Below are 56,081 nucleotides of genomic sequence, written 5' to 3' on the forward strand. Positions count from 1 at the left end.
AGCCACGGCTGGTCCCGAAGGGGTCACGGCGCACCGGCGGCCTCGACGAGATGATCGTCTCGCTCTACGCGGGCGGGATGACGGTGCGCGACATCAGCCACCACCTGGCCCGCACGCTGGGCACCGAGCTGTCCCACGACACGATCTCCAAGGTCACCGACTCGGTGCTCGAGGAGGTCAAGCTCTGGCAGTCCCGCCCGCTGGAGGAGATCTACCCGATCGTCTACCTCGACGCCCTCATGATCAAGGTTCGGGACGGGCACCAGGTCCGCAACCGGGCCGCGCACATCGCCGTCGGCGTCGACCTCGACGGCGTCAAGCACGTCCTGGGCATCTGGGTCCAGGCCGCCGAGGGTGCGAAGTTCTGGGCCGGAGTGTGCGCCGAGCTGCGCAACCGCGGCGTCCGGGACGTGATCATCGTGTGCTGTGACGGGCTGTCCGGGTTCCCGGAGGCGATCGAGGCGACCTGGCCGCAGTCGATCGTGCAGACCTGCACGGTGCACCTGCTGCGGGCGGCGATGCGGTTCGTGTCCTACTCCGACCGCAAGAAGGTGGCCGCGGCGCTCAAGCCGATCTACACCGCCCCGACCGACGAGGTCGCCCGCGTGGAGCTCGACGCGTTCGCCGCCTCCGACCTCGGGCGCCGCTACCCGGCGGCGGTGATGACCTGGACGAACGCGTGGGAGCGGTTCATCCCGTTCCTGGCGTTCCCACCGGAGTTGCGGCGGATCATCTACACGACGAATGCGATCGAGTCGCTGAACTACCAGCTCCGGAAGATCATCAAGAACCGTGGTCACTTCCCGAACGACGACGCCGCGATCAAGCTGCTCTGGCTCGCCATCCGCGATATCGAGGACAAGCGAGCCCGGGCACGGGAGAAGGAGAAGGGGCTGCCCGCCCACGCCCGCCGAGCGTCTGGCCGACTCGTCGAAGGAGCCGTCGTCCAGGGCTGGAAACAGGCCCTCGGCGCCCTCGCCCTGACCTACCCCGAACGCCTCAGCCCCTACCTGTCCTGACAATTTCTAGATCGACTTACACAGAGATCTTGACAGGCCCGCGCAGCACCTCGACGAGCCGCTTCGCCTTACGGTCCGTGGCGATCCATGGGTTCTCGACACTGCGGACGTTGTGCTTCCACCACTGGGAGTTGCCATCGATCTTGCCGTGCCAGCCCTTGAGCTCCACAACGAACACGCCCGCGCGTGTCATCAGCAGCACGTCGACCTCGGCTGATCGGCCGTTGTTGTCGATGAACGTCAGGTTCACCCAGGCCGTGGTGATGCCATCCTCTGGCAGGAGGTCACGAAAACGATCGAGGGCCGCCTGCTCGGCCGGTGTGGCCGACGGACCCATGACGATCCAGTGTGCGGAGTCGGCCTTCACGTCGCGCCTCCCCATGCCACATCGACCACGCGGACGAACCTATCTTCCGCAGGACTGCAGTGCCGGACGGCGTAATTTCTTGCGCCGAACGCCGAACGATCGGCTGACTGACGCAGCCGTTCACGACAGCTCATTCCGGTCGGGCCGGCGGAGCCCATCGTGTCCCATCGAGCCCGTAGAGGCCGACGACCTCGTCGGTGAGGGTCCTGACCTGCAGCTCCGTGGCGGCGGCGACCATCCCTGCGAACGTATGCAACAGGCTCTCATCGTCCGCAAGGTGGCGGACGTCGGCGAGTTCGACGGAGTCGTATGGCCACACCGCCTCACGGCTCACCTCGCCGTCGAGGTCAACCAGGTACTCGAGACACCGCTCGACCAGATCGACGCGAAGCCACCGGCCGCCGACCCATTCCGGATCGTCCAAGGACGGCATCCGCAGTCGTAGTGACGCCCAAGGCGCGCCGGCCGGATCGAGACCCAGTTCCGCGGTCCCGACAGCCTGCGAATCACGATCGCCCGTGCCGGTCATCCACGGGTCGATCTGGAACAGTCCGGTCGTGACCGTCATGCGCGTTCCTTTCACGAGCACAAGCTGACAGCAGCCGAGAGCGGGGCACGCTACCGACAGCTTGACCACGGTCGCACCTCAGGCCAGCCAACGCCGTGCCGATGACGATCACAGGTCTAGCCGCGCGTCCTTCGGATGCCCGAGTCCTTCCTCGCCGCCCAGGACCCCGGTTTCACACCGCTTCGTGCCGCTGCGCACCCGTCGTCGGCGACGCCCTGCGCGCCCACCTTCACACGCCTCCCGCCGACCGCCCGACGGAACTGGTCTTCACCGACGACGAGGACCGGCGGCGGGGCGCCCTTATCGATCGTGGCTCGTGATCCGGGGCAGGGCTTCGGCGAGACGGAACAGGTCTACGTCCCCCTGCTCGGTCAGGCCCGGAATGACCCCGATCAGGGTGTTGGCCACGCAGACCCGATATTCCTGGCGGCCGTGATCCATCGCCGCCACGACGAGGGCGTCGGATGCTGCTTCGATCGCCCCCGCCTGCGTCGGCGCGTTCCCGCCGGCCAGGGGTTGCACGTTCTCCACTCCGGCGCTGAGCACGCCGACGGTCCAGGTGATGTTCATTCGCGCAGGATCACGGGTTCGGGGCGGCCGCGTCGGCGGCCGCCCCGAGTTGTCCACAACCCCCGCGCGCTACTCGTCCTCGGTGGGGTTCTCCCCCAGCAACCGGGCCGCCTGACGCCACGCCCGCAGCATCGACGTGTACGCGGTCGCGTCACACACCTCCCACGTCACCGGACCGACCTCGATCCGCAGCATCGCCGGAACCGCGCCATTCGCACGGGACGGCAGGAACGCCCACCGCACCTCCGGCAGCCCGGCGAACCGAATCATCGCCGCCACAGTCGTCGGCCCGATCAGCAACGGACGACGGCCCGCGACCGCCGGGGCCAACGATTGCGCCCCGACCGCCGCGCCGCTCCACCCGTCGGCGACCGCCCGCGCGGTCACCCCGGCGCGCAGGTAGACGAGCACGGCGCCAAGGGTGAGCCCGAGCTGCTGCTCCGCGGTCCCCACGTGGGCGAGATCGAGCCGGGCGGGAACGAGTCCGGCGGCGCGGACGGTCAGGTTCGTGACCACCGACGAGCTGGTGATCAGCCGTGCCTCGGAGGTCGGGCTCGGCTGCTCGACGCTGCGGCTGCGGTCGGTCCGTGCGGGCATGGTGGCCTCCTGGTGCTGGTGGGCCTGGTGGCCCGTCCCCTTGGGGCGGCGGGGAGTTGTTTCCCCCGCCGCCGTAAGGCGACCAACCACGGCCGTGGAGGCTGCCGGTCAAGGGCGGCCGGAGGCCGTCGCGCAGCGACACGGAGCGCAGCGGAGTGCCCTTTACCGGGAGTCAGGCCGTGGTAAGCCGAGGGCCGCTAGGCCCCGCCGAAGGCGGTCGATCGGGTAGTTCCCTAGCTTGCGCGGCCCTGAGCGCGAACCCGACCCGGGACCGACCGACGGCCCGATGACCTGCTTGGACGTCGAGAACCGTCGGTGACTCGTGCGACTCTGGATGCATGGAGGTGACGGAGAAGGACGTCGCGCGCATCCCGCTGCGCAATCTTCGCGTGCCGCTGGACGAGTTCGTGGCGGTGTGGGCGGAGGCGGAGCGTCGCAACGCCGAGCAGGCCGAGCAGGGCGTCACTGACTGGTACGCCGGGGGCGTGATTGTGACGTGCCGGTGGATGGCGCGCGCAGTGGTGCGGCCGGCTTCGGGGCCGCGGCGGATGGCCCGGCCGCCGGTGTCCCGGCACGACGAGCGCGCTTACGAGGAGTTGATCGAGGCGGAGTACCTGGCCGCGGAGGTGCTCGACGATCGCCGGCCGGATCTCATCGAGTCGCGTCCGGGCTGGTGCGAGGCGATTCGGGCCACCTTGCGGTGGGCGTGGCGCAGCTCCGGAACGCCTCCGATCGACGTTCCGGCGCGCGCGGCGGGATGACCGCCAAGCGGACTGGTCCGCCTCAACGGGGCATCGCGTCGTCATAGCTGCCCATGTCGAGCGCGGACTCGTCGACGTCGGCGGTCTCGGCGGTCTGGTCGTCGGCGTGCCAGCGGTCGAGTTCGGCGGCACGGTGCTCGGTCTCCTCCTGCACGTCGGCGGCTCGGCGGGCGTTGATCTCGGCGAGCGCGCGAGTCGCATCCGCGTAGTCGTCGGCGGTCTGCTCCGGGGTCGGGATCCGGACGGTGTCCTCGTTCACCGGCGCAGGTTCGTCGGCAGCGATCTCGCGGATGTCGCGGTCCGGTGCTTCCACCATCACGTCGGGAGGCGCGGCTGCGATGTGGTCGGTGTCGTCGTCGATCAGGTCGGCGTCGGTGACGGCGCGGTGCTGGTCGTCCTCGATCGTCGCGTGGTGGTCGGCGGTGAGCCATTCCTCGGCGGTGACGAGCTGCTCGGGCTCGGTGTCGTCGATGTGGCGGCGGGTGAGCTCGGCTTCGCAGCGTCGGCCGTAGCCGAGGGTGCGGGCATTGTCGGCGAGGAAGTACGCGCGGGCGTCGTCGATGACCTGGAGCTTCTCCGCCTGCGCGTCGAGGGTCTCGGCGAGCGCGCGGGCCTGCGCGGCCTCGGTCTGCAGTCGCTTGCGCTCGGCGGGGTTGGCGTCGGCTTTTGCGGCGCGTAGCTCGGCGGTCTGGCGGTGCGTGGCCGCGGCCTGGCGGGTGCCAGCAAGTTCGTTGCCGACGTATCGGGGCGCCCATGCCTCCTCACGCTTGGCCGCGCGGATCCACATGCGGAGCTGGCCGTCGGTCATCTCCAGCTCTTCGCGTTCGATCTCCGGTCGGCCCAGGGTGCGCCAGGCGGCGCGGTAGGCGGCGTACTGCTCGACCTGCCCCGGTTTCGGGGCGGGGCCGAGTGCGTCGGCGGGGTCGTCGTGGCCGCGCATCTCCCGGTACGCGGCGACGAGGCCTGCGCGGCGTTCCCAGTCCGCGCGGGCGTCGCTGTCGGTGGGCGCGGCTCCGATGGCGCTGGTGAGCCAGTCGGGCGCGGTGTCGGCGAGTTCGGCGCCGAGCTGGTCGGCGCGCTGGTCCGCGGCATCGGCGAGGGCGGCGAGGTAGCGGCGCCACTCGGGGTTGTCGACGCGGGGTGTCCAGCTGGTGAAGGAGTCGCCGATCGGGTCGAGCTGGTCGGCGTGCTCGGTGCGGATGCGGCTGTAGATCGCGTTGGACGCGTTGCGCACCCCGTCGAAGGGGCGTTCGGCGATCGCGTCGTGCAGCACCTGGCGCGGGTCGTGGCCGGCGAGTTCGGCGCGGCGCAGGATTCGGGTCAGCGTGGCGGCACCGTCCTCGGCGGCGATGCGCGACCGCTCGGCCGGGTCGAGGACGCCGTCCTGGGCGAGCTGGTCGAGCCATCCCGCGGTCCGTTCCGTTGCGGCGAGCTGGGCGGCGTCGGCGAGCAGGTCGCCTGCGGTCCGCGTGCTGCCGGCGTCGGTGGCGGCTTGGGTGGCGGTGGCGAGCGCGGACCGGTTGGCCGCGTCCGCCGCGGTGGTGGTGTTCAGCACCTGGGCGAGCACGGCGACGGGGTCGCGGTGCAGCGTGTGGGTGTCGCTGCCCTGGGCGTCGTCGTCGACCGCGGCGAGGGTGACGACGTATGCGGTGTTGGTGTCGCGGCCGCGGGTCATCGGCACCAGCAGCCCGGCCGGGCTGGTCCGTGGGGTGGCCACGGTGTGGCTGGTGTCGACGGAGGCACCCTGGGCGGCGTTCTTCGTCGAGGCGTATCCCAGCGCCAGGTGCTCGGCGACGTAGCCGGCGGGGAGCACCATCCGTTCGCCCAGGACGTCGCCGTCCGAGGTCCGGCCACGGATCACCGCGACCTCGAGGGCGCCGTCGTCGCGCACGGCGTGGACCCGGTACCGCTCGCGGGTGATCGCGGGGCGGGCGTTGCCCTCCACTCCCTGCACGGTCCAGTCCAGGGTGCGGGCCTCGACGAGATCGCCGACCCCGGCGTAGGTGCCCTGCAGCCCGAGCCTGACCCCGTTCTCGGCAACCTGGCCGAGCCGGACGAGTTCGGCGCGGACCTCCGCGGACAGCCGGGCCGCCTGTTCGTTGGTGTCGACGATGAGCAGCGACTGCCGACCGGCGAGGGTGTCGCCGAGCCAGCCGCGGACCGCGACCTGCTCGGCCTGCTCGACGGATCCGGCGTCGATCAACCGGCCCTGCTTGTGGTACTCGCGCAGCACGGTCTCGTCGCCCGCGCGCAGCCGCAGCGACGCCTCCCGCTCCCAGGCGTGGGTGAACCGGCGGGCCTCGGCGAGTTCGTAGCTGGCGCCGGACTGCGCGATGAGGTCCATCCCGCCTCCGGCGCCGACGGCGGCGAGCTGGCGGTGGTCCCCGACCAGCAGCAGCTTCGCCCCGGCCGCGTCCACATGGTGGTGGATGGCGGCGAGCGCGGCGGTGTCGGTCATCGCGGATTCGTCGACGACCACCAGGTCCCCGCTGTGCAGCCGCCACGCCTGATCTCCGTCGACGGGCGGCCCGCCCGAGCCGGGGCCGGCGGCGAGCCGACGCTGCGCACCGAGCCAGGCGGCGACGTTGCTCGCGGTGACCCCTTCGGACTTGAGGACCTCGGTCGCGATCTGCGAGGTCGCCAGGCCGAACACCCGCCGCGGCGTCTGTCCGCCGGTGTGGGCGGGGTCGGTCCAGCCGCGGGCGATCGTCCCTACGACGAACGACTTCCCGGTCCCGGGCGGCCCGATCAGGGTCTCCACCCGCGCACCGGAGGTCAGCACGCCGCGGACGGCGGCGGCCTGGTCGACCCCGAGTTCGATCCCGGACTCGGCCAGCTCCTGGATGAACCGTTGCGCCCGGTCATACGGCAGCGCCGTCCCACCGCCCGTGGCGGTGGCCGCGACCAGGGCGCGTTCGGTGCGGACCTGATCGGGGGTGGCGTAGAGCATCGCTCCGGGGGCTTGGTAGACGCTGGAGCCGTTGTCCAGGCGCAGCTCGGCGGGGAGGTGTTCGTCCCCGGGGCGGTTGCCGTCGAGCACGATGGCGTACGTGAGGGCCTCGTCGGTGAGCGTGTCGACGAGCCGGGCGACGTCGGCGCCGTCGGTGATGCCGAGGTAGTCGGGCAGCGCGGCGTTGATTGCCCCGCTGAGGTCTCCTCGGTGCCAGCCCGCCTTGCGGGACTGGATGTCCGCGAGCGCGGTCTCGATCACCGCTTGCGGGGACCACTCCATCGGCGCCGGCCGGTTCTCGCGGGCGGCGAGCACGGCGTCGGCGACGCCGGCCAGGCCGCCGTCGATGTCGGCGCGCACGCGCTCGTCGATGCGGTCGAGCAGCTGCTCGCGGGTCTCCCCGGTGTGCGACTTCGACCGCCGGGTCAGCAACGTGGCCTGCTGGGCGATCCGGTCGCGCTCCAGCCCGTTCGGGGCCCGCCCGTACCGGTCCTCGAACGCGCTGATCAGCTCGTCGGCCTTCGCGGTCAGCGTCCGCCGCCGCGTCGAGATCAGGTCCATCGCCTCCTGCGCGACGCCGACGATCTCGCGGGCCTTCCCGTCCGGGCGGGTCGCCAGCACCACCCCGAGCGCGTGCGTCAGCCGCTCCTCGGTGGTCCGCTCCGCGACCGCGGCGCCCGCGCGCTGGAACTTGAACAGCGCGCGCGAGTCGATCGTGCGCCACTTGCCGTCCGGGCCCGGCACCCGGTTGAGGACCGCGTTGTGGATGTGCAGGTGCGGATCGTGATCGCGGCTGTCGTGCTGGAAGAACGACGCCACCGTCCACTCGTGGGCGTCGGCCCACCGCCCCGCCGCGCCGCCGTGCTTCCCGATCCGGGTGTAGCCGGCCTTCTCCGCCATGTAGGCGAGACCGGCGCTGTTGCCCGCCCAGATCGCGTCCTCCACAGCCACCCGGCACCGCGCCCACGCATGCGCGGTCTCCTCGTCCCCGGCCCGGCGGGCCGCGACCTCCTTCGCCTCGAACGCCGTGTGTACGAGCGTCACGCTCTTCTGCAGGTTGAACGTGATGTCGTAGAACGCCACGTTGTGCCGGGCGGACTTGCCCGCTTGAACACGGAGTTCAGCCCGCCGTTCAGCGCTCGCACCGGGTTCCTGTTCAATCGCCGCGGCGTACAGGTCGTCCTCGCTGGCGTACTTGCGGCCGGTGTGGCCCAGGGTCGCCACCTCGTCCCACATCTTCGGGTCCTTGAACCCGGGGTCGCGCGGGTCGAGGAAGCCCTCGTAGAGCGCGCGCATGTCCTGCGCGTCGACCAACCCGGACAGGCCCAGCCGCTCCGCTCCGGCACCCCACCAGCGCCCCGGAGGCTCACCTTCCGAGACGGCGCCTGTGTAGTAGTTCTCCCGGCCGGTCGCCACCTCCCGCAGCAGGTAGTCCGGTGAGTAGCCCGACGCGATGCTCATCACCACGGGGACCACCGCCACACAGGAACGATCTTGCAAGCCGGAGCAGCAAGATCAACCGTGCGGAACGTCGGTTGCGGCCGGCCGGAGGCCGGCCCGGACCCGTCGATCAGGATGCCAAGGTGTGCTGCAATTGATCTTCTGGTTCTTGGGTCTCGTTCTCGGTCCTCGTTCGTCTGTCTGGCGTAGTGCTTGGTCTCGGTGTTCGTGTTCGGCTCGCTGGTGGTGTCCGGGCTGCTGGTGCGGTTCGTGTCGGTCATGGCTGGGTCGCTCTCTCGATGGTCGGGTCGTCGTCGTGCTCGCTCGGGTCGGATTGCTCCGTGCTGCGGGTGATCAGGTGCAGCGGGGTCGGCTGCGCTCGGAGGTGTTTGAGGGCGGCGGAGGCGGTTCCTCGGGAGACCTCGGCGGCGGCTTCCAGTTGGGTGACCGTCGGGAGGGCGCCGTGGCGGTGGGCGTGCCGCATCGCGGCCGCCCGCGCCCGCTCCCGGGCCGGAGCGACGACCGGCTGTTCAACCGGTGCCGGGGCGAGCGCCGGACGGCCGGCGGGGGCGGCGACCTCGGGTGGAGGTTGAACAGCGGCGGGCGGCGCGGGCTGAACAGCGCGGGCCGCTACCTCTTGAACGGTGGGCGGGTCGGGTTGAACGGGGGCCGGATTGAACGGCTCCGGCTGAACACCCCGGCTCGAACCGGACTCGTCGGTGGCGAGCAGGTAGAGCAGGTGCGCGACGATCGCGGCGGCGATCGCCCCGACCCCGAACCGCAGCGCCGCCGACGCCTCGACCGCCGACCCGGAGGCGAGGAACGCGGCCTGCGCGAGCCCGGACAGGCCGGCGGCGAGCACGACCACCGACCAGGCGTAGCGGGCCGCCGATCTGGACAGGCGGGCGGTGGCGGCGTAGGCGACCAGCGCGAGCCCGTCGGTGATCAGCGGGTAGAGCCAGGCGATCCCGGCCGGGACGCGGGCGGCGTGGGCGACCTCGTAGAGGCCGTGCGCGGTGGCGACCGCGGCGCCGAGCGCGACCGCGAGCCCGGGCAGCCAGATCACCGCCCGGATCACCCGGCCGCGCGGCTCGGTGCTGCTGGTCATCGGTGGGGCCCTCCGTTCAGAGCCGCCCCGATCGGCGACGCGGCCGGTTCCGGCGCGGGGTCATCGCGCCGGGTGGCCCACCACGTGCTGATCACCCCGACGGCGTCGATGCCGGGGACCGGGGCGGCGCCGATCGGGCGTTGGTCCCAGTCCGCGCGGGTCTGGTGCCGCTCGATTGAGCACGACCCCGCCGACGAGCGGATTCGGCGGACGACGCCGGGGCGTTGGCGGTCATGCCAGTCCCCCGCGAGCTGCACGGACGCGCCCTTGCCCTGGTAGGCGGCGCACCAGGCGTGCATGAGCCATAGCAGTTCCTCGACCACGTCGGGGTGGTAGAGCCAGCACTGCGGCAGTGCTGTGGCGCCGTCGGGGTAGCGGAGGTAGATCGTGTGCAGCCAGGCGCACAGCTCGGCGAGTACCTGCTCGACCCCCGACTCGTCGGCCGCGAGCAGCAACCACGACGGCGTCGGGGTTGCGGCCGGCCGCTTGGTCATCGCGGCGACGGTGTCGGCGAGCTGCCCGACCAGTCGCGCAAGATCGTTGACCCGGCCACCGACCTCGCGCAGGGGGTCGACCGCTCGGCGTAGATCGTCGAGATCGCGAGCCAGCCCGGCGAGAGCGTCGGCGCGGGCAAACTCGGGGTCCCGGTTCGGGCCGGTCATGGCAGACCCGGCCCGTCGTCCGTGGCGGAGCGCGACCCACCCGGCTCTTGGTGCACGTCGTCCACATCGAGGGTGTCGGCCGTGTCGTCGGTGTGCCAGCGGGCGAGCTGCTCGCGGCGCGCAGGGTCGTTCTCGACGGTCTGCCCGCGTAGCTCGGTCGCGGTATGGGCATCGGTGATGCGGGCGAGCAGGGCGTCCTTGCCGGCCAGGAACGCGGCCCACTCCCCCGGGTCCACCGCCCGGCCGGGAGTGGACAGCTCCCGTAGCCGCCGGGTCAGCGCGGCGATCTCGGCGACCGACGGCTGGCCACTGTCCGGGTGGTCGCTGTTCAGGTAGTCGGTCATGAGGCACCTCCGGGGGTGTGGGCGTGGGTTTGGCCGTTGCTGGTGTGCGCGGCCTGGACGGGCAGCTCGACCGTCGGTGGGTCGAGGTCGATCAGGACGTCGTGCGTGCTGGTGGGTGTCAGGTGATCCCGGATCCAGCGCCGGGCCCGCGCAATGGACGCGCAGATGGCACGCCAGAACCTGCCGACGAGGGCGCCGATCCGTCGCAGCGCGGCGACAACGGGGCTGGTCAGACGCGACCACCAGCGACGCGCCGTCGCGGCCGAGCGGGCGAGTCGGGTGGCGAGCGCTGGGTGCGCGATCTGGAAGGCGCGCCGACGGACGTCGCGGCGCTGCCACGCCATCTGCACCCGCCCGATCACCGGGGCCAGTCCGCGGCGGATCAACATCACCCGCCCCGACGGGAGGTTTGCCAGTTGCGCCGCCGGGAGCACCGGCACCCGCCGCGTCGTGCGGGAGGCGACCCGGCCGTGCATGTCCGTGGTCAGCGTCGGCTCGTCTCGGTCCCCGGCGAGGGTGGACCAGAACTGCAGGTCGTCGCGGTCGCGGGTGCCGCCGAACACCATCACTGCACCGCAGTTGTTCAGGATCGTGGCGGTGTTGTGCTCCCCCCATCGGGCCAGCAGCTGGGCGCGGGACTGGAACGCGGCGATGATCGTGACCCCGCGCCCGCCCATGTCCGCAGTCCAGTTCTCCAGCGGGACCGGCGAGATCAGCGCCGCCTCGTCGAGTGCGAGCGCGAGAGGCGGGTCGAGCCTGCCCTTCGGGCTACTCGCGGCGAGGCGACGGGCCTCGCGGGCGATGTGCCCGGTCAGCGCACACACCAGCGCCCCTGTCTGGGTCTCCTCCCCACCGAGCAGGAACACCGTCGCCCGCTGGGCGAGCAGCCACTCGACGTCGAACCCGAGCCCGGGCTTCGCGGACTCCTCGGCCGCGGGGTGGGTCAGCCACCCCAAAGCCGGCGCCACCGTTGAGGTGATCGAGGTGCGGGTCTTCTCGTTCGTGCCCAAGAACTGAGAGAGGTCCTGCTCGAAGGCCTGCACCCCGGACCGGCGCAGGAGCGCCGGCACCTCCCGCGCCGCGTCGTCGGCGTTCGCGACCCACCTACCCACGTCGTGGATCGATTTATCCCCGAGTGCGGCGGCGTGGAGCAGCGCGGTCAGCACGCGGCGGGCCTGGACGTTCCAGAACTCTCGATCCCCACCCCCACCGGCGCGGGAGACGGCGGCGATCATGTCCGTCGCGCGTTCCGACGCGGTCACGGGATCTGCACAGCCGGTCAGCGGGTCGAACGTGATCGTGGAGGCGAACGCGTCCCCGCCGAGCCCGACCGGGTTGAACACGTACACCGGGCCACTACGGGCGCGCAGCGGTGCGCACAGCTCGTAGAGATCGGTGCGGGTGCTCGTGACCAGTACAGCGCCGGGGGCGTCGAGGATCCGCCCGGCGAGCCACCCAGTCTTCCCCGTACGAGGACCGCCGAAGATCATGACGACGTCCTCGACCGGAGACCACACCGTCAGCCATCCGGCGCGGCACAGCTCGATCGCGACCTCGACCGCCGGCAGGCGCCAGCGCGCCCATCGGCCGAGCTCGCCCAGCGACGGGCGAACCGTCGTGGCGCGTTGGCGCATGGCGCGGGCGGAGGCGTGGCGCAGGATGTCGAAGGTCGAGGCGACGCCGGCCTTGCGCCGGGACTCGCCGGACCAGCGGGTCACCAGCGCGGCCGAGCGGGACAGGTGATGCCATCCCGCCGCGGCCGCCAGTACGGCGGCGATCGGGTAGGCCCACCACGGGAGTTGACGCAGCAGTGTCAACGCCGGAAAGCCTGCGAGCAGGACGCAGAGCAGGGCATAGGCGCGGGAGCCGCGCCGCCACAGCACCGCGGCGGCAACCACCAACACGACGAGTAGCAGGAAGACGTTCATCGGTCCGCTCCCACCGCGTGGGCGACCGCCGTGGCAACCGCACGAGCGTTGCCCGGGCCCATCGCCCGGAACCGGAACCGGTCCGTTCCGAGGGTGATCGCCAGGTCGAGTACCGCGAGCTCCGTCGAGGACGCGGTGTCGAACCGGCCGTTGTCGAACGCGATACGCGCGGCGCGGAAGTCGATCCACCACCCGCCGTCCGGGCTGTGGTTCACACACGCCGCCACGAAGTCCGCGCGCCGCGGCCACACCTCATGGGCGAGCAGCAGCCAGACCGCCGCCTGCACGTGCGGGTCGTGCCCGTCGATCCACCTGTGCAGCCCCGCAACCACCGCGCCGGGGCCGGCGATCGCGCGTAACTGGCGAGTCATCGGGGCTCCTCGCCCTCGACCGGGCGCTCACCGAGCGCGATGTCCTCCACGCCTATGTGGCTGATCGCGCTCCAGAACCGGTTGGCCACGTCCAGCGCGCATCCGGCCGCAATCGCCAACTGGTCGAGATCACAGCGGGCGTCGACCAGCCGCTCCCGCGGGTCCTCCCGCCGCGGGTTCACCCCGCGCGCGTCGTCGTAGACCCGCTTCCCGGGCGGCTGCCGGTCGGCGTAGCTGCACACCGGGTCAGCGAGCAGCCGGGCCAACGACTCGATCGCGGCGAACGTGTCGACCAGGTGCCCGGCCAGGTTGTAGAAGTCCGCGTGATCGGGCGCGGCGCCACGCTGCGCGTGCACCACCGCGCGCCAGGCGCGGGCGCCGGCGTCGGCCTGCTGCACCGCCTCGGGGCGGTCGTCGGGCTCGTGGTTGGTCTGGGTGTTCATCTACTCTCAGGTCCTTCCGCTCGTGTCCCTGCCTGGGTTGCTGTGTGGGAGAACCGGAGGGGAGCCCGGTGGCCGCCGGTGCTCCCCTTCCCTACCTGGGGCGACGTCGTTCTGTGGATGGCGCGGGCCCAGCGGCCCGCCGTGCGGACGGAGACCAGTAACTCCCCCGCCGCGTCCCGCACCGACATGCCAGCCGCGATCGCAGCCCGCCCGGCCTCGGCGACTTCTGCGCGCGTCGCGCTCACCGGGCGCTGCGGAGTCCGTGGGCGCGGGAGCCGGCCCCGCCGACGCACACGGCGTCGGGCCAGTTCCTGGCGGCGTTCGTGCTCAGTCATCGCGCCCGCGATCCCGTCCGGCTGGTGCGTCAGCGCCCAGGTCAGGCAGTGCTCCCGCACCGGACACCCCTCGCACACGGTCTTGGCGAGCGACACCTGCGCCTCGAACTCCGGCCCGGCCACGGCCGTCGGGAAGAAGATCTCCGGATCAACCGACCTGCACGCGGCGCGGTGCCGGAAGTCCTCCGGCCGCAGGTGACCCGTCATCGGCTCCCGCCATGCCGAGCGGACGCTTGCCGCAGTCATCCGACGCCCTCGGTCAGCGGCTCGGACGCGGCGCCGACCGTGACCAGGAAGTCCGCGACCATGCCCGGCAGCCCAGCGCCGGCCGGCGTGCCGATGAACAGGACCAGCGCCAGCAGCGCGAACACGATCGCCCCGCCTGCGACGCGGGCCTTCGCGCAAATCGCTGCGCCGACGATGGCGAAGAAGATCAGCAGTCCGACAATTCCCATCAGGCCCGCCCCTCGGCGTTACCGAGGAACGGGAGGTCAGATGTGGCGCCTTTGGTTGCCTCGTCGACAAGATCGTCGATCACCCTCGCTGGGACGAGCCACTTGCCGCGCATGCGCACGGCGGGCAGCTCGCCCGAACCGATGGCTCGATACACGGTCATGCGCGACATGCGGAACATCGCGGCCACTTCTCGGACGTCGTAGAACTTGGGGCCCACGGGGGCCACTTCAGCGAGTGACATAACTTGCCCCTCCTTGCTCTCCGTATGTACATGGTATTCCTTATGCACAAGGTACACAAGGTTGCTCCCGGCTGGTCCGCTCAGCGGTGCCAGGTGCGTCAGGAACCGGGCGCTGCGTACGCTCCGGGCCGGAGGGATGGATGGGCGAAGTCACCGGTCAGCCGAAGTACCTGCACGTCGCGAACGAGCTGCGGCGTGCGATTCGTGCTGGCGTATATCCGGTGGGCGGCGAGCTGCCCTCCACGGCGAGACTCACCGAGAACTACGGCGTGTCGACCACCGTCGTACGAGCAGCGGTACGAGAACTGCGCGATGAGGGCCTTGTACGTGGCCAGCCAGGTAAGGCGGTCTACGTGACCGCCGAGCCAGACGGCGACCCTGCCGCGAACGACAGCGTCGAGGAACGTCTCCGGCAACTGAGCGACACGGTCCACGCTGCGCTGCGAGAGTTCGACGCGCGCCTCACCGCGCTCGAAGGACGCGCCGCGGGCCCAGCAGACTGACGGAGCACCGTTGATCTCCGGTCCGATGCTCGGTGCGTGTTCCGTGCTCTTCATGTGAATCAGGAAACAGGCTGCGCTCGGCCGCCTACAGTGTGCGCAGGGGGTGCATCGGTGCATCGGGGGTGCACGGGGTGTGCAGGCTGGTCGTCCTCGGCGGGTGGTGAGCAGTGGCAAGCAAGGAGACGGCGGCACCGAACCGGGCGTTTCAATCGGTGCTCTCACAGGCGGGGATGAGCAACAACGGGCTCGCCCGGCGCATCCGCGAGGAATCGCAGCGGCGTGGCAATCCGCTCTACACCGACCACGGGACGGTCGGTCGCTGGCTCAACAAGGGCCAGCAGCCGAAAGCGGAGACCGCCCAGCTCATCGCGACCATCCTCTCCCGGGAGCTAAAGCACGCGGTCACGGCATCCGCGCTTGGGTTTACGAGTGCATCAGTAGCCACGCCCGCCGCGCAGCTCGTTCGCCTGGACGTCGAGTACCCGGCCGACGCCGGAGCGGCGACGGACGGCCTCAGTGCCCTGGCTAACGCTGACACCGAGGGCTCCTCGCCCGAACGGATGCGCAACTGGGACGTTCACGCTGCTCCCGGTGTGATCACTGGCTACCTGTTTGGTGATGGCGAGCCGGAGACGACGGCGGTTGCGCGCGACGACGCACCGATCGACGCGACGTCGATCCGGCTGACGACCGCCAAGCTCATGGAACTCGACTTCCAGCTCGGCGGAGGCCATACCCGGGAACTGCTGCTGCCCTACTTCAAGTCGCAAGTGCTCCCGCTGTTCGGCGCCCTCCCGCGGGGCGGCGGACGACGTGACCTCTTCGTCGCCACAGCCGAGCTCGCACAGATGTTGGGATGGAGCGCCTACGACGCCGGCCGGCACGGCGCCGCCCAGAGGTACTTCGTTCACGCGCTCCGCCTGGCTCGGGAGGCCGACGACAACCTGCTCGGCGCGCGGCTCCTCTCCAACCTCAGCCACCAGGCGAACTACCTCGGCGCCTTCCCCCACGCTGTACAGCTCGCCCGCGCGGCGCAGGCCGCCGCGACCAACCGAGGGCCGTCGTCAGCAACCACTCTCGCGATGCTGACAGCGATGGAAGCGCGGGCACTTGCATCGCTTGGAGACGCGGCGCGGTCGGCTGCCGCACTGGCCCGCGCGGAACAGGTGATGGATCGCAGCAACCCTGACGAGGATCCCGAGTGGATCGGCTACTTCGACCGCGCCGAACTGGCGGGGGAAGCCGCGCACTGCTTCCGAGACTTGCGCCGACCGACCGAGACGGGCGAATTTTCGATGCTCGCGCTACCGCCTGACTGCCCGCCGCGAACACGAGCGTTCATCAACCTAGTGAGCGCGACGGCCGTACTTCATGCCGGCCATCTCGACGAAGCTGTGGAAGGCGTTCGCACTGCTGTGACGCTGGCCGGGTCGCTGAAGTCGAGCCGCTATCAACGGTACGTCCGTGACTTCGTGGCGACGGTGGTCAAGCTCCACCCTCGCGACGCGCGGGTCGCCAACCTGGTGGCCTTCACCGCTCCAGTGATTAACGACGAACGTTCACTGCTGCCGGATCCCGCTCTTTGAGCATCAAGGGCGCGCTCCGCGCGCCTCCGGGGCAGGGTCCAGCCTTGCCGCTTCGCCACGGCCGGACCCGCCCCGGCCTGAATGGTCGCCGCCCCTAGGATGGGCGAGACCGCTGCACCACAGCACCACCGGGATCGTGGGCGTCACGTTGGCGGCGCATAGTTGCCGCTGACATGGAGACGTTCCGCATGATGGACTTTCTGGCCACGCTCGATTGGGGCACAGTACCGGCGTGGTTCGGCGGGATCTCGTTTCTTCTTGCGCTTCGCATATTCGCGAAGGATCGGCGCGCATCCGATCGTGAGCAGATCAACCAGCTTGGCGTTTGGCCAGACACCACGAGCGCTCCACACAGCGAGGAGTGCGGCAGGTACTTCCTTATTGTCAAGAACGCTAGTAATCTTCCACTTCGCGTGACGGAAATAAGAACCGCTACCTATCCCCGGTGGGTCAAGGACGTGCCCGAGGAGAGCATCCCCACCGCCGCGGTACAGCGAGTGCAGCCAGGCGAAACGCCCAGAATTGATACGACTCACTTCGGCATCATCCCGCCCGAGGAGGAGAAGCGGTCCGAGCAGCTTCCTCACTTCGGCGAGATCAGGCCGAAGGAGGAAGGCTGGCGCCTGGGCGAATGGTCCCACCTCCGAGCCGAGGTGCGACACATCCTTGCCGTGGATAACGCCAACAGACGATGGATCATCCGACCCAACAAGGGTGGAGCCGCACGCCGAGTTCGCTGGTATAGCCTGCTTCGAGAGCGAATCCGAAACCCCTTCCATCCGTGGTCGCGACCGATCGACTCATTCATTAGCTACTGGGTGTGGATGAAGTTGCGAGGATTCAAGCCTAGCAATCTCCGGCGCCGACCGTGGCGCATGGGAGAGGGAATGCGCTTCCCGGACTGATGTTGACCATCCCCGAGGTTCCGCTCCCTCTGCCATTGATCGTCCACGTCGAGCAAGGCGGCCAGGACGAGGGAGCCGGGGAGGTCTGGGCCATGCTCGGGTTGGCTTCCGCGGCCGGGCTTCGGCTTAAGATCATGCCGTGGCCAGGCCGTGGGATGCCGGACGGGGTCGACGAACGTCGACAGCTGCTGCCAAGGTTCGCGCACGTCAGGATCGCCGGGTGTCATCGCCCCAGGTGACCGCGAGCCGGTGACAGACCTACGACGACTGACCAGACGTGCCGGCGGAAGCCGATCCTTTTGAACTAAAAGGGGTGCCACGGGACGGTTGGCCGTCCGGCTCGGATCGTGGTCAAACGCTTCTCGAACTCCGCACGGATCTCGGGGTCCTGGTCCACGTTCTGCATCAGCCATGTCGTCATAGAGATCTCGCGTGCGCGGCGCAGCACGTCGAACCCCGACCACGTCGAGACGTCGAATCCGTAGGCGTCGACGAACTGGCCGTACTGCTCGGTGGTCCAGAACCCAGCCGTCACGTATTCGGTGGCCGTCATGGCGAGGTCCCACTCTGGGTGCCCCCAGCAGAACCCCTCGAAGTCGATCAGCTCGGCTCGGCCGCCCGTGATCATCAGGTTCTGCACGTGGGCGTCACCGTGGTTCACACCCTCGGGCAGCGGAAACTCGAGCTCGCTGACCGCGGCGAGCAGCTCGTCGAAGACCTTCAGCAGGAAGGAGCGCTCGTCCTCGTCCACGCGCGCCGTCTCGAGACGCGGACGGACACGCTGCAGGGGGTCCTGCGTGGGTAGGCGAAAGTCGGCTGGTGGCGGTAGCTCGTGCACCTGCTTAAGCAGCCGGCCAAGAACTCGAACGTCGCCCGGGCCGCCGCGCCTGCCGGGGATATAGCGCCAGAACGTGACAGGGTGGCCACCGACGTCGAGCGGCTGGTCAATCGGCCACACACGTGCGGCCGGAATGCCTGCCGCCTTCAACCACTCCGCGACCGCGACTTCTTTCGTTGCGTCGTCCCAGTACCGGGGGCCTCGCGCGATCCGGACCACCAACGGCGCGGAAGGAACGTGGTAGATCGCGTTCTCGCCGAGTCGCAGCAGCTCGGCGCCGTCGTGGCTCACGCCGATCCGGTCGCAGGCCTCGTCGAGCACGATGCGCGTCGACTCCCGGCTGAACGTCGTCACCGCGCGGCCACTCACGGCGGTCACGGTACGGGCCGTGCCGGTGCTCCTCAGCTCCTGCCGGAGCCACGCCGGCGGGACACGACGAACGTCCGAACCGGCACCTCCTCACCCGCTCGGAACACGTCCATCTCGTAGGTGGAGAGCTCGTCCTCGGCGTCACCTCGACGCAGGGCAGCGTCGAGCAGCAGCTCTCGTAGCTCCCCTGGGTGGTCGGGATCGCCCTCTGCAGAGAACCGCGCAACCTCCACTCCGGCCCTGCGCACCACCAGGTCGAGCAGCACGAGCTCGGCCGGGTCAGCCGGCGCGGGCTCGGCAACCGGCGTCAGCACCGGCTCGACGATGGCCTCGGGCAATCGCACCACCTCGAACCCGCGTCCGGTTACCGGCCGGATTAGTCCCTCCTCGGCGAGCAGGACGGCGGCCCGGTGCGCCGTTCCGACAGCGACCCCGTGTTCAGCGGCAAGCTGCTTCTGCCCGGGCAGGAAGGACCTGACCGGCAACGCACCGGCGGCCACCTGGTCGCGCAGCAGGGCGGCAATCCGTTCGTACGGATGCGGGGCCCGTGACAAGGCCACGGCTGCGCCGGGTAGGGGCCGTGCCGGCATCCGACCGGCCAGTGTCGATGCAGCTCGCTGGTCGGACTCGGCGACCCACGCCGTGTAGTAGCGCAGGGTCGTCGTCCCGCCGCCGCCGTGTCCTAAACGGCCCGCCACCGTCCTCGGGTCGACACCCGCAGAGATCAGCTCGGTAGCGGAGTAGTGCCGGAGCTTGTGGATCGACGTGTCGATGCCCAGCCGGCGCACGAGGTCGCCGAAGCGCTGGCTCACGGAGTCCGGCAACAGGTGCTTGCTGCCGTCCGGCGCGCTGGAGAACACGAACGCGTCGGCGGGCAGCGCGACATCGAGCGCCGCCGCGCGCTCCTCGCAGCGCTCGCGGTGTTCGACGAGCAGCACGAGCGTGTCGGGGTCGACCGCGATCCGGCGCTTCTGATGGTCTTTCGTGTCCTTCTCACCGAGCTGCTTGCTGCGCTGCCAGATGCTCCGCCGGACCCACAGCACGCCGTTGTCCAGACCGACGTCTCGCCAGCGCAACGCGCACAGCTCGCCGCGCCGGGCCCCGCTGACCATCGCCACCCAGAGCAACAGCCCCCACTCGACGTCCGCCCAGGCCTCGCTCAGGATGCGAGCCGCCTCGGCGGCCGTCGGCGGCCGGGGGTCGGGCTTGGCAGCCGGCGGTGGCTCGGCCTGCCCGATCGGGCTGGTCCCAATCCACCGCCACCGAACGGCCTTACGGAGTGCGCCGCTGAGGATGAAGTGGATCTGCCGAACCGTCGAGTCGCCGAGTGGGCGGCAGATGTGCGGGCCGCAACGGTGGTCGCACACGTGGTCGATCGAAGTGCGGTGATCGGTCCGAGGGCGCCGGTCGCAATGGTCCCGGCACCGGCGCAGCTCGGCGTAGTACGAGTCAAACAGTCCCCCGTCGAGTGCGCCGACCTGCTGGGTTCCGATCAGCGGCCGGATGTGTTTGGCCGCGTAGCCGATGTACGTGCTCAGCGTGGCCGGCGCCAGCTTCGCCAACTCGAAGTGCCGGTCGAGCATCTGGTTCACGGTCGCGGACGTCCGCGGGTGCCTGCGCTCGTCGACCTGGTTGAGCAGGCGCGTCCGTGCAGCCTCGGCCTCGGCGGCCGCTCGCGGGCCCGGCGGGATGACCTCGACCAGCTCGTTCCGCTTGCCGGTCAGCGCGTCCTTGCCGCCGTAGACGCGCACCTGCAGTGCGCCGCTCGGGAGTTCTCGCACGCTCCCGCGCCGGCGCTGCCGGGGGCCAGACTTCGCTGCCACGGGCGAGATTCTACCCGCCTGGTGGCATGAAGCGTGGCATGATCTGCAGACCACGATCTTTGATCGCAACGAAACAGCTGTTCAGAGAGGGTGGGCCCCCGGGGGATCGAACCCCGAACCCGCGGATTAAAAGTCCGCTGCTCTGCCGATTGAGCTAGAGGCCCCGGCCGCTCGCAGCGGCCCGGCCAGCCTACGACGCCCGGCGGTCAGGCGTACGTCCGGACGAGGCGCAGCACGTCGTCGGCGTCGGGACCCTCGGCCGTGAGGGTGGAGGCGGCGGGGTCGAGGCGGCGGGCCGCCACCAGGCAGAACTCCAGGGCCGGACCGAGGACCGTGGTGGTGGCGTCCTCGTCGCCGATCTGCCAGGTGCTGCCGTCGGGGGCGGTGAGGCGGGCGGCGACGGGGCCGGCGGGCGGGTCGAGGCCGGCGCGGATGAAGGCGTAGGGCACGGTCCGGACGGCGAGGCGGGCGATGTGGCGCAGCCGGTCGCCCGGCACCAGCGCCGCCCCGACGGCGTCGGCGACGTCGTGGGTGTGGATCCAGGTCTCGGCCAGGCGGGTGGTCGCCATCGTCCGGGCCGGGAGGTCGGTGACGACCCAGGGCATCGGCCGGCGGGGGTCGGACTCCGCGAGCAGCGCGCGCACCGCCGACGCCGCCGCCCGCCACCGCGCGTGCACCTCGGGCCCGGGGGCGCCGCGCTCGCGCTCGACCATCACGCCCACCTGGTCGTCGACGGTGCCGTCCACGGGCTCGCCGGTGATCCGCGCCGCGGCCGCGGGGAAGCCGCCGTCGACGCTCGCGACGACGAGCTCGTCGGTCTGCGCGAGGTGCAGCACGACGTCGGCCACCGACCACCCGGGACAGGACGGGACGGGGCGCGCCCAGCCGTCGGCGTCGAGGCCGGCGAGCAGGTCGTCCAGCTCGCGGTGCTGCTCGGTGAGGGCCTGCACGATCGCGTCCACGCACCGATCCTGTCCTGCCGGCCGCGGCGGAGGGAAGCGGCCCGAAAGGAGTAACAGAGGGTGAGTGATGACTGCGGTGCGTGACCGTCCATCCTGTCGCCATGCGCTCCTCCCGCCTCGTCGGACCGGTCCTGATCGGCGTGCTCGCACTCGGCGGGTGCAGCGGCGCCCTCGCGGCCGCCCCGAGCACCACGCCCACCACCACGCCCTCGCGCGACGTGCAGGTCAGCGCGACGTTCAGCACCGACGGCGGTACGGCGATCACCTACGACCCGGAGCTGGTGCCGGTCGGGTCGCGGGGCGCGGTCAGCTCGAGCACCGGCGACGACGGCACGACGGTCATGCTCGCGGTCCGTGGCCTGGAGCCGGACCGCCGCTACGGCGCGCACGCCCACACGCAGCCGTGCGGGCCGACGGGCGACCTGGCCGGGCCGCACTTCCAGAACGAGGTGGACCCGGTGCAGCCCAGCGTCGACCCGGCGTACGCGAACCCGGAGAACGAGATCTGGCTCGACCTCACCACCGACGCGTCGGGTGCGGGCAGCGCCACGACCACCGTGGCGTGGGGCTTCCCGCGCGACCGGCGCGCGCAGTCGGTCATCGTCCACGCCATGCCGACGGCCACCGACCCCGGCGAGGCGGGCACCGCGGGCGCCCGGGCGGCCTGCATCTCCGTGGACTTCTGAGGAGGGGGACAATCGGGGCGTGACCGTCTCGACCCGCTACCGCCCGCTGCGCATCGGACCCTTCGTGTCCGAGACCCCGGTCGTGCTCGCGCCGATGGCCGGCATCACCAACGCCGGGTTCCGGCGCCTGTGCCGCGAGCAGGGCGCCGGCTTCTACGTGTGCGAGATGATCACTTCGCGCGGGCTGGTGGAGAAGAACCCGCTGACGCGCCGCATGATCGCGTTCTCCGACGACGAGCAGCCCCGCTCGATGCAGCTCTACGGCGTCGATCCGGTGGCGATGGGCCGCGCGGTGCGGATCGTCGCCGAGGAGGGCCTCGCCGACCACGTCGACATGAACTTCGGCTGCCCCGTCCCCAAGGTCACGCGCAAGGGCGGCGGAGCCGCGCTGCCCTACAAGCGGCGCCTGTTCGAGGCGATCGTGAAGGCGGCCGTCGACAACGCGGGCTCGATCCCGGTGACGGTCAAGATGCGCATCGGCATCGACGACGGGCGCCACACCTACCTCGACGCCGCGCAGCGCGCGGTCGGCGTCGGCGCGCAGGCCGTGGCGCTGCACGCCCGCACCGCGGCGCAGCGCTACTCCGGCACGGCCGACTGGTCGGCCATCGCGCGGCTGCGCGAGGCCGTGCCCGGTGAGATCCCGGTCCTGGGCAACGGCGACATCTTCAGCGCCGCCGACGCGCTGGCGATGGTCGACCGCACGGGCTGCGACGGCGTCGTCGTCGGCCGCGGGTGCCTGGGCCGCCCGTGGCTGTTCGGTGACCTCGAGGCCGCGTTCGCCGGGCGCCCGCTGCCCGAGCCGCCGACGCTGCGCCAGGTCGCGGCCACCATGCACCGCCACGCCGAGCTCCTGCAGGAGCACATGCACACCGACGCGGACCCGACCAAGGGCATCCGCGACATGCGCAAGCACGTCGCCTGGTACCTCAAGGGCTTCCCGGTGGGGCCCGAGGTCCGGCGCCGGCTCGGCCTGATCACCAGCGTCGACGAGCTCGACGAGCTGGTCGCCGGGCTCGACCTCGACCAGCGCTTCCCCCCGGAGGCCGACGGCCCGCGCGGCCGCCAGGGCTCCCCCGGCCGGGTCGTGCTGCCCGAGCACTGGCTCGACGATCCCGACGACCTCACCGTCCCCCTGGGCGCCGAGATGGAGAACTCGGGCGGCTAGGCCCCAGCCCGACGACCTCCGCACAGCCGCTCGCCCGGCTCCTCCCCGGGCGCCACGACGGCGGCGCCACCCCGATCCACCGGGTGACCGCTGTTGATCTTCGACTCCCCGGTCGGGTGGCGCCGCGCGCGAAGGGGTGGCCCTGCTCAAGCACCCCGGGCGAGGAGTCGATGAGGGGTTACGAGAAGGAGGTGGGCATGGTGGGAACGACGACGGGAACGCCGCCCCGGGCCGTGGCCCGGCACACGGCAGCCGCGGAGGAGCTCGCCGCGGAAGGTCGCTGGGAGGAGGCCTACGAGCACCTGCGCGCCGCGATGCGCGCTCTCGGTGGACGCCCCGCGCCGACCGACGAGCTCGACCGCCTCCGCCGCGAGCACGCCGAGGCGCGCGAGCAGAGCCGCCGCGACAGCCTCACCGCCAGCTACAACCGCCGCTACCTCGACGAGCGGCTGCTCGCCCTGCTCGACGCCCCCGTCCGCAGCGGGGCCCTCGGGCTGTCGGTCGCGATCGTCGACGCCGACCACTTCAAGCTGGTCAACGACACCTACGGCCACCAGTTCGGCGACCGCGTGCTGCAGCGGCTGGTCACGCTCCTCGACTCGGGCCTCCCCGACGGTGGGTTCTGCGCCCGCTACGGCGGCGAGGAGTTCGCCCTCGTGCTGCCCGACCACGACCTCGCCGCCGCTGTCCGGGTCTGCGAGGCCGCCCGCGACCGCATCGACCGCTACCCGTGGGCCGAGCTCGACCCCGGCCTGCGCGTGACGATCAGCGCCGGCGTCGCGCACTCCGACAGCCACCCGCCGGAGGTCGAGCAGGTCGTCGGCGCCGCGGACGTGCTGCTCTACGCGGCCAAGAACGCCGGTCGCAACGCCGTCGCCTTCCGCGACCCGCGCACCGGCCTCGTCCGCCTCGCGGGGGCCGCCGCGCACCGCCGCGCCATCCCGCAGACCGAGCGCACCACCGGCTGACGCCGCCCGCTCCACGCACCTCCCCGCGTCCCGCGCGCGTCCCGTCGTGCGCGGGACGCCGCTGCGTGCGCGCCCCCGCTCCGACCGGCGCCGTCGGTGGCGGCACGTGACCCGGCTGTGATCAAACCCGGGCGCCTCCGTACGCTCGTGTCCCGCTGAGTCGCGGGTTCCGGGAGGTGCGATGGAGGACGGTCACGACCGTGCCCCGCGCCATCCCCAGCCCGACGACGTGAACGGCCGCGGCCCGCGCACGCCGGGTGGCCGCGCCGCCCGCCGCCGGGCCGCTGAGGCCCGCGACGACGCCGCGCGCCGCGGTGCCGGATCGGCGCCGGTCACGCCGCCCGGTGCTCCGCCGGCCGGTCCTTCCGCTGCCGGTCCTCCTGTCGGCGGTCCGGTTCCGGCCGGACCGCGCCGCGCGAACGGACAGCGGCCGGTGCCGCCGAACGGGCGGCCTGCGCAGGACCGGGGACGGCCGGGACAGGCCCGGCCGGACCAGGGCGGGCCGGGCAGCCGGGTGCCGCCGGGGAACCCCGGCACCGGCCGGTACGGGCCCGTGCCCGTGCAGGCACCGCCGACGCAGCCGCCCCCGGCGCCGCCCCGGTCCGGGCCTCCCAGATCCGTGCCGCCCCCGCCGGGCCCACCCCGCACCGGCGGACGCTCCCGGACCGGCTCCGGCTCCGGGCCCGTCGGAGGCGGCCCAGGCGGCCCCGGTGCCGTCAGCCCCGGTCCCGTCGGAGGCCCCGGCGCCCGCACGCGTCCCCCCGGCCCGCTCGCGGGTCGTCCGCCCGTCGCGCCCGGCCGCCCTGGCCCGCCCCCCGGCGAACCCCCGAGCGGTCCGCAGGGCCGCGCACCCCTGCCCGCACCACCCCCGCAGGGCCCCGGACGCACAGGCTCGACGGCCTACGCCCCACCGGCCCCCGTGAAGCCCGGCCCGATGGCGCCGGCCGACGCCGCCCGCACCGCCGGCACCCCCGCCACGGGTGTGCCCACGAACGACGCACCCCTGTCCGGCGCAGCGACGACCGGCGCAGCGACGACCGGCACCCACACGAACGGCGCGGCACACACCGGCGCCCCCACGACCGGCACCCGGCGCCCCGACACCGCACGCCCCGACACCGCACGCGGGACCCCCGAGACCCCCGCCGACGCCGAGCGCCGCGCGGCCCGCCCCACGGGCGCGGCCCGGGCGAACGACGCCGAGGAGGTCCGCCGCATCGACGAGACCCTCACCCGGCTCACCGCCGCCCACGCCGGCGTCACCCTGGCCCGGACCGACGCCGACGCCCCCGCCCCGCTCCCCGAGCGCGTCCGGGTGCGCCCCGGCGCCGTCCATGTGCTCGTCGCCGTCCTCGCGCTCGCGGTGTTCGCGGTGACCGCGTTCCAGTACGTCGGCAAGGCCCGCCTCGACGCCGCGGTGACGCAGGTGACCGCGCTGGACCCCGACTCCGGCGCCATCGTCGACGCCGACGCGCAGGCCGGGGACGAGAATGTCCTCATCGTCGGCACCGAGCCCGCGGGCGCCGCAGGGGGCGCCCCCATCGACACGGTGCTGCTCGCGCACGTCCCGGCGGGCGGCGGCGACGTCGTGGGCGTGGCGGTCCCGCACGACCTGGAGGTCAACCGGCCGCCGTGCCGGCGCTGGGACCCGGCGACCCGCGACTACGTCGAGGAGACCGTGCCCGCACAGGCCCGCACGCCGCTGATGTCGGCGTTCGAGGTGGGCGGGCCGCAGTGCGTCACGCGCGTCGTCCAGCAGCTCACCGGCCTCGCCGTCACCCGCTTCGTCGGCATCGACCTCGACGGCATCGGCGACCTCGTCGACGCCGTCGGCGGGGTCGACGTGTGCGTCGAGCAGCCCGTCGTCGACGGCGTGCTGGGCGCGGTCGTCCCCGCCCCCGGCACGGCCTCGCTCGACGGCGTGCGCGCCCGTGACTTCGTGGCCGCCCGGTCCGTCACGGGCGACCCGCCGGGCGGGCGCGGTGTGCTGGAGCGCCAGCAGCGGCTGGTCACCGCGGTGCTGGAGAAGACGCTCTCGCGCGAGGTCCTGCTCGACCCCGCGCGCACCGGGTCGCTCGGACCGGCGCTGGGCGCCGCGCTCACCGCCGACGACGCCGACCTCGACCGGATCCTCGCCACCGCCCGCTCGGTGCGCGCCTTCGCGGCCGAGGGCGTCACGTTCACGGCCGTCCCGACCTCCACCGAGACCAGCGGCCAGGGCAACACCCTGGTCCGCGACGCCGACGCCGCCGCGCTGTTCGCCGCGCTGCGTGAGGGCACGCCGCTGCCCGACCAGACCGTCCTGGCCGCGGGGGCTGGCCCCGCGCCCGCCGACGTCACCCTCGACATCCTCAACGCATCCGACCAGCAGGGCCTCGCCGCCGAGATCGGCGGCACGCTGGAGACGCTCGGGTTCGGTGTCGACGAGATCGGCAACGCCCCGCAGGCCGCGCCGGACACCGTCATCCGCTTCTCCCCCGACCGCGCCGCGGCGGCCGAGCTCCTCGCCGACACGGTGCCCTCGGCGCGGACCGTGCCCGACCCCGGCGAGAGCGGCGTGCTGCAGCTCGTGCTCGGCCGGTCCTTCGACGGAGTGGTGCGCGCACCGTCCACGACGCCCGCCGCCGCGAGCCCCGCGACGCCCCCGGCGACCTGCGCCTGACGCCCGCCCGCCAGCGTTCACCTCCGGTTCACCCGTCGGCACTGCCAGGGGTGGCGCGCCCCTCTAGTCTCCTATCATGCGCGACGCCTACCAGGAACAACTCGACACGCTGGCCGAGGAGCTGGCGGGCATGTGCGACCAGGTCGCCGACGCGCTCGCCAAGGCCACCAAGGCCCTCCTGGAGAGCGACCTGCAGCTCGCCGAGGAGGTCATCTCCTCCGACATCCGCATCGACGAGCTCCGCGCCGCGGCCGAGGAGAAGGCGTTCGCGCTGCTCGCGCTGCAGGCCCCGGTGGCCACCGACCTGCGCACGGTCGTCTCCGCCATCCACGGCGCCGGCGACATCGAGCGCATGGGCGACCTCGCACTGCACGTGGCCCAGGCCGCGCGCCGCCGCCACCCGGAGCCGGTGCTGCCCGCCGACGTGAGCGGCTACTTCGCCGAGATGGGACGCGTGGGGTGCCAGCTGGCGCACAAGGCCGGCGACGTCATCCGCTCCCGCGACCTCGCCCGCGCCGAGGAGCTCGAGCGCGACGACGACGCGATGGACGACCTGCACCGCCACATGTTCACGGTGCTGATGGACCCGGCCTGGACGCACGGCGTCGGCCCCGCCGTCGACATCACGCTGCTGGCCCGCTTCTACGAGCGCTACGCCGACCACGCCGTCGCCGTCGCCCGCCGCATCGTCTACGTGGTCACCGGCCGGATGCCCGGCCCGCTGGCCGTCTGACCTCCCGTGGTCCCCCCGCCGCTGTCTCAGCAGTTGACCGACCTCACTAACCTGCTGGGACGGATGTGCACGCACGCGGCGGGCTCGTTGCAGAACGCGACCGCCGCGCTGCTGGAGGGCCGGGACCGGCTCGCCGCGCAGGTGATCGGGCGCGAGCGGGAGCTGGAGGCGCTGCGCGCGCAGATCGAGGACCTGGCCCGCGACGCCCTGCTGTTCCACCAGCCGGTGGCGGGCGACCTGCGCGCCGTGGTGTCCACGATCCGCTCGGCCGGTGACATCGACCGGATGAACCGGCTCGCCCTGCACGTCGCCGAGGCGGTGCAGCGGCGGCACCCCCGCTCGGTCCTGCCCTCCGAGGTGCGCGACGACTTCGCCGAGATGGGCCGGCTCGCCGTCGCGCTCGCGGTGAAGGCGGCCGAGGTCGTCCGCACCCGCAACGTCATCCGCGCGGTCGAGCTCGACCGCGACGACGACGCCATGGACGTGCTGCACCGGCGGATGTTCGAGGTGCTGATGGACCCGGCCTGGCCGCACGGCGTGCCCACGGCCGTCGACATCACCCTGCTGGCGCGCTACTACGAACGCTTCGCCGACCACGCCGTGGCCGTGGCGCGCGAGACCGTCTACGCCGTGACCGGCCACGAGCCCGACGCCGTACCGATCTGAGGATCGGACCGCGCCGGGCTCCCGGTGCCGCGTGCGGGGTGCTCAGCCGAAGCGGCCGGACACGTAGTCCTCGGTGGCCTTCTGCTTGGGCTGCGAGAAGATGGTCTTGGTCTCGTCCATCTCCACGAGCTTGCCGGGCTTGCCGGTGCCCTCGATGTTGAAGAACCCGGTGTAGTCGCTGACCCGGGCGGCCTGCTGCATGTTGTGCGTGACGATGACGATCGTGTAGTCCGTCTTCAGCTCGTTGATGAGGTCCTCGATCGCGAGCGTGGAGATCGGGTCGAGCGCGGAGCACGGCTCGTCCATCAGCAGCACGTCGGGCTGCACGGCGATCGCGCGGGCGATGCACAGGCGCTGCTGCTGCCCGCCCGAGAGGCCCGCTCCCGGCTTGTCGAGGCGGTCCTTGACCTCGTTCCACAGGTTGGCCCCGCGCAGCGACCGCTCGACGAGCTCGTCGGTGACCGCCTTGCTCGCCTTCTTGTTGTTGAGCCTCTGCCCGGCGATCACGTTGTCGTAGATCGACATCGTGGGGAACGGGTTGGGCCGCTGGAACACCATGCCGACCTGGCGGCGGACGGTCACCGGGTCGTAGCCCGAGCCGTAGAGGTCGTTGCCGTCGAGCTCGAGCGAGCCCTTGACGTAGGCGCCGGGGATCACCTCGTGCATCCGGTTGACCGAGCGCAGGAAGGTCGACTTCCCGCAGCCCGACGGCCCGATCAACGCGGTGACCTGGGCCGGCCGGATGGACATGGTGACGCCCTCGACCGCGAGGAAGGAGCCGTAGTAGATGTTGAGGTCACGGACCTCGATGCTCTTGGCCACGTGGGGTTTCCTATCGGATCTTGGGCGAGAACAGGCGGGAGATCAGGCGCGCGAGCAGGCTCAGCACCATCACGATCAGCATCAGGACGAAGGCCGCGGCCCAGGCCCGGTCCAGACCGGGCTGCGGAGGCACCCCGGGCTGGGTGTAGGAGTAGTAGGAGAACACCGGCAGCGAGGCCATCCGCCCGTCGAACGGGTTGAGGTTCACCCCGGTGGTGGCGCCGAGCGTGATCAGCAGCGGGGCCGTCTCCCCGATCACCCGGGCGATCGCCAGGGTGATACCGGTGGCGATGCCGGCGACGGACGTGCGCAGCACGACCTTGACGATCGTGCGCCACTTCGAGACCCCGAGCGCGTAGGAGGCCTCGCGCAGCTCGTTCGGCACGATCTTGAGCATCTCCTCCACCGAGCGGACGACGACCGGGATCATCAGCACGCTCAGCGCGACCGCGCCCATGATCCCGAGGCGGATGCCCGGGCCGAAGAAGAGCTGGAACAGCGCCACCGCGAACAGCCCCGCGACGATCGAGGGGATGCCGGTCATGACGTCGACGAAGAACGTGATCGACCGCGCCAGGCGGCCCTTCCCGTACTCGACGAGGTAGACCGCGGTCATGACGCCGATCGGCACCGAGATGAGCGCGGCCAGGCCGGTGACGATGAGGGTGCCCATGATCGCGTGGTAGGCGCCACCGCCCTCACCGACGACGCCGAGCATCGAGTTGGTGAAGAACTGCACGTCGAACCGGTTGGTGCCCAGCGTCACCACGGTGAACAGCAGGGACGCCAGCGGGACCATCGCGATCGCGAAGGCGCTGCCGACGACCGCGGTGACCGTCCGGTCGGCGGCGGCGCGCGAGCCCTCCACCACGCGGGCCCAGAGGTGGATCACCACGACGTTGGCGACGGCCGCGCCGACGGCGAGCAGCGCCAGATTGGTCCCGAAGGTCAGGCGGAGCAGGATCGCGACGGCGACCACGACCCCGAGCACGATCCACTGCGCCCGGGGCGGCAGCGAGCCGGTGGCCCTCGGGGAGGGACCCTGCGGGGCCTGGAGCGTCGACTGCGACCCCGAGGTCTTGGTCGTCGAGGTGGTCATCAGTTCGCTCCCGAGAACTCGCTGCGGCGGTTGATGATGTACCGGGCGAACGCGTTGACCAGGAACGTCACCACGAACAGCACGAGGCCCGTCGCGATCAGCGCGTTCACCGCGAGACCGCTCGACTCGGGGAAGTCCAGCGCGATGTTCGCCGCGATCGTCAGGGCGTTCTGACTGCCGATGATGTTGAAGCTGACGATACCCAGCCCGGAGATGATCAGCGCGACCGCGATCGTCTCACCGAGCGCCCGGCCGAGTCCGAGCATCGCACCGCTGATGATCCCGGACCGGCCGAACGGCAGGACCGCCATCTTGATCATCTCCCAGCGGGTGGCACCCAGCGCGAGCGCGGCCTCCTGGTGCAGGCGCGGGGTCTGCAGGAACACCTCACGGCTGACCGCGCTGATGATCGGCAGGATCATCACGGCCAGCACGAGGCCCGCGACCAGCATCGTCCGGCCGGTGGTGGAGGCCGGCCCGGCGAACAGCGGGATCCAGCCCAGGTTGTCGGCGAGCCACTGAGCCGTGGGGACGGTGGCCGGAGCGAGCACGGTGACCCCCCACAGCCCGTAGACCAGGCTGGGGATCGCGGCGAGCAGGTCCATCAGGTACCCGAGCCCCTGGGCGAACCGCGGCGGCGCGTAGTGGCTGATGAACAGCGCGACCGCGACGGCGAACGGTGTCGCCACCACCAGTGCGATCGTCGCGGAGAGCAGGGTGCCGAACAGCAGGGGCCAGACGAACCCGACGAACGCGCGCTCGTTGCCCACCTCCTCCGGCGAGGCGAGGATCGCCGGCACCCCCTCCACCAGCAGGAAGGCCGCGACCCCGGCCAGCACGAGGAGGATCAGGACCCCCGCGCCGGTGGCGAGCCCGGCGAAGATCTGGTCACCGGGACGCCGGACAGGCCGCGACGACGGGGTCGGGGTGGGCGTCTCCGGCTCGATGGTGGTGCTCAACGTCGTCCCTTTCCGAGGGATGGGATCACGAGGCGCGCGACGGCGCGCCGGTCAGGGACGAGCCCGGGGGGCACGACACCATGGTGACGGCCTCCCGGGCTCAGCGGCTAGTGAACTCTCACACTCAGGCGCTGGCGGTGATCGAGTCGATCGCGGCCTGGAACTCCGTGCGCTGCGCGTCGGAGATCGGCGCCGAGCCTGCGTTGTCCGCGGCGGCCTGCTGGCCCTCCTCGGAGACGACGTAGCTGAAGAACGCCTTCACCAGGTCGGCGGTCTCCTGGTTCGGGTAGGTTCCGCAGGCGAGCTCGTAGGAGACGAGCACGATCGGGTAGGTGCCGGCGGGCGCGTTCTGCCGGTCGATGTCGATCGCGAAGCTGCCCGCGGGCCGGTCGCCCTCCACCTGCTGCGAGGCGGCGACGACCTCCGCGGCCGCCTCCGGGGAGTACTCGACGAACTCGCCGCCGACGCCGACCGCTGCGACGCCGAGGTCGCCGACCTGACTGGCGTCGGCGTAGCCGATGGTGCCGTTGCCGGCTCCGATGGCCTGCACCACACCCGCGGTCTGCGGGGCGGCCTCGCCCTGCACCTCGGTCGGCCAGTCACCGCTGACCTCGTAGGTCCATACGTCGGGGGCCACCGCGGCCAGGTACTCCTGGAAGTTCTCGGTGGTGCCCGACTCGTCGGAGCGGTGCACGACGGTGATCGGCAGGTCCGGCAGCGTCGCGCCGGCGTTGTCCGCGGCGATCGCCGGGTCGTTCCAGTTGGTGATCTGCTTCGCGAAGATCCCGGCGATGACGGCGGGGGACAGGTTGAGGGTGTCGACACCCTCGAGGTTGAACGCGATCGCGATCGGCGAGATGTAGGCCGGCAGCTCCAGGACGTTGCCACCGCACCGCTCGACCGCGGCCGGCAGCTCCTCCTCGTCGAGGTAGGCGTCGCTGCCGCCGAAGGCGGTGCCACCGGCGATGAACTGCTCCCGGCCGCCGCCGGAGCCCACCGGGTCGTAGTTGACCTGGACTCCCGGGTTCGTCGAGTTGAAGCCCGCCACCCAGGCCTGCATGGCGGCGGCCTGCGAACTGGCGCCGGCGCCGGCGATGGAGCCGGAGAGCTCGGAGCCTCCGCCACCGGCGGGTGCGGCGGACTCGTTGGCCGCGCCGCAGCCCGCGAGCAGCAGGGCGCCACTGGTGGCCAGGCCCACTGCGGCAATTCGGGCACGGGCACTGTGCCGCACGATCTTCACGTCGAGGTTCCTCCGTCGTCGGTTCCCGGAAGGGGGTCGATGCGGCTCGGGGTGGCCGCTCGTCCCGAGACGGTAGGTAGCGACGGTGGACGAACTCCCCCGTTCAGATGAACGTGGAATGAACACACCACTGAACGTGAGGCATCCCACCCGTTGTAGTGAGTCGTGATCGCCCCGTGACCTGCGGATATTGTTGCCCGCACCGCATGGCGAACGGGTGAACCCCAGATGGCGGTCAGGCGGCGGGCGGGGCGTTCCGAACGAACAGGACGTCGTTGTGGCGCACCGTGAAACCGAGCTTCCGGTACACCCGCACCGCCGCGCCGTTGTCGGACTCGACGTAGAGCAGCACCTGTCGCAGGCCCCGCGCGTGCAGGTGCCGCAACCCCGCGATCGTCAGCGCCGCGCCCAGACCGGTGCCCTGCGCCGAGGGGTCGACGCCGAGCACGTAGACCTCACCGATGTGCTCGGGCTCGGTGTGGACCTTGGTCCAGTGGTAGCCGAGCAGCTGGTCGGAGGGGTCGACGGCGAGCAGGAAGCCCTTCGCGTCGAACCACGGCTCGGCCTCGCGCTCGGCGATCTGCTCGAGCCCCCAGCCGCCCTGCTCGGGGTGCCAGTCGAACGCGGCGTTGTTGACGCGCAGGAACGCCTCCTCGTCGGAACCGACGACGAACGGGCGCAGCGCGACGCCCGCGGGGAGCGCGACGGCGTCGGGCGCGTCGGGCATGTCCAGGTGCATCTGCCAGAGCTCGCGCACGCGCACCAGGCCGGCCTCCGCGGCCAGCGCGACGGCCCCCGGGTGCTCGCCGTGGGCCCAAACCCGCAACTCCCCGTCACCGGCGCGCTCCACGAGCGAGTGCAGGAGGCGACGGCCGAGCCCGGCCCGGCGGTGGCGCGGGTGCACGACGAGCTCGCCGCCGCCCGCGGGGTCGAGGTGCGCGAAGCCGACGAGGTCGTCGCCGTCGAGGGCCAGCAGGTGGGCGACGCCAGGACTGCGCAGCTGCAGCAGCACCTCGTCGGAGAGCGGGGTGCTGCCGTCGGCGGCCGCAGCGGCCGAGGCCAGGGCGCGGACCACCGAAACGCCGTCGTCGTCGAGCCCGGCGCGCCACTGCAGTTCGGTCACATGATCGAGCCTACGCGCGGAAGCTCAGCCGCTCGTCGGCGTCGGCGTCCTCGTCGTCGGCCTCCAGCGCGGGCGCGCCGAGCGCACCGCGGCCCGGACGCACGAACTTGTAGCCGACGTTGCGGACGGTGCCGATCATCTGCTCGTGCTCGGTGCCGAGCTTGGCGCGCAGGCGCCGCACGTGGACGTCGACGGTGCGGGTGCCGCCGAAGAAGTCGTAGCCCCAGACCTCCTGCAGCAGCTGCGCGCGGGTGAACACCCGGCCCGCGTGCTGCGCGAGGTACTTGAGCAGCTCGAACTCCTTGTAGGTGAGCTCCAGGAGCCGCCCGCGCAGGCGCGCGGCGTAGGTGGCCTCGTCGATCACCAGCTCGCCGAGCACCAGTGCACCGCTGCCGCCGCCGCTGTCGGCGCCGGGGCGGGCCTTGAGCAGGCGCAGCCGGGCGTCGACCTCGGCGGGACCGGCTCCGGGGAGCAGGATCTCGTCGACGACCCACTCGCCGGACACGGCCACCAGGCCGCCCTCGGTGAGGATCGCGACGACCGGCACGTCGGTGCCCGTGCTGCCCAGCAGGCGGCACAGGCTGCGCGCGGCGACCAGGTCGGTGCGGGCGTCGACGAGGACCGCGTCGTGCGGCCCGGCGTCGAGCAGCGCCGCCACCTCGGGCGCGGCGGTGCGCACGCCGTGCGGCAGGAGCGTGAGCGCCGGCAGGACCGAACCCGGGTCCGGATCGGCCGTCAGCAGCAGGAGCTCCATCTGTTCCTCCTCATCGGGGCGTGCGCCCCCTCTGGAGAAACGGCGGGCGACGTTGACGCACCGTGTTCACATCCGCGTGATCGGGACGAGACCCGCGCGGATCGACGAAGAATAGCCCGCGACCGACCCGGTGCCCTAGTACCGCGGCACAGGTCACGACCCGGAGGTGGCCGGGGACCCGCACCGCTCTACGGTCTCCCGGGTGACCGCAGTCGTCGTCGGAGGTCGGATGAAGCGCCTGATCGTCGGACTGGTGGTGCTCGTCGGGGTGCTCGTGGGGCTCGACTTCGGTGCCGCCGCGCTCGCCGAGTCGGCCGTCTCCCGGCAGATGCGCGAGCAGATCGGCCTGCCCGACGACCCCGATGTCCGCATCAACGGCTTCCCGTTCGTCACACAGGCCCTGGCCGGGCGCTACTCCAGCATCGACGTCACCGCCGACCGCCTGCAGGTCGGCGACCTGCAGGAGGTCGAGATCGTCGCGCAGCTCCGCGACGTCGACGCCCCGCTGTCGGAGGTGCTCGGGTCCGGCCCGAAGTCGCTGCGCGTCGCGGAGGCCGACGGCACCGTCCGGGTCGGCGCCGATGACATCGAGCGGCTGCTGGGCAGCGTCGACAAGCTGCGCATCGAGTCCCTCGACGCCGACGCGCTCGAGGCGGCCGTCGAGGACGGCGCGGACCCGTCGCTCGCCGACGTCGACCCCGACACCGTCGCCCGGCTCGTCGGCACCACCGCAGTGCTCGGCGAGGACACCGAGGTCTCCGCGATCGTCGCCCTCGACCTCACCGACGGGCTCGTGCGCATCGTCCCGCGCGACGTCCGCATCGGCGGTCCCGACGCCGCGCCGCTGCCGGAGTCGGCGCAGGCCTCCCTGGCCGACCGCTTCACCGTCGAGGTCGACCCGGGCTCCCTGCCGCTGCAGGTCACCCCGACCGAGCTCAAGGCCGTCGACGGCGTCCTGGAGATCAGCGGCAGCACGACCGACCTCCTGCTCGGGGCCGCGGCCACCACCACCGGGTGACGCCCGCGACCTCCGCGGACTAAAGCGGGACCGGTCGGCGTTGGCGCGCACGTGGACCCCCTCGGCGTGACGGTGCTGGTCGCCGCCCTGGCGATCGCGACAGCCGTCGGCCTGGTGCTGCGCCGCCGCGACGGGCGCGTGCGCACGACGGGCGACCGCGGCGGGGCCACCGCGAGCGCTGACGCCGCCACCGGCGGCTGGGCCCTGGCCGGCACCGCGCCCTCCGACGGCGACCGCGTCCTGCTGCTGCAGCTCTCCTCCCCGGTCTGCACGCCGTGCCGGCGCACCGCGGAGCTGATCGACGACCTGCGCGCCCGGCAGCCGGGCGTCGCGCACACCGAGGTGGACGTGGCCGAGCGGCCGGAGGTCGCGCGCGCCCTCGGGGTGCTGCGCACGCCCACCGTCGTCGCCTTCGACCGGTCCGGCGCGGAGTTCGTCCGGGTCTCCGGCCTGCCGCGCGCGGCCGAGCTCGAGGCCGCGCTCGCCCCGGTCCTGGACGCACGGTGACGCACCCGGCCGCCCGCAGTGCGGGATCACGCTCCCGCAGGTCGGGACACTGGGTTAGGCTCGCACCGTGTTCTGGCCGTTGACCCGTCGCCGCGCAGTGGACCTGTGCCGCGTCGGCAGCTGCCTGTGTCACGCCTCCTGAGCATCTGCGCCCCTCATCCGCTCGTCTCAGGAGCACCCCCATGTCCGCATCGGACCCCCCGCTCGATCCGCGCGGCGTCCGCTTCGCCGCGGCGCTGTCCACCGTCGTGCTCGCGATCGTGCTGCTCACCGGCAGCGGGTGGCTGCTCGCCGCGCAGGCCGTGGTGTTCGCGCTCGCCGCGTTCGCCGGGCCGCGCTTCGCGCCGTACCCGCTGCTGTTCCGCACGCTCGTCGCGCCGCGGCTGAGCCCGCCCACCGAGCGCGAGGACGCCGCCCCCGTCCGGTTCTCGCAGCTCATCGGGTTCGTGTTCGCCCTGGTCGGCACGGTCGGCTACCTCACCGGGCTCTCCGTGCTCGGCGTCGTCGCCACGGCGATCGCACTCGTCGCCGCCTTCCTCAACGCGGCCTTCGGCTTCTGCCTGGGCTGCGAGATGTACGCCCTCCTCCACCGATTCCGCACGCACCGCAACCAGCAGGGAGCCACAGCATGAGCCGCGAGGACGTCCTCGTCACCGCCGATTGGGCCGAGAAGAACATCGGCACCGACGGCATCGTGTTCCTCGAGGTCGACGAGGACACCGCCGCCTACGACGGCGGCCACCTGGCCGGCGCCGTGAAGATCAACTGGACCACGGAGCTCCAGGACTCCGTGCGCCGCGACATCGTCGACGCCGACCAGTTCGGCGCCCTGCTCTCGGCCAAGGGCGTCTCCAACGACGACACCGTGGTCCTCTACGGCGGCAACAACAACTGGTTCGCCGCCTACGCGTACTGGCAGTTCAAGCTGTACGGGCACGCCGACGTCAAGCTGCTCGACGGCGGCCGCAAGAAGTGGGAGCTCGACGGGCGCCCGCTCACCACCGACGCCACCGACCGCACCCCCACGACCTACACCGCGAAGCCGGCCGACACGTCGATCCGCGCCTTCCGCGACGAGGTCGTCGAGGCCATCGGCAGCCAGAACCTGGTCGACGTCCGCTCGCCCGACGAGTTCTCCGGCAAGATCCTCGCGCCGGCGCACCTGCCGCAGGAGCAGAGCCAGCGCCCCGGCCACATCCCCGGCGCCATCAACATCCCGTGGAGCAAGGCGGCCAACGAGGACGGCACGTTCAAGTCCGACGAGGACCTCGCCAAGCTCTACGGCGACGAGGGCTTCGACGGCTCGCGCCCGACCATCGCCTACTGCCGCATCGGCGAGCGCAGCTCGCACACCTGGGTCGTGCTGCACGAGCTGCTCGGCCACGGCGACGTCAAGAACTACGACGGCAGCTGGACCGAGTACGGCTCGCTCATCGGCGTGCCGATCGAGCTCGGCGCGGGGAGCAAGGGCTGATGTGCGGCGCTCCTGACCAGTCCGTGTCGCTGCCTGCGGGCACCGACCTCAGCAAGGAGACCGTCCTCGCCGGGCGCGTCGTCGCGGGCGGCGAGCCCGTCGGCGGCGCCTTCGTCCGGCTGCTCGACGGCACCGGCGAGTTCACGGCCGAGGTCGTGGCCAGCGCGAGCGGCGACTTCCGCTTCTTCGCCGCCCCCGGCACCTGGACGCTGCGCGCGCTGAGCCGCAGCGGCAACGGGGAGGCCGTGCTGGAGGCCGACGCCCCCGGCCTGCACCAGACGCTGGTGGCGGTGGCCTGACGGCCGTCGCTCCACCCATCCCACTTGCAGGAAAGCCACGTTCACGCAACGAGGTTGCGTGAACGTGGCTTTCCTGCAACATGGGGTCGGTGGTGCCACTAGGATGGCTCCCCGTGCACTGGTTCTTCACCGGCCTGCTGATCGCGGCCAGCGGCGGCACGGTGGCCTACACCGGCTACCTGCTCCGACGGCTGTTCACCACCGAGCCGACGCCCGGGTCCGTCGCGGAGCCCGCGTCGTGAGCGGGCCAGACGGCGAGATCCCGGGCACCATCACCGGCCCGGCCAACGCCGCCCCCGACTCGCCGCGACGCAACCGGCCGCGCTTCGAGGACCTCCCGGTCCCCGACGACACGGCCAACCTGCGCGAGGGCCCCGACCTGCACCAGCAGTGCCTGGGCCTGCTGCCGCTGATCGGCGTGTGGCGCGGGGCGGGCGAGGTCGTCTACCCGACGATCGACGGCCCCTTCGCCTACGGCCAGCAGCTCGTGTTCGCCCACGACGGGCGCCCGTTCCTGTCCTACGAGGCGCGCGCCTGGCTGCTCGACGACGACGGCAAGGTCATCCGCCCCGCCGCCCGCGAGTCGGGCTTCTGGCGCCCGCAGGAGGGCGGGGAGCTCGAGGTGCTCCTCACCCACGCCACCGGGATCGTCGAGGTCTTCTACGGCCGCGCGCTCGACCTGCGCTCGTGGGAGATCGAGACCGACGCGGTGGTGCGCACCCCGACCGCGCAGGACGTGCAGGCCTCCCACCGGCTCTACGGGCTGGTGGAGGGCGGCGACCTCGCCTACGTCGACGAGCGCGCGATGATGGGCCAGCCGATGCAGCCGCACCTCTCGGCGCGCCTGAGCCGCATCGCGGGCTGACGGGCCCGGTCCGCGACGGCTCCGGGCCTCAGCCCACGCCGACGCGGTCGGGCAGCAGGTCGCGCAGCTCGGCGTCGGACAGCCCGGACAGGCGCGCGAGCTGGTCGTGACCCAGACCGGTCTCGGCGAGCCGGGCGAGCACCGACCGCAGCGCCTCGCGCTCGTGGCGGACGGAGTCGGTGAGCCGGGCGAGCTGGCGGCGGCAGGCGTCGAGCTCCACGGTGGCGCCGACCGCGCGCACCGGATCGTCCAGCAGGACCGCGAGCAGGCGGTCGCGGGCGTCGCCGCGGGCGCTGGGGGCGATGTCGGGCGTGACGGTCTCCGGGGGCCGGGCGGGCCCGTCGGCGCGGACCCCGTGGTCCGGGGTGACCGACGCGGCGGCATCGGGCGCTGGGCGCGCGGCGCCGTTCACCGCGGTGCCGTTGCGGGAAGCGGGCTCCGGTGTGGGCGTCGTGGTCCCGGTGGACGGCTCGGACGGCGCGGAGCCACCCGCACGGGCGTGCGCCTCGCGCGCGGCGAGCGCCTGCGCGACGGCCGCGGCGACCGTGCGGCCGGAGCCGACGCGCTCGGTGGGGTCGGACCAGGCGCCGTCGTGCCCGGTGCCCCGGTCGGGGTCGGCCTCGTCGGCGGCCGGATCCGTGTCGACCTGTGCGGGGCCGCCCGCCGCAGTGTCGACCGCCGCAGTGCCGACCGCCGCAGTCCCGACCGCCGCAGTCCCGACCGCTTCGGGGTCGACAGCCCCGGTGTCGACGACCGTCGCGGCGAGGGCGCGGGCGCGCCGGCGCCGTCGTGCGACAAGGAGGACGGCCACGAGGGCGATGACGAGGAGCAGGGCCCCGGCACCGACCGGGACCAGCACCTCAGGCGTCAGAGCCAGCTGCATGGTTGCGGACCGTACGCCGTCCGGCGTGACGATGTGCAACCAACCTCACGCGGAGCGTGACGACGAACTGGGCCGAGAGGTGCTCGTCCGGCTGTCGGACCGCTCGGTGCGACCACTGCCGGGCGCCGGCGAGAGGACCGTCGGCTCGTCGGGGCGGACCGCGCCGGCCGCGGCCGGATCGGCACCTGCGGCCTGCTCCGGACGCCGGACGACCGACGTGCGCTCGCCCGCCGGCTGCGCATCCGCCGTGCTCGCACGGGGTGCCGGGCGGAACAGGTCCGCCGGTTCGGGGTCGGGCTCGCTGCGCGGGCGCATCGACGTGCCGCTGTCGCCCACGGCCGGATAGGCGCCGGTCGGCAGGCGGTGGGCGGCCTTGCCCGCCTCGCGCTCCGGCCGGGCGGCGGGTGCCTTTTCCGCGGTGGCGGCGGCGTCGGACGCCGGGGATGCGGCCGGAGAACCACCCGGACGAGGGTCACCCGACTGAGCACGGGCGGCCTGCGGCCGGCCGTTGGAGGACTGGTCGGAGCCCTGCGAGGGCTGGCCGTTCTGGCTGCTCGGCGCCTGCCCGTTCTGCGGGCGGCCGTTCTGCGCACCGGCAGCGGCGCCGGGACGGGCGGCCTCGGTCTGCTGCTGCTGCTGGGACGGCTGCGACCCGCGGGACACTGCGGCCCCGGCGGGGGTGCCCGCGCCGCGGTCGGCCGGACGCTCCGCGTCGGACCGCTCGCTGCGGGGCTCGGCGGAGCCGGACGTTCCGGACCCCGAGGGCGCCGACGACGGCGCGGAGCTGCCGGATGTGCGGGCGGAGCCGTCGCGCGGCTCACCCGCCGACGACCCGTTGGGGCCGGAGGCCGGGGTGGACGCGCTCGCGCCGGACGTGGGCGCGGGCGGCGCACCGGCGGTCGAGCCCGTGGCCCGCAGCGGCGACGGCGTGCCGCGACCCGGCGTCGGCGAGGGCCGGGACGGCTCGGCGGACCCACCGCCACCGCGACGGTCGGCGGGGGCCGCCGCGCCCGAGGGCAGCGCGGTGGTGGCCGAGCCGGAGCCCGGCAGCGCGGTGGTGGCCGAGCCGGAGCCCGGCAGCGCGGTGGTGGCCGGCCCGGAGCCCGGCGCGCTGCCGGTCGGGGACGCACCCTGCCCCGCCTTGTCCGGCGACGGACCCGCAGGGCGGGCGGATCCCGACGGCACCGGCGAGGCACCGGCGGCGGGGGTGGGCTGCGGACCGGGCGCGCGGCGCGCGGCGCCCTCGCCCGCACCGGGCGCGGGCCGGGGCGGCGCACCGGCGGGACGGGGGCCGGGCTCGGGACGGCCCTGCCGGACGTCGTCGCGGCGGGCGGTGACCGGGCGGTTCGCCGACTCGTGCGCGGGCATCTGCGCGGTCGGGGCGGCCAGCATGCCCTCGAGCTGCGAGCGCATCCGCGTGAGCTCGGCCAGCACGGCGTCGCGCTGGCGCATCAGGTCGGCCACCTGGGCGCGCACGCCCTCGGTCTCGGCGCGGGCGGCGCGGTGGGCGTTGCGCCGGATCTCCGCGGCCTCCTCCTCGGCGGCCGCGAGGATGCTCTCCATGCGGTCGGTGAAGGTGCCGATGGTGTCCGGGTCGCCCGCCGGGCCACCGGGCCGCGGGCGCGGGGTCGGTCGGGGGCGCATCGGCTGGCTGGACGAGACGACGGGCATCGGCTGGCTGCGCGCGACGTCGAGATCGGCGCGCATCCGGGCGAGCACCCGTTGCAGCCGGTCGACGTGCTCATCGACCTGGCGCCGGTCGTAGCCGCGCAGCACGACGTCGAAGCGTGGCGCGCCGGGCACCCCCGCGTCACTCGTCATCGCTAGCCCTCCCGTGCGTGCCGTCACCGTGCATTCCGACGAGGGTAGGGGGGTCGTTTCGCCCGATCCCGGCCGTTCACCCTTTCGCAGCATAGCGAGAGGGCCGTCGCCCGGCAGCCGCGGTTCCGGACGAAGCGCCCGACGGGCACCCGGCGCGGCGGCCTACCATCGGTCGGGTGGACACCTCGACCCGGCTCGACACCGCAGGTGAGCGGCGCGACGACGCCGACGGACCGGAGGACCTGAAGCGCACGCTGCACCAGCGCGGCTTCCGGATGACCCCCCAGCGGCAGCTCGTGCTCGACGCCGTGCGCGACCTCGGTCACGCGACACCGGAGCGCATCTGTGCGCAGGTGCAGGCCGTCGCGCCCGCCGTCAACATCACGACGATCTACCGCACGCTGGACCTGCTGGAGAAACTCGGGCTGGTGCGGCACACGCACCTGGGTCACGGCGCCCCGAACTACTCCGAGGCCGAGCACCAGCACGTGCACCTCGTCTGCCACGAGTGCGGGGCCGTCACCGAGACTCCCACCGATCTGATGAACGAGCTGTCCTCCCGCCTGCGCGGGTCGGTCGGGTTCGAGCTCGACGTCACCCACGTCGCGCTGTCCGGCCGCTGCCGCGACTGCACCCAGGAGGCGGGCGCGTGACCGACACCCAGCTGACGCCCGACGCCCCCGACCGCGACTCCCCCGTGCCTCCGCACCGCGGCGACCCGCTCGCCGAGCAGCGCCGGATGGCCCGCGGCGCCGCGGTGGTCGACCGCAGCCACCGCGGGGTCATCGCCGTGACGGGCGAGGACCGCCTGAGCTGGCTGCACCTGCTGCTCACCCAGCACGTCAGCGAGCTGCCCGCGGACACCGGCACCGAGACGCTGATCCTCGACCTCAACGGCCGCGTCCTGCACCACATGGTCGTCGCGCACACCGCCGACACGGTCTACCTCGACACCGAGCCCGGCGACGTCCCGCCGCTGCTGGACTACCTGACCAAGATGGTGTTCTGGTCCAAGGTCGAGCCGCGCGACGCCACCGCGGAGCTCGCGGTGCTCAGCGTGGTCGGACCCGACACCGCCGACGTCCTCACGACGGCGGGCGTCCCGGTCCCCGATCGGCCGCACGGCGCGCTCGCCCTGCCCGGCGGCGGCGTGGTGCGGCGGATGCCGTGGCCCGGCGTCGACGCGGCCGATCTGCTGGTCCCCCGCGCCGAGCAGGACGTGTGGTGGCAGCGGCTCACCGGCGCGGGAGCGCGTGAGGCCGGGACGATGGCCTTCGAGGCGCTGCGCGTGGAGTCCGGGCGGCCGCGGCTGGGCCTGGACACCGACGAGCGCACGATCCCGCACGAGGTCGGCTGGATCGGCGACGCGGTCCACCTGACGAAGGGCTGCTACCGCGGCCAGGAGACGGTCGCGCGCGTCGCCAACCTCGGGCGTCCGCCCCGCCGCCTGGTCCTGCTGCACCTCGACGCGGGCGACGAGCACCTGCCCGTGCCCGGCGAGCCCGTCACCCTCGGGGGCCGCACGGTCGGCCGCGTGGGCACGGTCGTGCAGCACCACGAGCTCGGTTCGGTGGCGCTCGCGCTGGTCAAGCGCTCGGTGCCGCTCGACGCCGACCTCGTCGCCGGGATCGACGAGCGCGCCTCTCCGGCCCGGGTCGACCCCGACTCGGTGCCGGCCGAGGACGCCGCGCCGCCGCCCGGACGCGCGGCCCAGGGCGGCCTGCGGGGCTGACCCCCGCCCCTCGAGTTGCAGGAAGGCCACCTTCAGGACGACAAGCGTCCACGAGGTGGCCTTCCTGCAACTCCGGGCGCGTGAGCTGATCCCGAGTGATGGGACACTGCTCCCGCATCGCGAGAACCCGGCGTAGCGTCCGCCGGGTGGACGCACCCCGTTACCGCTGGGTGGTGCTCGCCGTCGGCAGCGCCGCCCAGGCCGCCACCGCGGCCTACTTCCTCGGGCTCGCCGCCGTCACGCCGGCACTGCGGGCGCACTTCGACCTCGACCTCGCCGGCGTCGGCCTCATGATCGGCGCGATCTCGATCGGGCTCGTGCCGACGCTCATCCCGTGGGGCGCGGCCGCCGACCGGTTCGGCGAGCGCGGGGTCATGGCGACCGGGCTCGTCGGCTCGGCCGCCGCGCTGTCCACCGCGGCACTGGTGCCGCACCCCCTCGCCGCCGGTGGGCTCCTCATGCTGGCCGGAGCCTCGGGGGCGTCGGTCAACGCCGCCAGCGGGCGCGCGGTGATGACGTGGTTCCCCGCGCGGAGCCGGGGCCTCGCGATGGCCGTGCGGCAGACGTCGGTGCCGGTCGGGGCCGCACTGGCCGCGGTCGCGCTGCCCGCCGTGGCGACGGCCGGCGGGGTGCCGGCGGTGTTCCTCGTGCTCGCCGCGGTCTGCCTCGTCGCGGCCGGGACCGTGGCCGCGTTCGTCCGCGAGCCCCCGGACGCCCCGCCGCGGGGATCGCGTCCCGCGGGCCGCATGCTCGACGTCCTGACCGACCGACGACTGCAGCGCCTGAGCGCGGCCGGGCTGCTGCTGGTCGTCCCGCAGTTCCTGGGCTCGGTCTTCCTCGTCGAGGTCCTGCACACCGGCAGCGGGATGCCGCTGGCCGCCGCCGGGGCCCTCCTGGCGCTCACGCAGGTCCTGGGCGCCGCCGGGCGCCTGGGCAACGGGTTCTGGTCCGACCGCGCGGGCAGCAGGCTGCGACCGCTGCGGATCGTCGCCGCGCTCGTCGCCGTCGGCTTCGGCGGCGCCGCACTGCTCCAGCCGGGCCCGGTCGTCCTGCTCGCCGTGGTCCTCGTGCCCGCCGCCGCGCTGGCGATCAGCTGGAACGGGTTGGTGTTCACCGCCGCGGGCGAGCTCGCCCCGCCCGGGCGGGCCGCCACCGCGATGGCCGTGTCCAACACCGCCAACTACATGGCCGCCGCCGCGACCCCGGTGGTGGGCGGGCTCGTCGCGCAGGCCGCCGGGTGGCCCGCGATGCTCGCCCTCGGCACGGTCGCCGCCGCACTAGCACTCCTGACCCTGCGGGGCCTCCGGGAGCCGGGTGACGCAGACGACGTGACACCGTCGGTGCCACGTCGCACGTCCGGCCGTCGGCACGGTACGGTGGTGACAGGACACTGATGACATGAATGGGGCCGCCGAGACATCCGGCCGCCCCTTCCCTGTTGTAAGGGGGACCAGCCATGGGGCGCGGACGAGCCAAGGCCAAGCAGACGAAGGTGGCCCGGGAACTCAAGTACAGCTCCCCCACCATGGATCTCGACGCGTTGCAGCGCGAGATCGGCGTCGGCGGTGGGACGGTGCTCCACGACACGGAGGCGGAGGACGAGTACGACCCCTACGCCCCCGAGTCCGACAGGGACGACGACTACCGACGTTGACCGGGTTCCACGCAGCACGACGAACGCGGTAGCGGGTCAGGCCGGCTACTTGTTATGTTTGATACATAACAAGTAGGAGGTTGAGGTGTCCCGTTCCCGCGTTCTCGCCGCCGTTCCGCACCTGCCGGCCCAGCTGCCGGCGTGCGTACTCCTGGTACTGGCCGCCGACCGGTTGCCCGATCCGGTCGCGAGCCACTTCGCGCTGGGCGGCACCGCCGACGGGTACACCGGACGCGCGGCGCTCCTCGGCGTGCAGATCGGGTTGGCGCTGTTCCTCACCGTGCTGTTCGGCGTGCTCGCCGGATCGGCGCGCGGCAGGCGGTCGGTCACCGGTCGGTACGACGGCGGGCGCCTCCTCGTCGGCCTGTCGTGGAGCGTCGCGGTGCTCGTCGGTGTGATCACCTACGGCGCCGCCTCCGCCAACCTCGACCTGGCCGACGCCACCGACGCGGTGCTGTCCCCCGGGTGGCTCGCGGCCGGGCTCGGAGCGGGGGCGGCCGTGGGGTGGCTCGTCCACCGCCTGACCCCGGCGAGCCCGACCACCGGCGCGGCCGCACCCGCCGCGGCGGCCGCTGTCGAGGTCGGGGACACCGAGCGGGTGAGCTGGTCGCGGACCGTCGTGTCCCAGCCCCTGGTCGTGCTCGGCGGGGTGCTCCTCCTGGGCGCCGCCGCGCTGGGTTCGCTCGGGGCCCCGCTGGTCGCCGTCGTCGCCCTCGGGGTCGGCGGTCTGCTGGTCGCGGCGACGAGCGCCGTGCGCGTCACCGTCGACCGGCGCGGGCTGCGCGTCGGCCTGGGTCCCGTCGGGTGGCCGCGGATCGTCGTGCCGCTGTCCGACATCAGGTCGGCCATGACCGACGACGTCTCGGCGGCCGAGTTCGGCGGCTGGGGCTACCGGGTCGTCCCCGGCGGCAGCGGGGTCGTCCTGCGCTCGGGGCCCGCGCTCGTCGTGGTGCGCCGGTCAGGGCGGCGCTTCGCCGTCACCGTCGACGACCCGGAGACCGCCGCCGGCCTGCTGAACGGCATCGCGGCATGCTGATCCGCGTCGACCCCGCCCGCCCCGTCCCGCTGCATGAGCAGATCGCCGCCGCCGTCCGGCGGGCCATCGGCGCAGGCGAGGTCGCGGCGGGCGAGCGGCTGCCGCCCGCCCGCGAACTCGCGGCCTCGCTCGACGTCAGCATCCACACCGTGCTCGCCGGCTACCAGCAGCTCCGCGACGACGGGCTGATCGAGCTGCGCCGCGGGCGGGGCGCCACCGTGCGGGCGGGCGCCGACGACGGCCGCGCCGGCGTCGTCGACCTGGCCCGGCAGCTCGTGGAGGCCGCCCGCCGGATCGACCTCGGCGAGGAGGAGCTGGTGGAGCTGGTGCGCGGGCTCAGAACCGCGGGTGGTCGCCCCGGAGCGTGACGCGCGGGGCGTCGGCGTCGGCCGTGCGCGACACGCCGCCGAGCACCCACGCCGGCACGTGCCGGGCGGTGAGCACGGCGAGCGCGCGGTCGACGTCGTCGGCGGGCAGCACGGCCACCATGCCGACACCCATGTTGAACGTCTTCTCCATCTCGGCGCGCTCGACGCGGCCGCGCGAGGCGATGAGGTTGAAGATCGGGTCCGGGGTCCAGGTGTTGCGCTCGACGACGGCGCTGAGGCCGTCGGGCAGGATCCGCTCGACGTTGCGCCCCAGGCCGCCGCCGGTGATGTGGGCGAACGTGCGCACGCCGGTCTCGGCGGCCAGGGCGAGGCAGTCGCGCGCGTAGATGCGGGTCGGGACGAGCAGCTCCTCGCCGAGGGTGTGGCCGAACTCCTCGACGTGGCCCTCCAGCGACATCCGCGCGATGTCGAGCAGCACGTGCCGCGCCAGCGAGTAGCCGTTGGAGTGCAGGCCCGAGGCCCCCAGCCCCACCAGGACGTCGCCGGGGCGGACGCGGTCGGGCCGCAGCATCGCGTCGGCCTCCACGATCCCGACGCCGGTGCCGGAGATGTCGTACCCGCCGACCTCCATCAGCCCGGGGTGCTCCGCGGTCTCGCCGCCGAGCAGCGCGCAGCCGGCCTGCTGGCAGCCCTCCGCGATCCCCTTGACGACGGCCGCGACCTGCTCGGGCACCAGCTTGCCGACGGCGATGTAGTCCTGCAGGAACAGCGGCTCCGCACCGCAGACGACGAGGTCGTCGACGACCATCGCGACGAGGTCGAGCCCGATGGTGTCGTGCTTGTCCATCGCCTGCGCGATCGCGACCTTCGTGCCGACGCCGTCGGTGGACGCCGCGAGCACCGGCTCGGTGTACTTGCCGATCTTCAGCGCGAACAGGCCCGCGAAGCCGCCGATGCCGCCCAGCACCTCGGGGCGGTTGGCCTTCTCCGCGTAGGGGCGCAGCGCGTCGACGGCGCGCTCCCCCGCCTCGATGTCCACACCCGCGGCGGCGTAGCTGGCTCCGGGCAGGTCGGTCGGCATGCTCGTATCTCGCTCTCGGGCGGGCGGGCGGCGCGCAGGGGTGCGCCGTGCGGGTCGGGGGAGCTCAGGGACGGTCGAGCGCGGCACCCGGGCCGACGGCGACCGGCCCGGGATCGCCCGAGGCGGCCCCCGAGACGTCCACCGGGACGGGCTCGAGCAGGTGCTTGCCCAGCCGCGCCTCCTCGGGCAGCGGGATGGGGTACTCGCCGTCGAAGCAGGCCGAGCACAGGCGGCTGCGGGGCTGCTCGCTGGCCGCGATCAGTCCCTCCAGCGAGACGTAGCCCAGGCTGTCGGCGCCGATGGAACGGCGGACGCCCTCGGTGTCGATGCCGCTGGCCACGAGCTCGGCGCGGGTGGCGAAGTCGATGCCGTAGAAGCAGGGCCAGCGCACCGGCGGCGACGCGATGCGCACGTGCACCTCCAGCGCCCCGGCCTCGCGCAGCATCCGCACGAGCGCGCGCTGGGTGTTGCCGCGCACGATGGAGTCGTCGACGACGACGAGCCGCTTGCCGCGGATGACCTCGCGCAGCGGGTTGAGCTTGAGCCGGATCCCGAGCTGGCGGATCGTCTGGCTCGGCTGGATGAACGTGCGCCCGACGTAGGCGTTCTTGACCAGGCCCTGGCCGTAGGGGATGCCGGACTGCTGGGCGTAGCCGATGGCGGCCGGCGTGCCGGACTCCGGCGTCGGGATCACCAGGTCGGCGTCGACGGGGTGCTCGTGGGCCAGGCGCTTGCCGATGTCGACGCGCGTGGAGTGCACGGAGCGGCCGGAGATCGTGGTGTCCGGGCGGGCCAGGTAGACGTACTCGAAGACGCAGCCCTTGGGCTCGGGGGCGGCGAAGCGCGAGCTGCGCATGCCGTCGGCGTCGATCGCGAGCAGCTCGCCGGGCTCGACCTCGCGGACCATCGACGCGCCGACGATGTCGAGCGCCGCCGTCTCGCTCGCGACGACCCAGCCGCGCTCCAGGCGGCCCAGCACCAGCGGGCGGACGCCGTGGCGGTCGCGGGCGGCGTAGAGCGTCTGCTCGTCGCCGAAGACCAGGGAGAACGCCCCGCGCAGGCGCGGGAGCAGCCGCATCGCGGCTTCCTCGACGCCGATGTCGGCGGCCGTGGCGGCCATCAGCTCGGTGACGAGGTCGGAGTCGGTGCTCGACCGGATGTGCGACCGGCCCGACGCCGGCTCGTCGACGAGGGCGGCGACCTCGTCGCGCAACTCGGCGGTGTTGACGAGGTTGCCGTTGTGGCCCAGCGCGATGCCGCTGCCGGTGGCCGTGGTGCGGAACGTGGGCTGCGCGTTCTCCCAGGTGGTGGACCCGGTGGTGGAGTAGCGGCAGTGCCCGATGGCGATGTGGCCCTTGAGCGAGCTCAGCGTCTGCTCGTCGAACACCTGACTGACCAGGCCGAGGTCCTTGAACACCACCATGCGGCGGCCGTCGGACACGGCGATGCCGGCGGCCTCCTGGCCGCGGTGCTGCAGCGCGTAGAGGCCGTAGTAGGCGAGCTTGGCGACGTCCTCGCCGGGCGCCCAGGCGCCGAAGACACCGCACTCCTCACGGGGTTCGTCGTCGGTCGGGTCGGACTCGGTTCGGGTGTCGGGACCCAACGCTCGCTCCCCTGTCGTGGACGGCCGTTCAGGTCGCGATGCTACGCCGCAGGATGTCCGGAACCCACTCCGCGGGACCGGCGTCACCGAACCACCGTCCCTGCCCGACGTCGCAGCCGAGGCCCGCGAGCCGCTCCGACTGGAGGTCGGTCTCCACCCATTCGGCCGTGACCTCCAGGCCCAGGGCGTGAGCCATCCCGATCAGCGAGCCGACGATGGCCGAGTCGACGGGGTCGGCGTCGGGGTGGCGCAGGCCGTCGATGAACGAGCCGTCGATCTTCAGGGCGTGCACCGGGAGGCGGCGCAGCCAGGCCAGGCTCGACCAGCCGGTGCCGAAGTCGTCCAGGGCGAGCCGGACGCCCGCGGCGCGCAGCGCGCGCAGCGCTTCCAGCACGGCGCCCTCGTCGCCCAGCACGGCCTGCTCGGTGATCTCGAGCTGCAGCAGGCGCGCCGGCAGGCCGGTGGCGGCGAGCGCGGCGGCGACCTCGCCGACCCAGTCGGGCTCGACGAGCTGCACCGGGGAGACGTTGACGCTGACGTAGGGCGCGTCGTCGCCCAGCTCGCGGTGCCAGGCCGCCGCCTGCGCGCACGCGGTGCGCAGGATCCAGCGGCCCAGCGGCACGATCATCCCGCTGCGCTCGGCGAGCTCGATGAACGCGCCCGGCCCGAGCAGCCCCTGGACGGGGTGGTCCCAGCGCACGAGCGCCTCGACCCCGCGCATCCGCGGGTCGGCTCCCAGGCCCACCAGCGGCTGGTAGACGAGCCGGAACTCCTCGCGGTCGATCGACCCGGTCATGCCGTTGAGCAGGGCGAAGCGGGCCGACTCGCCCGCGTCGCGCTCGGGGTCGAACAGCACCCGGCGCCCGCCGCCGCGCGACTTCGCCCAGTTCAGCGCGACGTCGGCGGCCCGGATCAGCTCCTCCGGGCAGGCGCCGGCGGTGGCCGAGGCGGCGACCCCGACGCTGGCGGTGACGGTGAGGGTGTGGCCGCCGACGAGGAACGGCGTGGCGAACGCCTCCAGGACGTGGTCGGCGATCCGGCAGACCGCGGGCAGCCCCTCGGGGTCGGCGACGAGGACGGCGAACTCGTCGCCGCCGGTGCGCGTGACGAGGTGCTCCCCCGCGGCCATCTGCAGCCGGGCCGCGACGGCGAGCAGGACCTGGTCGCCGACCTGGTGCCCCAGCCCGTCGTTGACGCGGGTGAGCCCGTCGACGTCGAGCGCGCAGATCCCGACCCACTCGGGCCCGCCCGGCTCGAACGCGCGGTGCACCCACTGCTCGGACAGCGCGCGGTTGGGCAGCTGCGTGAGGCGGTCGTGGTAGGAGGCGCGCTGCAGCCGCAGCCGCAGCCGGGTGCGCTCGGACTGGTCCTCGATGACCGCCAGCAGGTGCGTCGCGGCGCCGGACGCGTCGCGGACCAGCGACGCCACCACGTCGGTGAACAGGACGAGCCCGTCGGGACGGACGAAGCGCAGCTCCATCCGCCGGACGTCGGCCGTGCCGTGGACCAGGCGCCGGAAACCGCCGACGACGCCGGCGAGGTCGTCGGGGTGCACGAAGTCGGTGACCGGGCGCGGCTGGTCGAGCGGGCCGCGCAACCCGAACATCTCGCGCAGCGCGGGGTTCATCTCCAGCACGAGCCCGTCGAGGCCGACGACGCCGATGCCGACCGCGCCCTCGGCGTAGACCGCGCGGTAGTGGCTCTCGGTCAGCGCGAGCGCGCGCTGCACCCCGGCCTGGGCGCGCAGCGTGGTGGTGACCACCTCGACCTGCTCGGCCACGGCCCGGTCGCGCAGCGCGCCGGTGAAGCCGGTGACGAGCTCGTCGAGGGCGGCGACGAGCCGCTCCCCCGCGTCGGCGCCGCCGGGACCCAGCACGAACGGGCCCTGCTCGCGGAGCAGGCGCAGCGTGGCGGGCAGCACCTCCTCCGCGGCGTCGACGACGTCGCCCGGGAGGCCGCACAGCCCGCTGGCGAGCAGGTCGGCGCCGATGTCGCGGGCGGCCATCGGCCAGTAGGGCTCGGCCGCCAGGGTGGTGGCGAGGCGGCGCAGCAGGGTGGCGAGCCGCGCGGTGAGGCCGGTGTCGGCGGCGGGGGCCAGCTCGGCCCAGCGGGCCGCCAGGCGGTGCAGCGTGGGCGGAGGGCCCGCTGCGTGGACCGGCATACCGGCTGCCGCCGTCCGGGCGCGCGGGGAGTCGGGCACGCTGCGCGGTGCTGCCATCCCGACACCTCCTTCACCCGTATGGTCGGGGCGGAACCCCCGGACGGCGTGATTCTCCGTATCGTTCAGTACTTGCGCCAGTACGTGTGGTCCTGGTCCATCAGTTTGCCTGACAATCAGTTGTGGGCCGTTCAGCCCAGCGGGAGCAGCCCGCGGACGTCGCCCGCCCGCGCGCCCGACGCCCGCACCGAGCCGTCCGCCAGGGCATCGTCCCAGCTCACGCGGCCCGTCGCCAGCGCCAACCAGGTCCGCGGATCCGCCTCCACCACGTTCGGCGGAGTGCCCCGGGTGTGCCGCGGGCCCGGGATGCACTGCACCGCGCCGAACGGCGGAACGCGCACCTCGACGCTGCGGCCGGGCGCCGCGACGGCGAGGGCGGCGAGGCTCTCCTTGACCGCGGCGCGCAGGACGGGGCGCTCCGGCGCCGGGCCGCCGTCGAGCCAGGCGAGCACCTCGGCGAGCCCGCCGCCGGCGTCGGTCATGCGCTCGCGGCGGGCACGTCGAACAGGGCCGGTAGCGTGCCCTCCCACGCGGTGCGCAGCTCGGCGAGCGGCAGCGGCTCCAGCGCGCCCACGGCCAGCGCGGAGCCGCCGGTCGTGCCGAGCATCTGCGCCGGCACGTTGGCGGTGGCGGCCGCGCCCAGCAGCTCCTCGAGGTCGTCGGGGGCCACGGTGACCAGCACCCGGCCCGCCGACTCGGCGAACAGCGACACGAATGCATCGGCCAGGGGCAGCGAGACGCGCGCGCCCCGGCCGCCGACCAGGCAGGCCTCGACGAGAGCCTGCGCGAGGCCTCCGTCGGACAGGTCGTGGGAGCCGGTGAGCAGGCCGCGCGCGGCCGAGGAGGCCAGCAGGCCCGCGAGGCGGAACTCCGCGGCCAGGTCGACCGCGGGCGGGCGGCCGCCGAGGTGCCCGTGCACCACGTGGGCCCACTCGCTGCCGCCGAGCTCGTCGCGGGTGTCGCCCAGCAGCACGACGGCGTCGCCGTCGCGGGTGAAACCGGACGGCACGCGGCCCGCCACGTCGTCGATGACGCCGAGCACGCCGACCACCGGCGTCGGCAGGATCGCGCGGTCGCCGGTCTGGTTGTAGAAGCTCACGTTGCCGCCGGTGACCGGGACGCCGAGCAGCGCGCAGCCGTCGGCGATGCCGCGGACGGCCTGCTGGAACTGCCACATGACGTGCGGGTCCTCGGGCGAGCCGAAGTTGAGGCAGTCGCTGACGGCCAGCGGCACCGCGCCGGAGGTGGCGACGTTGCGGTAGGCCTCGGCCAGCGCGAGCTGCGCGCCGGTGTAGGGGTCGAGCGCCACGAAGCGGGCGTTGCAGTCGGTGGCCACGGCGATGCCGCGGCCGGTGACCTCGTCGACGCGCACGACACCGGCGTCGGCCGGCTGAGCGCTCGCGGTGTTGCCCCGGACGTAGCGGTCGTACTGGTCGGTGACCCAGGCCCGGCTGCACAGGTTCGGGCTCGCGGCCATCCGCAGGATCTCCGCGCGCAGCTCCAGCGGGCCCGCCGGGCGGGGCAGGCGGTCGGGGATGTCGGCGACGAGCGCGTCCTGCCCCGCTCCGCGCTGCACCGGGCGCCGGTAGACCGGGCCGTCGTGGGCGACGGTGCGCGGCGGCACGTCGACGACGGTCTCGCCCTGCCAGGTGATGACGAGCCGGCCGCCGTCGACGACCTCGCCGATGACGCCGGCGAGCACGTCCCACTTGCGGCAGACGTCGAGGAACGCGTCGACGTCCTCCGGCCGCACGACGGCGCACATGCGCTCCTGCGACTCGCTGGACAGGATCTCCGCGGGCGTCATGCCGGTGGCGCGCAGGTGCACGGCGTCGAGGTCGATGTGCATGCCGCCGTCACCGGCGCTGGCGAGCTCGCTCGTGGCGCAGGACAGGCCGGCGCCGCCGAGGTCCTGGATGCCGACGACCAGCCCGGCGTGGAACAGCTCCAGGCAGCACTCGATGAGCACCTTCTCGGTGAACGGGTCGCCCACCTGGACGCTGGGGAGCTTCTTGCGGCTCGCCCCGGGGGTGTCGCCGGCCTCGCCGAACGTCTCGCTGGCCAGCACCGAGACGCCGCCGATACCGTCGAGCCCGGTGCGCGCACCGAACAGGACGATCTTGTTGCCGGTGCCCGACGCGAACGCCAGGTGCAGGTCCTCGGTGCGCATCGCGCCCACGCACAGCGCGTTGACCAACGGGTTGCCCGCGTAGCCCGCGTCGAAGACGACCTCGCCGCCGATGTTGGGCAGGCCCAGGGAGTTGCCGTAGGTGCCCACGCCCGCGACGACGCCGGGCAGCACGCGCGCGGTGTCGGGGGCGTCGGCCGGGCCGAAGCGCAGGGGGTCGGCCACCGCGATCGGGCGGGCGCCCATCGCCATGATGTCGCGGACGATCCCGCCGACGCCGGTGGCGGCGCCCTGGAAGGGCTCCACGTAGGACGGGTGGTTGTGCGACTCGACCTTGAACGTGACGGCCCACCCGTCACCAATGTCGACCACGCCGGCGTTCTCGCCGATCCCGGCCAGCATCTTGCTCTTCATCTCCGGCGTCGTGCGCTCGCCGAAGTAGGCGAGGTGCACCTTGGACGACTTGTAGGAGCAGTGCTCGCTCCACATGACCGAGTACATCGCCAGCTCGGCGTCGGTCGGACGGCGGCCGAGGATGGAGCGGATGCGCGCGTACTCGTCGTCCTTCAGGCCGAGCTCGCGGTAGGGCTGCGGCTGGTCCGGCGATGCGGCGGCCCGGGCGACGGTGTCGACGGCGGGCACGGGAGGGGAGGCGACCACGACTCCTGAGCCTACGGAACGACCGCGCTCAGCTGCCGTCGCGGCCCGACGGGAGCTGCACCACACTCACGAAGAAGTGGTCGATCTGCTTGATCGCCTCGATGAAGCCCTCGAAGTCGACCGGCTTGGTGACGTAGGCGTTGGCGTGGAGCTGGTAGCTGCGCAGCACGTCCTCCTCGGCGCGCGAGGTGGTCAGCACGATCACCGGGATGTGGCGCAGCTCCGGGTCGTCCTTGACCTCGGCGAGCACCTCGCGGCCGTCGCGGCGCGGGAGGTTGAGGTCGAGCAGGATCAGGTCCGGGCGCGGCGCGTCGGTGTAGGGGCCCTCGCGGCGCAGGTAGGACAGCGCCTCCGCCCCGTCGGTGACGACGTCGAGCCGGTTGTGCAGGTACTCGTCGAACGCCTCACGGGTCATCAGCACGTCGCCGGGGTCGTCCTCGACGAGCAGGACGTTGACGATCCGCGGTTCAGGCGTGGTCATGCAGGGGCTCCTCGATCGGGGCGTCGGCGGTGCGGGCGGGGTCCGGGGCGGCCGGCAAGCTCACGGTGAGGGTCGCACCGGGCCCGTCGCCCTGCACGATGCGGATGCCGCCGCCGTGGAACTCGGCGATCTTCTTGGACAGCGACAGGCCGATCCCGGTGCCGGCGTAGACGTCGCGGGCGTGCAGCCGCTGGAAGATCACGAAGACCTTGTCCTGGTAGTCGGGGTCGATGCCGATGCCGTTGTCGCTCACCGTCACCTCGACGATGCCGTCGCGCTCCTCCCCCGACACGCGCACGACCGGCGCGACGCCCTCGCGGTGGAACTTCAGCCCGTTGCCGATGAGGTTGGCGAAGAGCTGGCGCAGCAGCTGCGGGTCGCCGGACACCGTCGGCAGGTCGCCGACGACGACCTCGCCGTCGAGCTCGGCGCGGGTCGTCTCCAGCCCGGCGGCGGCCGACGCGGCGACCTCGCCCAGCGCCACCGGCACGAAACCCTCGGTGGTGCGGCCGACGCGCGAGAAGGCGAGCAGGTCGTTGATCAGGCGCTGCATGCGCTGCGCGCCGTCGACGGCGAACTCGATGTACTGGTCGGCGCGGTCGTCGAGCTGCCCGCCGTAGCGGCGCTGCAGGAGCTGGCAGAAGCTCGACACCTTGCGCAGCGGCTCCTGCAGGTCGTGGCTCGCGACGTAGGCGAACTGCTCCAGGTCGCGATTGGAGCGCTCCAGCTCGCGCCCCTGCTCCTCGAGCCGGCGGTTCGTCTCCTCGGCGCGGTCGACATCGGCCAGGATGTGCACCCGCATCGCCTCGACGTCGGCCCCGAGCTCGACGATCTCCCGTGGTCCGTCGACGCGGACCTGCTGCTGGGCGTCGCCGCCGACCACGGCCCGCACCTGCGCGGCGAGGTCGGACACCGGGCGCAGGACCATGCGGCTCAGCGCCAGCCCGACGGTGACCAGCACGACCACCAGCACCCCGGCGACGCCGACGGCCGCGGCCTGCACGAACGCCGCGGCGGACGCGACGGCGGAGCGGGCCTCGGCCTGGCGGACGGTGAGGTCGCGCTGCAGCACGTCGGCGCGCGTGCGGACCTGGTCGAACAGCACCCGCCCCTCGACGGCGTCGGGCGCGGCCGTGCCGCCCGCGACGGCGGCGACGGCCGGGTCGGCGTAGCCCTCGCGCCACCGCTGCGCGGCGGAGGCGACGGCGTCGACGTCCGCGTCGAGGGCCTGCCGGTCGACGAGGTCGCGCAGCTCGGTGAGCGCGGCGGCCTCGGCGGCCCGCCCGGTGTCGTAGGGCGCGACGAACTCGGGCCGGTTCGTGAGGCTGTAGCCGCGGACGCCCGTCTCCTGGTCGAGCAGCGCCACCGACAGGCGCTGCGCGGCGTCCAGCGCGGGCGAGACCCTGTCGAGCAGCACGGCGCGCGAGGACGACAGCCCCGACAGCGCGATGCCGCCGAGCACCATCGCGGCGAGGGCGAGCAGGGCCACCAGCGTGGCGCCGACGGCGAACAGGCGCCGCAGCGGCCGGCGGTCCTCGGCGTCGCGGCCGCGGCGGCGCAGCAGGGGTCTCGTCGTCACGTCCGGTCCGCCGTGAGGAGCAGGATGGCGACGTCGTCGGACAGCGGGCCGCCGTTGAGGACCTGCGCGCGCTCCACGAGGCGGGCGGGCAGGTCGGCGTGCGGGGTGTCGCGCTCGTCGTCCAGCAGCCGGATGAGGCCCTCGGGCCACAGCGGTTCGTCGGGCACCGGGCCCTTCCCCTCGATCAGTCCGTCGGTGTAGAGCAGCAGTGCCCAGCCCGCGTGCAGGACCAGGGGCTCGGCCTCCCACGAGGTGTGCTCGGCGATGCCCAGCGGCAGCCCGATCAGTGGCTCGACCTGCACGGGAGGGTGCATCACGACGGGTGCCGGGTGCCCGGCGAGGCGCACGTGGGCGTCGCCGCCGGTCGGGATCGCGACCGTGCAGACCGTCGTGAACAGCGTGGCGTCGTGCCGCTCGCTGACGAGCACCTGCTGCAGCTTGGGCAGCACCTGCGGCTCGTCGACGCCGGCGAGCACGAGGGCGCGCCACGACACCCGCAGCAGCGCGCCGAGTGCGGCCTCGTCGGGACCGTGGCCGCAGACGTCGCCGATGATCGCGTGCACGGTGCCGTCGGGGCCACGGACGGCGTCGAAGAAGTCGCCGCCGAGCACGCTGCGGGCGCGGCCGGAGCGGTAGAACGCGCGCGCCCGCACCGGGCTGCCGTCGAGCAGCGGCGTGGGCAGCAGA

The 56,081-nt window shown here is 73.2% G+C and carries 58 protein-coding genes and 1 tRNA gene (2 of these 59 cut by a window edge); 25 read left to right on the top strand and 34 right to left on the bottom strand.

Going from position 1 to position 56,081, the window contains the following annotated elements:
- Window positions 1-1,019: the 3' portion of an IS256 family transposase gene (locus I4I82_RS12625; RefSeq protein WP_218594897.1), read on the top strand. It extends 367 nt beyond the left edge of the window; 1,019 of the gene's 1,386 nt are visible here — the last part of the coding sequence; its start codon lies beyond the left edge, outside the window; it ends in the stop codon at window positions 1,017-1,019.
- 16 nt (window positions 1,020-1,035) lie between these two features.
- Here I4I82_RS12625 and I4I82_RS12630 read toward each other — a convergent pair whose 3' ends face one another.
- From I4I82_RS12630 to I4I82_RS12645, 4 genes are all read right to left on the bottom strand, one after another.
- Entirely contained in the window at window positions 1,036-1,386 is a 351-nt protein-coding gene (locus I4I82_RS12630) for a nuclease-related domain-containing protein (RefSeq protein WP_218595732.1), read from the bottom strand.
- Between the two features lie 130 nt (window positions 1,387-1,516).
- Entirely contained in the window at window positions 1,517-1,954 is a 438-nt protein-coding gene (locus I4I82_RS12635) for a hypothetical protein (RefSeq protein ID WP_218595733.1), read from the bottom strand.
- A 300-nt stretch (window positions 1,955-2,254) separates the two neighbouring features.
- Window positions 2,255-2,524, bottom strand: a complete 270-nt coding sequence (locus I4I82_RS12640; protein WP_218595734.1) for a hypothetical protein — start codon at window positions 2,522-2,524, stop codon at window positions 2,255-2,257.
- 69 nt (window positions 2,525-2,593) lie between these two features.
- On the bottom strand, window positions 2,594-3,121 hold the full coding sequence (locus I4I82_RS12645) for a hypothetical protein (protein WP_218595735.1): 528 nt from the start codon (window positions 3,119-3,121) through the stop codon (window positions 2,594-2,596).
- A gap of 338 nt (window positions 3,122-3,459) precedes the next feature.
- Here I4I82_RS12645 and I4I82_RS12650 point away from each other — a divergent pair, with 338 nt between their 5' ends.
- A complete protein-coding gene (locus I4I82_RS12650) occupies window positions 3,460-3,882 on the top strand; it encodes a hypothetical protein (RefSeq protein WP_218595736.1) in 423 nt (140 codons plus the stop codon).
- Between the two features lie 22 nt (window positions 3,883-3,904).
- Here the strand turns inward: I4I82_RS12650 and mobF are convergent, their stop codons facing one another.
- From mobF to I4I82_RS12700, 10 genes are all read right to left on the bottom strand, one after another.
- A complete protein-coding gene (mobF, locus tag I4I82_RS12655; RefSeq protein WP_226370015.1) occupies window positions 3,905-8,314 on the bottom strand; it encodes a MobF family relaxase in 4,410 nt (1,469 codons plus the stop codon).
- A gap of 235 nt (window positions 8,315-8,549) precedes the next feature.
- On the bottom strand, window positions 8,550-9,380 hold the full coding sequence (locus I4I82_RS12660; RefSeq protein WP_218595737.1) for a hypothetical protein: 831 nt from the start codon (window positions 9,378-9,380) through the stop codon (window positions 8,550-8,552).
- Window positions 9,377-10,042, bottom strand: a complete 666-nt coding sequence (locus I4I82_RS12665) for a hypothetical protein (protein ID WP_218595738.1) — start codon at window positions 10,040-10,042, stop codon at window positions 9,377-9,379. Before I4I82_RS12665 ends, I4I82_RS12660 begins: the two co-directional genes overlap by 4 nt.
- A complete protein-coding gene (locus tag I4I82_RS12670) occupies window positions 10,039-10,386 on the bottom strand; it encodes a hypothetical protein (protein WP_218595739.1) in 348 nt (115 codons plus the stop codon). Before I4I82_RS12670 ends, I4I82_RS12665 begins: the two co-directional genes overlap by 4 nt.
- The gene (locus I4I82_RS12675) at window positions 10,383-12,314 is read right to left on the bottom strand and encodes a type IV secretory system conjugative DNA transfer family protein (RefSeq protein ID WP_218595740.1); all 1,932 of its coding nucleotides are present in this window, start codon (window positions 12,312-12,314) and stop codon (window positions 10,383-10,385) included. Before I4I82_RS12675 ends, I4I82_RS12670 begins: the two co-directional genes overlap by 4 nt.
- On the bottom strand, window positions 12,311-12,685 hold the full coding sequence (locus I4I82_RS12680) for a hypothetical protein (RefSeq protein ID WP_218595741.1): 375 nt from the start codon (window positions 12,683-12,685) through the stop codon (window positions 12,311-12,313). Before I4I82_RS12680 ends, I4I82_RS12675 begins: the two co-directional genes overlap by 4 nt.
- Entirely contained in the window at window positions 12,682-13,128 is a 447-nt protein-coding gene (locus I4I82_RS12685) for a hypothetical protein (protein WP_218595742.1), read from the bottom strand. The genes I4I82_RS12680 and I4I82_RS12685 overlap by 4 nt, the downstream gene beginning before the upstream one ends.
- On the bottom strand, window positions 13,125-13,709 hold the full coding sequence (locus tag I4I82_RS34950) for a WhiB family transcriptional regulator (protein WP_372451702.1): 585 nt from the start codon (window positions 13,707-13,709) through the stop codon (window positions 13,125-13,127). Before I4I82_RS34950 ends, I4I82_RS12685 begins: the two co-directional genes overlap by 4 nt.
- The gene (locus tag I4I82_RS12695; RefSeq protein WP_218595744.1) at window positions 13,706-13,918 is read right to left on the bottom strand and encodes a hypothetical protein; all 213 of its coding nucleotides are present in this window, start codon (window positions 13,916-13,918) and stop codon (window positions 13,706-13,708) included. The genes I4I82_RS34950 and I4I82_RS12695 overlap by 4 nt, the downstream gene beginning before the upstream one ends.
- On the bottom strand, window positions 13,918-14,136 hold the full coding sequence (locus I4I82_RS12700) for a helix-turn-helix domain-containing protein (protein ID WP_226370016.1): 219 nt from the start codon (window positions 14,134-14,136) through the stop codon (window positions 13,918-13,920). The genes I4I82_RS12695 and I4I82_RS12700 overlap by 1 nt, the downstream gene beginning before the upstream one ends.
- A gap of 164 nt (window positions 14,137-14,300) precedes the next feature.
- Here I4I82_RS12700 and I4I82_RS12705 point away from each other — a divergent pair, with 164 nt between their 5' ends.
- The 3 genes from I4I82_RS12705 to I4I82_RS12715 all read left to right on the top strand — a co-directional run bounded on the left by I4I82_RS12705 (window position 14,301) and on the right by I4I82_RS12715 (window position 17,154).
- Entirely contained in the window at window positions 14,301-14,663 is a 363-nt protein-coding gene (locus I4I82_RS12705) for a winged helix-turn-helix domain-containing protein (RefSeq protein ID WP_218595746.1), read from the top strand.
- Window positions 14,664-14,830: 167 nt separating this feature from the next.
- Window positions 14,831-16,249 (top strand): NsdA family TPR-like regulatory protein, encoded by a 1,419-nt coding sequence (locus I4I82_RS12710; RefSeq protein ID WP_218595747.1) that lies wholly within the window; start codon window positions 14,831-14,833, stop codon window positions 16,247-16,249.
- Window positions 16,250-16,422: 173 nt separating this feature from the next.
- The gene (locus I4I82_RS12715) at window positions 16,423-17,154 is read left to right on the top strand and encodes a hypothetical protein (protein WP_218595748.1); all 732 of its coding nucleotides are present in this window, start codon (window positions 16,423-16,425) and stop codon (window positions 17,152-17,154) included.
- 304 nt (window positions 17,155-17,458) lie between these two features.
- Here the strand turns inward: I4I82_RS12715 and I4I82_RS12720 are convergent, their stop codons facing one another.
- From I4I82_RS12720 to I4I82_RS12735, 4 genes are all read right to left on the bottom strand, one after another.
- The gene (locus tag I4I82_RS12720; RefSeq protein ID WP_218595749.1) at window positions 17,459-18,361 is read right to left on the bottom strand and encodes a phosphotransferase enzyme family protein; all 903 of its coding nucleotides are present in this window, start codon (window positions 18,359-18,361) and stop codon (window positions 17,459-17,461) included.
- Window positions 18,362-18,393: 32 nt separating this feature from the next.
- Window positions 18,394-20,112: a tyrosine-type recombinase/integrase gene (locus I4I82_RS12725; protein WP_226370017.1), complete on the bottom strand. Its 1,719-nt coding sequence runs from the start codon at window positions 20,110-20,112 to the stop codon at window positions 18,394-18,396.
- Window positions 20,113-20,275: 163 nt separating this feature from the next.
- Window positions 20,276-20,348 (bottom strand) — tRNA-Lys (locus tag I4I82_RS12730).
- A gap of 42 nt (window positions 20,349-20,390) precedes the next feature.
- The gene (locus I4I82_RS12735) at window positions 20,391-21,146 is read right to left on the bottom strand and encodes a maleylpyruvate isomerase family mycothiol-dependent enzyme (protein ID WP_218595751.1); all 756 of its coding nucleotides are present in this window, start codon (window positions 21,144-21,146) and stop codon (window positions 20,391-20,393) included.
- A gap of 101 nt (window positions 21,147-21,247) precedes the next feature.
- Between I4I82_RS12735 and I4I82_RS12740 the strand changes: the two genes are divergently transcribed.
- The 6 genes from I4I82_RS12740 to phoU (I4I82_RS12770) all read left to right on the top strand — a co-directional run bounded on the left by I4I82_RS12740 (window position 21,248) and on the right by phoU (I4I82_RS12770) (window position 28,029).
- The gene (locus I4I82_RS12740; RefSeq protein ID WP_218594432.1) at window positions 21,248-21,832 is read left to right on the top strand and encodes a superoxide dismutase family protein; all 585 of its coding nucleotides are present in this window, start codon (window positions 21,248-21,250) and stop codon (window positions 21,830-21,832) included.
- A 19-nt stretch (window positions 21,833-21,851) separates the two neighbouring features.
- Window positions 21,852-23,000, top strand: coding sequence for a tRNA dihydrouridine synthase DusB (dusB, locus tag I4I82_RS12745; RefSeq protein ID WP_226370018.1), 1,149 nt, complete (start codon window positions 21,852-21,854; stop codon window positions 22,998-23,000).
- A gap of 197 nt (window positions 23,001-23,197) precedes the next feature.
- A complete protein-coding gene (locus I4I82_RS12750; protein WP_218594434.1) occupies window positions 23,198-23,968 on the top strand; it encodes a GGDEF domain-containing protein in 771 nt (256 codons plus the stop codon).
- Window positions 23,969-24,902: 934 nt separating this feature from the next.
- Window positions 24,903-26,630: an LCP family protein gene (locus I4I82_RS12760; protein ID WP_218595752.1), complete on the top strand. Its 1,728-nt coding sequence runs from the start codon at window positions 24,903-24,905 to the stop codon at window positions 26,628-26,630.
- Between the two features lie 76 nt (window positions 26,631-26,706).
- A complete protein-coding gene (phoU, locus tag I4I82_RS12765; protein ID WP_218591888.1) occupies window positions 26,707-27,363 on the top strand; it encodes a phosphate signaling complex protein PhoU in 657 nt (218 codons plus the stop codon).
- A 6-nt stretch (window positions 27,364-27,369) separates the two neighbouring features.
- The gene (gene phoU / locus I4I82_RS12770; RefSeq protein WP_226370019.1) at window positions 27,370-28,029 is read left to right on the top strand and encodes a phosphate signaling complex protein PhoU; all 660 of its coding nucleotides are present in this window, start codon (window positions 27,370-27,372) and stop codon (window positions 28,027-28,029) included.
- Between the two features lie 42 nt (window positions 28,030-28,071).
- Here the strand turns inward: phoU (I4I82_RS12770) and pstB are convergent, their stop codons facing one another.
- From pstB to I4I82_RS12800, 6 genes are all read right to left on the bottom strand, one after another.
- Window positions 28,072-28,851 carry a phosphate ABC transporter ATP-binding protein PstB gene (pstB, locus tag I4I82_RS12775; protein WP_218591889.1) on the bottom strand — a complete coding sequence of 260 codons (780 nt, stop codon included), beginning with the start codon at window positions 28,849-28,851 and terminating at the stop codon, window positions 28,072-28,074.
- A gap of 10 nt (window positions 28,852-28,861) precedes the next feature.
- Window positions 28,862-29,950: a phosphate ABC transporter permease PstA gene (gene pstA / locus I4I82_RS12780; RefSeq protein WP_218591890.1), complete on the bottom strand. Its 1,089-nt coding sequence runs from the start codon at window positions 29,948-29,950 to the stop codon at window positions 28,862-28,864.
- Entirely contained in the window at window positions 29,950-30,909 is a 960-nt protein-coding gene (pstC, locus tag I4I82_RS12785) for a phosphate ABC transporter permease subunit PstC (protein ID WP_218591891.1), read from the bottom strand. Before pstC ends, pstA begins: the two co-directional genes overlap by 1 nt.
- 124 nt (window positions 30,910-31,033) lie before the next feature.
- On the bottom strand, window positions 31,034-32,140 hold the full coding sequence (pstS, locus tag I4I82_RS12790; protein WP_372451464.1) for a phosphate ABC transporter substrate-binding protein PstS: 1,107 nt from the start codon (window positions 32,138-32,140) through the stop codon (window positions 31,034-31,036).
- A gap of 244 nt (window positions 32,141-32,384) precedes the next feature.
- Complete coding sequence (gene mshD, locus I4I82_RS12795; RefSeq protein WP_226370020.1) at window positions 32,385-33,272, bottom strand: mycothiol synthase; 888 nt, start codon at window positions 33,270-33,272, stop codon at window positions 32,385-32,387.
- 10 nt (window positions 33,273-33,282) lie between these two features.
- Complete coding sequence (locus tag I4I82_RS12800) at window positions 33,283-34,026, bottom strand: winged helix-turn-helix transcriptional regulator (RefSeq protein ID WP_218591893.1); 744 nt, start codon at window positions 34,024-34,026, stop codon at window positions 33,283-33,285.
- A gap of 202 nt (window positions 34,027-34,228) precedes the next feature.
- On the opposite strand from I4I82_RS12800, the gene I4I82_RS12805 reads away from it, so the two are divergent.
- The 8 genes from I4I82_RS12805 (at window position 34,229) to I4I82_RS12830 (ending at window position 38,189) form a co-directional block, all read left to right on the top strand.
- On the top strand, window positions 34,229-35,044 hold the full coding sequence (locus I4I82_RS12805) for an LmeA family phospholipid-binding protein (RefSeq protein WP_218591894.1): 816 nt from the start codon (window positions 34,229-34,231) through the stop codon (window positions 35,042-35,044).
- 51 nt (window positions 35,045-35,095) lie between these two features.
- Window positions 35,096-35,551: a thioredoxin family protein gene (locus I4I82_RS12810; RefSeq protein WP_218591895.1), complete on the top strand. Its 456-nt coding sequence runs from the start codon at window positions 35,096-35,098 to the stop codon at window positions 35,549-35,551.
- A gap of 67 nt (window positions 35,552-35,618) precedes the next feature.
- Window positions 35,619-35,693, top strand: a complete 75-nt coding sequence (locus I4I82_RS34955) for a putative leader peptide (protein WP_372451465.1) — start codon at window positions 35,619-35,621, stop codon at window positions 35,691-35,693.
- Between the two features lie 40 nt (window positions 35,694-35,733).
- On the top strand, window positions 35,734-36,183 hold the full coding sequence (locus I4I82_RS12815; protein WP_218591896.1) for a DUF4395 domain-containing protein: 450 nt from the start codon (window positions 35,734-35,736) through the stop codon (window positions 36,181-36,183).
- On the top strand, window positions 36,180-37,025 hold the full coding sequence (locus tag I4I82_RS12820) for a sulfurtransferase (protein ID WP_218591897.1): 846 nt from the start codon (window positions 36,180-36,182) through the stop codon (window positions 37,023-37,025). The genes I4I82_RS12815 and I4I82_RS12820 overlap by 4 nt, the downstream gene beginning before the upstream one ends.
- The gene (locus I4I82_RS12825; RefSeq protein WP_218591898.1) at window positions 37,025-37,324 is read left to right on the top strand and encodes a DUF1416 domain-containing protein; all 300 of its coding nucleotides are present in this window, start codon (window positions 37,025-37,027) and stop codon (window positions 37,322-37,324) included. The genes I4I82_RS12820 and I4I82_RS12825 overlap by 1 nt, the downstream gene beginning before the upstream one ends.
- Window positions 37,325-37,437: 113 nt before the next feature.
- On the top strand, window positions 37,438-37,566 hold the full coding sequence (locus tag I4I82_RS34440) for a hypothetical protein (protein ID WP_267460585.1): 129 nt from the start codon (window positions 37,438-37,440) through the stop codon (window positions 37,564-37,566).
- A 17-nt stretch (window positions 37,567-37,583) separates the two neighbouring features.
- Entirely contained in the window at window positions 37,584-38,189 is a 606-nt protein-coding gene (locus tag I4I82_RS12830) for a heme-binding beta-barrel domain-containing protein (protein WP_218591902.1), read from the top strand.
- Between the two features lie 28 nt (window positions 38,190-38,217).
- On the opposite strand, the gene I4I82_RS12835 is transcribed toward I4I82_RS12830, so the two are convergent.
- Both I4I82_RS12835 and I4I82_RS12840 read right to left on the bottom strand, forming a co-directional pair.
- Window positions 38,218-39,072: a hypothetical protein gene (locus I4I82_RS12835; RefSeq protein WP_218591899.1), complete on the bottom strand. Its 855-nt coding sequence runs from the start codon at window positions 39,070-39,072 to the stop codon at window positions 38,218-38,220.
- A gap of 45 nt (window positions 39,073-39,117) precedes the next feature.
- Window positions 39,118-40,893: a DivIVA domain-containing protein gene (locus I4I82_RS12840; RefSeq protein ID WP_218595753.1), complete on the bottom strand. Its 1,776-nt coding sequence runs from the start codon at window positions 40,891-40,893 to the stop codon at window positions 39,118-39,120.
- Window positions 40,894-41,168: 275 nt separating this feature from the next.
- On the opposite strand from I4I82_RS12840, the gene I4I82_RS12845 reads away from it, so the two are divergent.
- The 6 genes from I4I82_RS12845 to I4I82_RS12870 all read left to right on the top strand — a co-directional run bounded on the left by I4I82_RS12845 (window position 41,169) and on the right by I4I82_RS12870 (window position 45,683).
- The gene (locus I4I82_RS12845) at window positions 41,169-41,546 is read left to right on the top strand and encodes a Fur family transcriptional regulator (RefSeq protein ID WP_218594204.1); all 378 of its coding nucleotides are present in this window, start codon (window positions 41,169-41,171) and stop codon (window positions 41,544-41,546) included.
- Entirely contained in the window at window positions 41,543-42,625 is a 1,083-nt protein-coding gene (ygfZ, locus tag I4I82_RS12850) for a CAF17-like 4Fe-4S cluster assembly/insertion protein YgfZ (protein ID WP_218594201.1), read from the top strand. The genes I4I82_RS12845 and ygfZ overlap by 4 nt, the downstream gene beginning before the upstream one ends.
- A 146-nt stretch (window positions 42,626-42,771) precedes the next feature.
- On the top strand, window positions 42,772-44,019 hold the full coding sequence (locus tag I4I82_RS12855; RefSeq protein ID WP_226370021.1) for an MFS transporter: 1,248 nt from the start codon (window positions 42,772-42,774) through the stop codon (window positions 44,017-44,019).
- Window positions 44,020-44,081: 62 nt separating this feature from the next.
- Window positions 44,082-44,279, top strand: a complete 198-nt coding sequence (locus I4I82_RS12860; RefSeq protein WP_172155302.1) for a DUF3073 domain-containing protein — start codon at window positions 44,082-44,084, stop codon at window positions 44,277-44,279.
- Window positions 44,280-44,364: 85 nt separating this feature from the next.
- Window positions 44,365-45,315 carry an SdpI family protein gene (locus I4I82_RS12865; protein WP_218595754.1) on the top strand — a complete coding sequence of 317 codons (951 nt, stop codon included), beginning with the start codon at window positions 44,365-44,367 and terminating at the stop codon, window positions 45,313-45,315.
- Window positions 45,309-45,683, top strand: a complete 375-nt coding sequence (locus tag I4I82_RS12870; RefSeq protein WP_218595755.1) for a GntR family transcriptional regulator — start codon at window positions 45,309-45,311, stop codon at window positions 45,681-45,683. The genes I4I82_RS12865 and I4I82_RS12870 overlap by 7 nt, the downstream gene beginning before the upstream one ends.
- Here the strand turns inward: I4I82_RS12870 and purM are convergent.
- The 8 genes from purM to I4I82_RS12910 form a co-directional block, all read right to left on the bottom strand.
- Window positions 45,652-46,725 (bottom strand): phosphoribosylformylglycinamidine cyclo-ligase, encoded by a 1,074-nt coding sequence (gene purM, locus I4I82_RS12875; RefSeq protein ID WP_218595756.1) that lies wholly within the window; start codon window positions 46,723-46,725, stop codon window positions 45,652-45,654. The two genes, I4I82_RS12870 and purM, sit on opposite strands and share 32 nt — an antisense overlap.
- A gap of 64 nt (window positions 46,726-46,789) precedes the next feature.
- Window positions 46,790-48,328 (bottom strand): amidophosphoribosyltransferase, encoded by a 1,539-nt coding sequence (purF, locus tag I4I82_RS12880; protein WP_218595757.1) that lies wholly within the window; start codon window positions 48,326-48,328, stop codon window positions 46,790-46,792.
- A gap of 28 nt (window positions 48,329-48,356) precedes the next feature.
- Window positions 48,357-50,546: a putative bifunctional diguanylate cyclase/phosphodiesterase gene (locus I4I82_RS12885; protein WP_218591687.1), complete on the bottom strand. Its 2,190-nt coding sequence runs from the start codon at window positions 50,544-50,546 to the stop codon at window positions 48,357-48,359.
- Window positions 50,547-50,677: 131 nt separating this feature from the next.
- Entirely contained in the window at window positions 50,678-51,028 is a 351-nt protein-coding gene (locus I4I82_RS12890; RefSeq protein ID WP_218591686.1) for a sterol carrier family protein, read from the bottom strand.
- The gene (gene purL, locus I4I82_RS12895) at window positions 51,025-53,334 is read right to left on the bottom strand and encodes a phosphoribosylformylglycinamidine synthase subunit PurL (RefSeq protein WP_226370022.1); all 2,310 of its coding nucleotides are present in this window, start codon (window positions 53,332-53,334) and stop codon (window positions 51,025-51,027) included. The genes I4I82_RS12890 and purL overlap by 4 nt, the downstream gene beginning before the upstream one ends.
- Window positions 53,335-53,362: 28 nt before the next feature.
- Window positions 53,363-53,815: a response regulator gene (locus I4I82_RS12900; RefSeq protein ID WP_218591685.1), complete on the bottom strand. Its 453-nt coding sequence runs from the start codon at window positions 53,813-53,815 to the stop codon at window positions 53,363-53,365.
- Entirely contained in the window at window positions 53,802-55,394 is a 1,593-nt protein-coding gene (locus tag I4I82_RS12905) for a sensor histidine kinase (protein WP_218591684.1), read from the bottom strand. The genes I4I82_RS12900 and I4I82_RS12905 overlap by 14 nt, the downstream gene beginning before the upstream one ends.
- Window positions 55,391-56,081, bottom strand: the 3' portion of a protein-coding gene (locus I4I82_RS12910; protein ID WP_226370023.1) for a PP2C family protein-serine/threonine phosphatase. It continues 455 nt past the right edge of the window; 691 of the gene's 1,146 nt are visible here — the last part of the coding sequence; the start codon falls outside the window, past its right edge — the gene reads right to left on this strand; the stop codon is at window positions 55,391-55,393. The genes I4I82_RS12905 and I4I82_RS12910 overlap by 4 nt, the downstream gene beginning before the upstream one ends.

Origin of the sequence: Pseudonocardia oceani (assembly GCF_019263585.2) — a bacterium.
Lineage (GTDB): Bacteria > Actinomycetota > Actinomycetes > Mycobacteriales > Pseudonocardiaceae > Pseudonocardia > Pseudonocardia oceani.

Coding starts and splice junctions, on each gene's coding strand:
- I4I82_RS12635 (WP_218595733.1), bottom strand. CDS start 1,954: ATGACGGTCACGACCGGACTGTTCCAGATCGACCCGTGGATGACCGGC.
- I4I82_RS12640 (WP_218595734.1), bottom strand. CDS start 2,524: ATGAACATCACCTGGACCGTCGGCGTGCTCAGCGCCGGAGTGGAGAAC.
- I4I82_RS12645 (WP_218595735.1), bottom strand. CDS start 3,121: ATGCCCGCACGGACCGACCGCAGCCGCAGCGTCGAGCAGCCGAGCCCG.
- I4I82_RS12650 (WP_218595736.1), top strand. CDS start 3,460: ATGGAGGTGACGGAGAAGGACGTCGCGCGCATCCCGCTGCGCAATCTT.
- I4I82_RS12660 (WP_218595737.1), bottom strand. CDS start 9,380: ATGACCAGCAGCACCGAGCCGCGCGGCCGGGTGATCCGGGCGGTGATC.
- I4I82_RS12665 (WP_218595738.1), bottom strand. CDS start 10,042: ATGACCGGCCCGAACCGGGACCCCGAGTTTGCCCGCGCCGACGCTCTC.
- I4I82_RS12670 (WP_218595739.1), bottom strand. CDS start 10,386: ATGACCGACTACCTGAACAGCGACCACCCGGACAGTGGCCAGCCGTCG.
- I4I82_RS12675 (WP_218595740.1), bottom strand. CDS start 12,314: ATGAACGTCTTCCTGCTACTCGTCGTGTTGGTGGTTGCCGCCGCGGTG.
- I4I82_RS12680 (WP_218595741.1), bottom strand. CDS start 12,685: ATGACTCGCCAGTTACGCGCGATCGCCGGCCCCGGCGCGGTGGTTGCG.
- I4I82_RS12685 (WP_218595742.1), bottom strand. CDS start 13,128: ATGAACACCCAGACCAACCACGAGCCCGACGACCGCCCCGAGGCGGTG.
- I4I82_RS34950 (WP_372451702.1), bottom strand. CDS start 13,709: ATGACTGCGGCAAGCGTCCGCTCGGCATGGCGGGAGCCGATGACGGGT.
- I4I82_RS12695 (WP_218595744.1), bottom strand. CDS start 13,918: ATGGGAATTGTCGGACTGCTGATCTTCTTCGCCATCGTCGGCGCAGCG.
- I4I82_RS12705 (WP_218595746.1), top strand. CDS start 14,301: ATGGGCGAAGTCACCGGTCAGCCGAAGTACCTGCACGTCGCGAACGAG.
- I4I82_RS12715 (WP_218595748.1), top strand. CDS start 16,423: ATGGAGACGTTCCGCATGATGGACTTTCTGGCCACGCTCGATTGGGGC.
- I4I82_RS12740 (WP_218594432.1), top strand. CDS start 21,248: ATGCGCTCCTCCCGCCTCGTCGGACCGGTCCTGATCGGCGTGCTCGCA.
- I4I82_RS12750 (WP_218594434.1), top strand. CDS start 23,198: ATGGTGGGAACGACGACGGGAACGCCGCCCCGGGCCGTGGCCCGGCAC.
- I4I82_RS12760 (WP_218595752.1), top strand. CDS start 24,903: ATGGCGCCGGCCGACGCCGCCCGCACCGCCGGCACCCCCGCCACGGGT.
- phoU (WP_218591888.1), top strand. CDS start 26,707: ATGCGCGACGCCTACCAGGAACAACTCGACACGCTGGCCGAGGAGCTG.
- pstA (WP_218591890.1), bottom strand. CDS start 29,950: ATGACCACCTCGACGACCAAGACCTCGGGGTCGCAGTCGACGCTCCAG.
- I4I82_RS12800 (WP_218591893.1), bottom strand. CDS start 34,026: ATGGAGCTCCTGCTGCTGACGGCCGATCCGGACCCGGGTTCGGTCCTG.
- I4I82_RS12815 (WP_218591896.1), top strand. CDS start 35,734: ATGTCCGCATCGGACCCCCCGCTCGATCCGCGCGGCGTCCGCTTCGCC.
- I4I82_RS12820 (WP_218591897.1), top strand. CDS start 36,180: ATGAGCCGCGAGGACGTCCTCGTCACCGCCGATTGGGCCGAGAAGAAC.
- I4I82_RS12825 (WP_218591898.1), top strand. CDS start 37,025: ATGTGCGGCGCTCCTGACCAGTCCGTGTCGCTGCCTGCGGGCACCGAC.
- I4I82_RS12835 (WP_218591899.1), bottom strand. CDS start 39,072: ATGCAGCTGGCTCTGACGCCTGAGGTGCTGGTCCCGGTCGGTGCCGGG.
- I4I82_RS12840 (WP_218595753.1), bottom strand. CDS start 40,893: ATGACGAGTGACGCGGGGGTGCCCGGCGCGCCACGCTTCGACGTCGTG.
- I4I82_RS12845 (WP_218594204.1), top strand. CDS start 41,169: ATGACCCCCCAGCGGCAGCTCGTGCTCGACGCCGTGCGCGACCTCGGT.
- I4I82_RS12860 (WP_172155302.1), top strand. CDS start 44,082: ATGGGGCGCGGACGAGCCAAGGCCAAGCAGACGAAGGTGGCCCGGGAA.
- I4I82_RS12870 (WP_218595755.1), top strand. CDS start 45,309: ATGCTGATCCGCGTCGACCCCGCCCGCCCCGTCCCGCTGCATGAGCAG.
- purM (WP_218595756.1), bottom strand. CDS start 46,725: ATGCCGACCGACCTGCCCGGAGCCAGCTACGCCGCCGCGGGTGTGGAC.
- I4I82_RS12885 (WP_218591687.1), bottom strand. CDS start 50,546: ATGGCAGCACCGCGCAGCGTGCCCGACTCCCCGCGCGCCCGGACGGCG.
- I4I82_RS12890 (WP_218591686.1), bottom strand. CDS start 51,028: ATGACCGACGCCGGCGGCGGGCTCGCCGAGGTGCTCGCCTGGCTCGAC.
- I4I82_RS12900 (WP_218591685.1), bottom strand. CDS start 53,815: ATGACCACGCCTGAACCGCGGATCGTCAACGTCCTGCTCGTCGAGGAC.